Here is a 57,671-nt window from a genome sequence, read left to right as displayed (position 1 = left end):
AGCACATCGCGAACTGGCTGCGCCACGGCGTGATCACCGAGGCGTTCGTGCTCGACGTGTTCAAGCGGATGGCGCGCGTCGTCGACCAGCAGAACGCGGGCGACCCGAACTATCGCCCGATGGCGCCCGGCTACGACCAGTCGACCGCGTTCAAGGCCGCGTGCGCGCTGGCGCTGCAGGGCACGTCGCAGCCGAGCGGTTATACCGAGCCGCTGCTGCATCGGTTCCGGCTCGCGTACAAGGCGCAACAGCACGGCGCGTAAGCCTTCGCATGCGGGCTTTCCCGCATGCGGTTTCACGAAACGGGCGGCCATCACGGCCGCCCGTTTTCATATACAAAATTGACGCGGACGCTGAAACCGATAATCGGTCCGTGTCGCACGACTTCTGGTTCCGGGTGCGCCGGCCGTTAAAGCATGAAAATCGGCGACCGTGGAATGCGCAAAGCTCGCGCTCCGGGCGAATAGCCTTGCGCTGCAACGTTCTACGGTTGATTGGCAAGCATCGGCCTTCGCGACAATTTGATCCGGATCAACGCTCCTCGACATTTTCCGCGTGCACGAATGCGCGCGTTATACTCGGACCAATCCGCGCCCGATTCGTCGGATCGTTGAATCGCGGGGTGATTCAGCGGTTTATCCGGCCGTCGTCACAGATAATCGGGGCCCGGTTTCCCGGTCGGGCGGGCAGAATGCGCACAGGGGGCGCATAGCGGATCGCCGCCGGCAAATCATACGAACTATCGCATCGGCCCGCCGCCCGGCGGCGATGCCCATCGATCCACGGACCATGGCAGAAACCGACTACGCAATGCCCAGCGAATCCGGCCTGACGAGCCGCGTCGCCGCTCAATTGCGCCGGTTCCTGCTGCCGCACCTGATCTTCTATTCAGGGCTGCTGATCGCGCTGCTCCTGTTGCTGCTGTGCGGCATCTTGCTGTACGAAGGCCGCATCGACGCACGCGATCGCGCGCGCACCACGCAGCAGAACATCGCGCTGATGGCGTCGTGGGACATCGAGCGCAACATCGAGATCTATGCGCTGTCGCTTCAGGCGGTCGTCGAAGGTGCGAACGATCCGGCGGTCGTCGCCCTGCCGATGCCGCTGCGCCGCCAGGTGCTGTTCGATCGCGCGACGACGGCCAAGTACCTCGGCGGCATCTACGTGCTCGACGCGAACGGCGACATCGCGGTCGACGGCAAGACCGACGTGCCGCGCAAGGCCAACTTCGGCAACGAATCGTACTTCACCGTGCACCGCGATCATCCGGACGTCGGCCTGTACGTCAGCGATCCGTACCATTCGCGGCTGCGCGACGGCTCGCCGAGCATCGCGCTCAGCCGGCGAATCACGCGGCCCGACGGATCGTTCGGCGGCGTCGCCGTGATGTCGATCCGGCTCGAATATTTCCAGAACCTGTTCTCGCGCCTGGCGCTCGGCGATCGCGGCTCGATCGCACTGATCAAGACCGACGGCCGGATGGTCGCGCGCCAGCCGTACGATCCGAAGATCGTCGGCCGCGACATCAGCGGCGCCAGCACGTTCCGGCACTTCATGACCGCGAATGAGGGCAGCTTCGCCGATACTGCGTCGATCGACGGCGTGCGGCGCCTGTACGTGTTCCGGCACCTCGAGAATCTGCCGCTGATCATCATGGTCGCGCGCTCGCAAGCCGACACCTACGCCGCGTGGTACGACCGCGCGATCCCGATCGGCTCGGCGATGGCCATGCTCGCGCTCGGCTTCGTCGCCCTGTCGCTGCTGCTCGACGTGCAGTTGCGCAAGCGTCACCGCGCGGAAACCGAGCTGCAGGCGCTCGCGCGCACCGACGGCCTCACCGGCCTCGACAACCGCCGGATGCTCGACGTCACGCTCGCGCGAGAATGGCGCCGCGCGGCGCGCTCGCAGCATGCGGTGTCGCTGCTGTTCGTCGACGTCGATCACTTCAAGCGCTACAACGACACGCAAGGCCACCAGGCCGGCGATGACGCGCTCGCCGCGGTCGCCCGCTGCATCGCCGGCTGCCTGCGGCGTCCGGCCGACTATGCGGCCCGCTACGGCGGCGAGGAGTTCGTCGTCGTGCTGCCGGATGTCGACACGCCCGGCGCCGTGACGATCGCCGAAGCGATCCGCACCGGCATCCTCGATCTCGGTATCCGGCACGACTCCGAATCGTCCGGCCGCCTGACCGCGAGCATCGGCGTGACGACCTGCTACCCGGAACGCGACGACAGCATCCAGGCCGCACTGAAGCTCGCCGACGACGCGCTGTACCGCGCGAAGGAACGCGGGCGCAACCGGGTCGTCGTGCAGGCGGCGCCGTCCGTCGACCGGATGCAGCGGCGCGCCTGACCCGAGCGTCGGCCGGCCGTCCGGCCGCGCCACCGTCACCCGCGGGCAAAATCATCGACAATGTCGGCTCGCCGCACCGCCGCGCACGCGCCCGCCGGCCCGCGCCCGCTTCGCACCACCATGAGACTCAAGGCAAAGATCTTCCTTCTGGCCATCGTGCCGTTCCTGCTCGCGATCGCCGGCATCGGCTTCGGCGTGCGCCAGCAGGCGACGTCGCTCGCACGCACGCAGCACGCGACGATCCAGGCCGCCTACCTGTCGAGCAAGGAAGTCGAGCTGAAGCATTACGTCGAGCTCGCGACGAGCGCGATCATGCCGCTGTACGACGCGAGCGGCCGCAATGCGCGCGACGACGGGCTGCTGCGCACGCAGGCGCTCGCGATGCTGCAGAAGATGGATTTCGGCCCCGACGGCTATTTCTTCGTGTACGACCTGCACGGCAATGCGCTGATGCATCCACGCGAGCCCGAGCGCGTCGGTCACAACTACTGGTCGATGCGCGACCCGCAGGGCGCGCTGACGATCCAGCAGTTGATCGGCGCCGCGTCGCACGGCGGCGGCTACGTGCGCTACACCTGGCAGCGGCCGTCGACGGGCAAGCCCGCGCCGAAGCTCGGCTACGTCGTCGCGCTCGAACGCTGGGGCTGGATGGTCGGCACCGGCATCTACCTCGACGATGTCGACACCGCGCTGCAACGCATCGATGCGCGCGCATCTGCGAACATCGAGCGCACGATGAGCTGGCTCACCGCGATCGCGCTGACCGGCGCCGCGGCGATCGCCGTCTGTGCGCTGGTGCTGAACGTCAGCGAGTCGCGCAGCGCCGACGCGAAGCTCAAGCAGCTTGCGCAGCGCGTCGTCGAATCGCAGGAGCAGGAGCGCGAGCGTCTGTCGCGCGAGCTGCATGACGGGATCAGCCAGATGATGGTGTCCGCGAAGCTGATGCTCGAATCCGCGCTCGCGCGCTTCGAGCGCGGCACGACACGCATGCCCGAAGCCGAGCAGGCACTCGCGTCGGGTGTCGGACGGCTCGGCGATACGCTGCGCGAAGTGCGGCGCATCTCGCATGCGCTGCGCCCGGCGATGCTCGACGATCTCGGCCTCGCGGCCGCGCTCGAGCAGCTCGTGCGCGAGCTCGGCACGGAAAGCGGCATCGACATCGGCTATACGCAGGTTGCGCACAGCGGCGCGCGACCGCTGCCCGCGCCGGTCAATACGGCGCTGTTCCGGATCGCGCAGGAAGCGCTCAGCAACATCGTCCATCATGCGCAGGCGTCGCGCGCGGCCGTCACGCTCGACGTCGGCGCGCATTCCGTCACGCTGACCATCGCCGACAACGGCTGCGGCTTCGATGCCGAGCGCACGCAGACCGATGCGCGCCGCGGCATCGGGCTGCGCAACATGCGCGAGCGCCTCGACGCGCTCGGCGGCACGCTGACGATCACGTCGCAGGTCGGCCACACCATCGTGGCCGCGCGCGTGCCGCTGCGCGCCGCCTGAACACGCGCCCCATCACCGGAGACCTTTGCCCATGAGCGCCCCCGATACCGCCCGGCCCGCTGCCCGACTGCTGCTCGTCGACGATCACCCGCTGGTGCGCGACGGCCTGCGGATGCGGCTCGAGGCGGCCGACCTGTCCGTGGTCGGCGAAGCCGGCAACGCGGACGAGGCGCTCGCGCTCGCCGCGTCGCTCGAGCCCGATCTCGCGCTGATGGACGTCGGCATGAACGGGATGAACGGCATCACGCTCGCCGGCGTGTTCCACGAGCGCTTTCCGGGGATTCGCGTGCTGATGCTGTCGATGCACGACAACATCGAATACGTGACGCAGGCCGTGCGCGCCGGCGCGAGCGGCTACCTGCTGAAGGATTCGCCCGCGAGCGAGATCGTGCGTGCGATCGGCGCCGTGCTCACCGGGCAGACGTTCTTCAGCGAAGGGCTCGCCGCGCGGATGATCCAGGCGAGCGCGACCGCGTCGCCGCTCGACCGCTTGACGCCGCGCGAGCGCGACATCCTGGATGCGCTGGCCGAGGGGCTATCGAGCAAGCAGATCGCGCAGCAGACGGGGCTGTCGGTGCGCACGGTGGAAACGCATCGGCTCAATCTGAAGCGCAAGCTCGAGATCGAAGGGCAGGCGGAGCTGATCAAGTTCGCGGTCGAGCATCGGCGGCGGTGAGTGGATTGCCGGCCGATTTTTTACATTCAGGTCCTTTGACATGAATGTTCGACGTGACGAACCACATCCGGTGTCGGGCCGTCGCGTCTTGCGCGATGCCGTCGAGAAGCACGGCTTGGCTTGCCTTGACTCAACCTGCAGCGACAGTGATTTCGCGGACAGTCCGTAACATTTCTCGGCAGCCGCGCAGTCGCGCGCGTGCGGCGGTAGACGTCGTGGTTCAAGACGATTTCGCGGAGGAGGGGATCCCGATCGTGGTCCCCGGCAGGACTACCGAGTTGAGTGTCCCAGGTTCATCTGATACGGTCCGTCCAAATCCACTGCGGGATCGCCCATGTCAGCGTCATGCACCAATTGGACAACCGTGAAGACCGTCATTCTCGGCACGCTGCTCGCACGCTGGTTCGTCCGTCTCCCGATCGAGACGCCCATTCCCGCGGCAATCGAATCGGCGATGGCATTTTTCGGGGTCGACACCATTGCGCATGCCGACGACGTCGAGGGGATCGGCCTCTTGCTCGTACTGGCCGTCTGTCTCGTCGTGGCCGGCTTGGCTGTTTGGGGCGTTAACCGGGTAGTTCGGCGCCAGATGAAACACTGACGGTGCGATTGTTCAATGTGCGACGCCCCGGCCGCATTCGCGACCGGGGCGTCATGGTTTCAGCGTCGCATTTCAGTCGCGGCTCGCGCCGCGACCGTCAATTCGTCCGCGAGTTGTGCTTCTGCAGATACGCGATCAGGCCGTCGATGCCGCCCGACGCGAGCTGGCTCTTGAACTGGCCCTGATAGACCTGGATCAGCCACGCGCCCGACATGTCGATGTCGTAGATTTTCCAGTCATTGCCGACCTTGCCGAGCCGGTAGCCGACCGACTGGCTGTCGCCCGGCGTCGTGACCGTCGATTGCACCAGCGCATCGGCACCCGACGCACCGCCGGCCTTGAACGAGAACTTCGCGTCCTGGCTGCCGAGCTGCGCGAGCGACGCGGCATAGGTACGGGTCATCAGCAGCTTGAACTGCTTGTACAGCTCCTGCTGCTGTTGCGGCGTCGCCTGCTTCCAGGCATCGCCGACCGCGATGCGAGTCGTGCGCTCGAAGTTGGTCGCGGGCAGGAAGCGCTGCTCGACGACTTGCGTGACTTTCGTCATGTCGCCGCCGCGCGCACCCGGATCGGCCTTCATCGCGCTGACGGTGCCTTCGACCGCAGTGCGGACGATGTCGACCGGCGCGCTCTGCGCGAAAGCGGAAACCGACACGGCGGCCGCCGCGACGAAAGCAAACAGATGACGTTTCATACGGATATCGCTCGATGAGAAAAAACGGCCGGCGGATTGCATCGATCGCATCGGCCGGTGGGTCGAAGTATAGCGGCCCGGACGCCCGCCTGCCGCGCGGTGACCGACTGTTACCTTTGAGCCCCTTTTGTCACAGAGCCCGCCGCGGCGCGCTGCCGGCCGATCGTGTGAGTATCATCATACGAATTCCCGGCCCTTCCGCGCCGATTCGCGCGCCGCGGCGCAAATATCCTTCCCGCCCCTTTACGCTCCAACGTAGCGACCGACGCCACGTTGCGCCGGTATACTCGTTGCCTTGTCCTTGCCAGCCCCTCCCCACCGCCCCATGGTGACATCTCTCATCGTCCGACTCGTCGCATGGTCGGTACGCCGCCCCGTCTGGGTCGTCGTGCTGTCGCTCGTCATCGCCGTCTTCAGCGGCGTCTATGTCGTGCAGCACTTCAAGATCAACACGGACATCAGCAAGCTCGTCGACGCGGAACCGCAATGGGCCGCGCTCGGCCAGGCCGTCGACAAGGCCTTCCCGCAACGCAACGGCACCATCCTCGCGGTGGTCGAGGCGCCGGCCCCCGAATTCGCGACGGCCGCCGCGCATACGCTCACCGAAGCCCTGCAGAAGCAGGCCGACGCCGGCCGCATCGGCCAGGTCGCCGAACCCGGCGGCGGCCCGTTCTTCGAGCACAACGGGCTGCTGTTCCTGTCGCCGCAGGAAGTGTCGGACACGACGTCGCAGCTCGCGAGCGCGCGGCCGCTCGTGAACGAACTCGCGAAGAACCCGAGCCTGACCGGGCTCGCGACCACGCTGTCCACCACGCTCGGCCAGCCGCTGCTGACCGGCCAGGTGAAGCTGCCCGCGATGGCCAAGCTGCTCGCGCGCAGCGCCGCGACGGTCGACGACGTGCTGGCCGGCAAGCCGGCCGCGTTCTCGTGGCGCGGGCTGGTCGACAGCGATGCCGCGCGCCAGCCGGCACGCGCGTTCGTCACGGTGCAGCCCGTCGTCAACTACGGCGCGCTGAAGGCCGGTGCCGCAACAACCCGGGTGATCCGCGACACGGCGAAAGCGCTGGGCCTCGAGCAGCGCTACGGCGCGGTCGTGCGCCTGACCGGCGAACAGCCGCTCGCCGACGACGAATTCGCGTCGGTGGAAGACGGCGCCGCGCTCAACGGCGCGCTCACGCTGCTCGCGGTGCTCGTCATCCTGTGGCTCGCGCTGCGCTCGAAGCGGATGATCGGTTCGGTGCTCGTCACGCTGTTCGTCGGCCTCGTCGTGACCGCCGCGCTCGGCCTCGCGATGGTCGGCTCGCTGAACATGATCTCGGTCGCGTTCATGGTGCTGTTCGTCGGCCTCGGCGTCGACTTCTCGATCCAGTACGGCGTGAAATACCGCGAGGAACGCTTCCGCGATCAGCGCATCGATCACGCGCTGATCGGTGCCGCGCACTCGATGGGCATGCCGCTCGCGCTCGCCACCACGGCAGTCGCGGCGAGCTTCTTCTCGTTCATCCCCACCGCCTATCGCGGCGTGTCCGAACTCGGCCTGATCGCGGGCGTCGGGATGTTCGTCGCGCTGCTGACCACGCTCACGCTGCTGCCCGCGTTGCTGCGCCTGTTCGCGCCGCCGGGCGAATCGAAGACGCCGGGCTTCCCGTGGCTCGCGCCGGTCGACGACTTCCTCGATCGCCATCGCAAGCCGATCCTGATCGGCACGCTCGCGGTCGTGATCGGCGCGCTGCCGCTGCTGGCGTTCCTGCACTTCGACTTCAACCCGCTGCACCTGAAGGATCCGAACAGCGAATCGATGGCGACGCTGCTCGCGCTGAAGGATTCGCCGGAAGCGGCCGTCAACGACGTCACGCTGCTCGCGCCGTCGCTCGCCGACGCCGACGCGGCCGCGAAGCGCCTCGACGCGCTGCCGGAAGTCGGCCGCACGACGACGCTCACGACCTTCGTCCCGGCCGACCAGCCGGCCAAGCGCGCGGCGATCGCCGCGGCCGCGAGCGACCTGCTGCCCGCGCTGACGCAGCCGGCCGCGCCGGCCGCGACCGACGCGCAGCGCGTCGCCGCGCTCAAGCGCGTGTCGGACCTGCTGAGCTACGCGGCGGAAGATCACCCGGGCCCGGGCGCGGCCGCCGCGCAGCATCTGTCGGCATCGCTCGCGAAGCTGGCCACGGCCGACAGTGCGGCACGCGACCGTGCCGAACGCGCGTTCTCCGACACGCTGCGCATCGCGCTCACCCAGCTCGCGACGCTGCTGCAGCCACAGGACATCACGCGCGAATCGCTGCCGCCGCAGCTGGTGCGCGACTGGATCGCGCCGGACGGCCACGCGCTCGTGCAGATTTCGCCGAAGGTGCCGAAGGGCGTCGACCCGAACGACGACACGATGCTGCGCCGCTTCGCTCAGGCGGTGAAGGCCGCGGAGCCGGGCGCGATCGGCGGCCCGATCTCGATCCTGCATTCGGCCGACACGATCATCAACGCATTCCTGCACGCGGCGCTGTGGTCGATCCTCTCGATCACGATCCTGCTGTGGATCACGCTGCGCCGCTTCGGCGACGTGCTGCGCACGCTGGTGCCGCTGCTCGTGTCGGGCCTCGTGACGCTCGAGATGTGCGTCGTGCTCGGCATGTCGCTGAACTTCGCGAACATCATCGCGTTGCCGCTGATGCTCGGCGTCGGCGTCGCGTTCAAGGTGTACTTCGTGATGGCGTGGCGCGCGGGCCAGACGGGCCTGCTGCAATCGAGCCTCACGCACGCGGTGCTGTTCAGCGCCGCGACGACGGCAACCGCCTTCGGCAGCCTGTGGCTGTCGCATCATCCGGGCACGTCGAGCATGGGCAAGCTGCTCGCGCTGGCGTTGACCTGCACCCTGATCGGCGCCGTGGTGTTTCAGCCCGTCCTGATGGGCAAACCGCGCGTCAAACGCGCCAAGAACCAATTGCAAGGAAACAATGAATAAGGTGCGAATCATTGCGGCGACCGTCGCTGCCGGCGCCGTGCTGAGCGGCTGCGCGACGGGCCCGAACCGCAACCCCAACGACCCGCTCGAGCCGATGAACCGGGCGATGTACAAGTTCAACGACACGGTCGACACGAACATCGCCGTGCCGATCGCGAAGGGTTACCAGAAGGTCACGCCGGCACCCGTGCGTACCGCGATCAGCAACTTCTTCTCGAACCTCGGCGATCTCGGCAACATGGCGAACAACCTGTTGCAGCTGCGCATCACCGATGCGACGCAGGATCTGATGCGCGTGGCGATGAACTCGGTGTTCGGCGTCGGCGGCCTGATCGACATCGCAACGCCGGCCGGCCTGCCGAAGCATCACCAGGATTTCGGGCTGACGATGGCGCGCTGGGGCATGCCGTCCGGCCCGTACCTCGTGCTGCCCGTGTTCGGCCCGAGCACGATCCGCGACGGCGTCGGCCGCGCGGTGGACGTCCGCTTCAACCTGCTCAACTACATCGAGCCGGCCGTGCGCAATCCGATGTACATCGCGCAGTTCATCAGCGCGCGTTCGGATCTGCTCGGCGCGACCGATCTGCTGAAGCAGGCGGCGCTCGATCCGTACTCGTTCGTCCGCGATGCGTATCTGCAGCAGCGCAAGTCGCTGACGTATCACGGCCAGTCGGCATCGGCCGCGCCGCCGAACTACACCGAACCGGGTGAATCGGGCGCGGTACCGGCGGCCACGCCGGCCGTGCCGGGCTTGCCGAACTACGAGGATCCGGGCGAGTCGGGCGGCGCATCGGGCACGGCGCCGAACAACGCGCCGGCCGCGCCGGGGCTGCCGCGGTACGACGATCCGGGTGCCGACGGCGCGATGCCCGCGAGCGCGCCTGCCGCGGCTCCGGCGGCTGCGTCGGCTCCGGCGGCCGCGACGACGACCGCGCCGGCCGCCAACGGCGCGCCGATCGCGCCGGCGATGCCGACCGTACCCGCGAGCAGTCCGGCCGCGCAGTAACGGCGGCAGCCTCAGATCTGAAGCGCAAACTCCAGCCGTTCAGGAGCGGGCCAAAGACTTCACCCGGAAAGACGTAGGCGAGCCGATTCCAGGCTGCTCACCGTTCGTTCGACGCCCGCCCTTGCTTGCGACTGGTGGCCTGCCCTGGGGCAATCCCGGCGGCGGGCCACTATCTGGCAGGTTGAACACCGCCACCGTGCCAGGACACCGAAACGTCTTCAGCACGTCGCTTGTCAGCGGGTTCGCAACACTTCCTGCGCTCGCGATATCGAGCGCTGCCTCGCGACCATCAAAACTGAACGCGACGCGCGTGCGGCCCGGTGTGGCGGCCTCGACCACATGCCCCTTCCCGAGCAACCGCATCAGCGCCCACGGCCCGTCCGCCGCGATCGTCGAAGTGTCCGGCCGGATGCGCGGACTCGCCGCGATCCGGGCATGGACGCCGCCACGCGGTCCCGGCCATGTAACCGTGAATGGCGCGACCGGACCATGTCGATAGAGCGTCACCTGTCCGTCGATGTCGAGCGACAGGCTCATGATCGCCGGGTCGAGTTCAGGGATTCGGATTTCCGCTTTCCAGCTGAGCTGCCTCCGATCCGGATCGTTGAAGAAGATGTCGCGGATCGCCTTCGCATGCTCAAATGGCTCGAGGTCCGGGACCTGAACGGGTTCGGTCGCGCCCGGCAGCGTCCGGTAGCGCCACGGCTTCGCGGCCATGTCGACGAACGGTGCGAGCGTCTTCATGAAAAAGTCATCGATCACGCCGCCCTGCGCGAACATGCGCGTGAAATCGTCGATACCGACGTCACGCGTGCTATCAGGCGCAAACGGGTAATTGCCTTCGATCGTCATGCGACAGGTGTCTGCAACGGCTGCCTGCATCTGGCGCGACAGTAGTTGGCCGATACCCTGGTTCACCCCACGCGAGCCGTCGACAGCAAGTTGACGCAAGACGGCTCGAACCGGCGCAGGCATCGTGTCAGCCGTCATCTTGAGCTTCGCAGCATTCTCACTCACCGGCGGCATGCTGTTGTTCAACAGCGCATTGTCGGAAATCGCGAGCGTCTCGTAGTAGTCGTTCAACAGACCGGTAACGCCGTCCAGGCCCGTTTTGCTCACCGACGCCCCGGCCAACTGCGTCTCCGATCGCGCATCGGCATGGCCCGTCACCACTTCACGCAATGCCGCGAAACGGTTATCGACCAACTCGCGCTCAACCTGCTCCGATGCACGAGGCCCCAGTATCCGCTCGGTCTGTTGGTTGACAGCCTCGGTCGCTTGTTCGAGAAAGGAGCCGTCCCGTTTCGCCATCGGCCGCGTCAGCGTCGTTTCGTTTGCCGCCGCCCGCGCTAGACGGGTCAGCGGCGAATCGGGCGCAGCGAGGGCTCGCAGTACCGTCAAGTTGAAGGCAAGACTCGTTCCGCTCACGACGCGAATGTCGTCAAGAAACGCGTCCCATTGTCGAGCGTATTCGTTCAGGTACTGGCGCGTGATCGCGGTCAACAGCGCGTCGCCATTCCGGTTCGATACGTTTGACGCGCCAGCTGGATTTTTTGCGGAATCATCGAGCGTCCGGCGCCCCATTACCCAAGCATCGTCTTCGCTTGCCACCTGAAGGAATTCTGGCAGGCGTTTGCTGAACACCGCCCGATACCCCTCCAGCGTATAGATTCCTGGCACGCCGCTCGATAAAGGTGCTCCGCTGGCCCGCGTGAATACCACGCCTGCTTGTGGCCCGACGACATTCAGCAGCGAAAATTCGCGGGGCGCGTCTTTCGACATCACCGCCATGGCGCGCTGGTAAAGACGGTCGGTCGGATTGCTGCCGTCGAGAAATGCGCGCGCCTGCTGGATCATTCCTTCGTTGCGGGACAGTGGCGACTGCACGACATGTTCTTCGGAAAACAGTCGCTGTACGTGGCCGATCATTGTCGCGCGCCCGCCGAACATCGCCGCACTGTCGTGTCGCGCCCAATCGTCCAGCACCCACATCTTGACGTCGTTCGCGTTGAACCGGGTCCTGTCGTGGAGCATCAAGTACACGCGCAACGCGTCGTAAGCGGCCTTGGCATCACCGCTCGCCACGGCACTTTTGATCATCTCCTCCATCCGGCGAACGATTTGCGGTAACACAACCTGTTCCGACAGCGCCTCGTACACATGGCGGCTGTCGGACTCGATCATATTGAGGCGGTCCGCTCCGAGTCGCAACCCGACCTCGGAATCGTTGGCAAGATGCGTGGTGTCGCGCAACAGTTCGTTTGCATTGCCCAGAATCATCGGCACACGCTCAGGATTGGCGGAAAGGTCAGTTCGTGCCAGCAAGGCTGCCAGCGTACGTGTCTTGTGCGCTAGTGTGCCGAGCGACGCACGTTCCGCAACAAAGCTGTTCCAAAGACTCGTGCACAACCCTGCGGCGATCACCCACACGAGGGAATGCCCCAGCCACCGCTGTAAGCGCACACGATGCTCCCGGTTCCGATTCGGGCACGCGAGGTGCCCGTCGCGAAATACGACACCGTGCAACAAATCGCGCAGGAAATAGCTGGTTTCGCCACGCCCTCGTCGCGGGGGCTTCCATTGCGAACCGGAGGCACCAGCCATGCGTTGCAACACCGTTTGTCGTTCCGCAGCGACCTGCTTGCCTGTCTGGCCCGCGCTCGTCAGGTAAACACCTCGGAACACCGCACGCGATATCGCCGGCGCACCGTTGTCGCCTGCGATAAACACTTGCCCGATCAGGTCGGCCAGCGGCTCCGTCAGTGCCGTGAATGCCTCTGGCAACATTGCCAACCGGCGACGACGAGCCAGGTCGGTTTCATTGCGAAGCCGGCCGCTCACACCATCAGCAAGACACGTTGCCAGCAGACTCAATTCTGTCCTGATCACGTCGTCCGTCCGCGCGTCCGGGCCAGACTGCAATGTCATGCCCCATATCTGCGCACGCTGCCGCTCGCCAAGCGAAGCGAAATAGTCGGTGAAGCCCGGAAGCCGGTCCATTTTCGTGACAATGAGCCAGACGGGGAATCCGATCCCGAACTCCGTTTCCATCTCTTCGAGACGTGCCCGCAATGCACGGCTCTCTGCCGTACGCACGTCGGGGTCCGTGTGCGTCAACGCGGCGACATCGATCGTCAACAGCACGCCATTCAGCGGCAGGCGAGGGCGGATACGGCCAAGTAGCCGGAGAAATCCGTTCCACTCTGCGGCGTCGGAGTCTCTGCGAAGGCCGCCACTGTCGGTCGGCCGCTTTTCCGGTTTCCCGTCATTCGACGCTTCCGGCGGCTCTACTGTCAGCGAGTAGCGCGACGTGCCGTGCTGTACGTAATGGCCCGCTGTATCGATCAGCACTGCCTCATTGGTCAACCGCCAACCCGGCAAAGCCCAGGCGTCATCGGGTGCAAGCGAATGCTGAAGTTGCGCATCGAGCGGGAACACCAGACCCGCATTAAGCAGCGCCGTGGTCTTGCCTGAGCCCTTCGAACCCAGCACGACATACCACGGCACATCGTAAAGATACGCAGGCCATTGAAACAGCCGCGCCAAACCATGGGTACCACCGCGCCGGGCTTTCAACTGCGTGATCGCTACACGGGCCATGTCCTCGATCGTCGTCAGGCGCGATGCCGCCAACGGCCGAGCGCCACGCTTGCCGAGTCGAAGCAAACGTCTGAGTTCGCTCGGATGCCGGCGCATGCGCCTCCACCATTTGACCGACATCGACCCGGCGTAAACGAGCGCAACGCCGGCCATTGCCAGAATACGGACCGTTACCGACGCAAACAGCGGTTTGCCGGCCAATGTCAGAAGCGGGAAGGTATGCCAGATCGCGAGACAGAGCAGCGCGACGATTACGATGCTCGTCGGCCAATCGATCAGCCACAAGATCCATGCGGAGAGGACCAATGCGATCAAGGTCAGCCGAATGCCGACCGACGCGACTGGGGTCAGCCCTCCGAAACTCATCAGCGGGCCCGCAAACCAGATCACGGCCATAGCGGCAATCACCGTCACAATGGCCCACAGATGACGCGAATGCAGAAACGAGAGAATCTTCTTCATGTGTACGGGGAATGGCGTCCCACTGGCACTACCGTGCCGGGCTGGCCGCGGCCGGGGCGATCGCGCTGCCTGAAGCTACACGCGCAATGTTGGAGAGCTGTCGATGCACATCGTCCGCTTGCGCGTCCAACTCGGCGCGGCAAAAGACATGCAGCGCGCAGAGCGCCACTGACAGCAAGGCCACCGACATCCAGACCGGGATTTCGAAATGGAATGTCCGGCGAGCCGTTGCGGTAGATTGCGCGTGGGGCGAAAGCGCATCAGGAACAGGCGGGAGGTGCACGGCAATCGCGTTGTAAACCCGCTGTCGTACGCGTTCGTGCACGCCGAACGTCTTGCCATGCGGATACCGACCTTCAAAGCCCAAGCTGAAAATCCGGTAGATCACTTCGAGCAACGGCCAGTGGTCAGCATCATCTTTCAACAAACGCAGCGACAACGCGTAGATCTTCGAGCCGCCCTGGTTGTCCTCCCCGATTCGTTGAGTCAGCGTATCGGAAGCCCACGCGACACTGCCGGACGTATCGCCTCGTGCCACGAGTTCGCGCATTGCCGCTTCGTCCAGCGCGGTACACAGGCAATATCGTGCGCCGATCATGAGGTCGTCGCGGATATTTGCCCGCACACACAGGTGCTCGAATACGCGAACTTCGTCCATCAGCAGGTCGCGCAAGCGTTCGTCGTGGCCGATGTCGATCAATGCGGGCATATCCACAAACGCTCGAAGCAGCACTCTGCTCGACTCCAGCAAGGCGTTGCGGTGATCACGTACCGCGGCCAGTCTCGCCTGCTCGTCTTCAGGCGGCGAAATCGATCCCAATGGACGACTGCGGCGCGAGTTGGATCGCTGTCTCGTGTTCTTGCTGGAGAGAAAGGTGCTGTTCGGTCGTCGCGGTGGTGCGAGCACGCGACGAGCCGATACGGTTTTGGGTGCGCTAACGGACTGTGTCATGCCGGGGGAAATTCAGAATTCGGTTCATCGCGCTCAACGCAAGCACGATCAAACTGTTGGGCCGCCATCAGACACCACCAGAGTCGCGTCGCAACTGGTGCCGCTGCCGTGATGGGCAATTTGACGGCCATTGATCGTGCCGAAACCGCCGTTCGTAATGACACCCGGGCCGTGCAATGGGCACGACACGGAGTCGCCTACGCATGCTGCAGGACGGCCACTGATCGTGACGCCCGCGCTGGCCGATGTGACCGCGCCGCCGTGGGTAGTCAATGTGCCAATAGTTGCGACAAATGCTGACATTCAAAAACCCCTCAAAATAAATTGTCGATTTTCACCACGCGACAAAACACCCACTCACTCGTTCTTGCCAGACATCCCAAAGTAACTTGCAAAAAAAGAACGAACGGCGAGATAAACAAAACCGCACCCGCAAAATACCTCCTCACCCATAAAACTCTTCAATGGCTCATAAAAAAACGCGAGCGGCACAATAAATAACACGTAGAGCCGAGTTTTACCCATTCTTCGCACACCAACCTCCTTTCAGTTATCCTCACCACTAGATACACGCTCTCATTCACCCCCCCAAAAATCCCCATCCCAGCGTCTCTAGCAAATACGCAACAACATTGTGCGACCAAGATTGGCACCTACGCCATCGGATCGAATTTATGTGACATGTTTTCTCAGGAATCTCATATACAAATTACCATCTACTCCTTACCAATTTTTTCAGCGACAAACCTGACAATTGATATGTAAACCGCGTAAAAAGTAAAAAATAGCCACGGACTTAGCGTCGCCTTTATATACCAATATGGAATCATCCCCAAGAAAATCAAAACAATGTAAACATAATCTTTTCTGAATCTATATTTCACTTTCAATTTTCGTCTTCCTCGCACTCATTCGTGGTCGGACATTCCGCCCCAGCCTTTAAGATGGCTTTCCCTCCTTGGACTGCTCCCTGGATCATCACTTGGTCCGCAACAGTTCTCTTGTGCCAATTGATACGCGTATTCAATTTTGCAATTCTCGATGCACTGCGGGCATTGGTGGCTTGTGCGATTAAATTTTTCACCGCCCCAACAGACTTAACAACCTTTTTTCCAGATGCCAAAACTCCGGGAAACAGACCACTTGCCAATCCAGAAATTGCCATGTCAGCCACATCCAGACACTTCCAATTTATTTTCCCAGTAGACACCTTTTGTTTTGCGAGTTGAATGCCGGCATCAACGGCAGCCCCACCCAATGCTCTCCCAACAAAAAGCGCCACCGGTATAAGGAACGCAAATGCTCCACTTGGGTCAATTCTATTGACGGGGTCTCTATCTGCGTAGGAATAATGATTCGATCCACCGAGCAATCCAATTGAATCTTGGTTAACGTAACATCCAATTTCGGTATCGTAGTAACGCAACCTGTTGTAGTGCAGCCCCGACTCCTGATCGTAGTACTGCCCCGGAAACCGTATCGGATTGTCAACGGCATGCGCGATCCGTCGGTTCGTCCGCCCATACGCACTCAGATCCGCCGCCCACACCACCTCGCGTTGTTCGTCGTACAACTCCTGCGGTGTCCCGAGGTGATCCGTCACGTAATGCCACGCCTCGCCCTGCGCCAGCCGCGTCAACGGACCTTCGTGATCCGGATGCGGCACATACGTCACAGCGTTATCCTCGTGCGCGGTACGCCCCGTCTGCACCTCCTGCATCATCCAGTCGCCGTCCCACATGAACAGCGTCGTCTGTCGCGCGCCGCCCGCCTGCGTGTGATGCTTCGCCACCCGCCGCCCCAGCGCGTCGTATTCGTACTCGCTCCTCGCACCGTCCGCGTGTTCTATCGCGATCAACTGATGGCTGCCGTCGTACCGATACTTCGTCACCTCCGGCTCTTCTATCGGCTCCTCGTACTTCGGCGTCCCCGTCAGCACTTCCATCACCCGCAGCAGGTTGTCCGCCCCGCGCTGGCTGCGCTGTTCCGCCTCGCTCAGCTCCGGCTTCGGCGGCAACGGCACCGTCCGCGCAATGCGATTCCCGTGCCCGTCGTACGTAAAATCCACCGGCCGATCCGGGCGCGTCTGCGGCGCAAACCGCAGCAAACGATCGCCGCTCGCCTTCCATGCCTGCACGCTGTTCAGGCTCGGCGCAGCGCCCAGCAGGTTCCCCGCCGGATCGTAATGAAACGCTTCCGTGCCGCTTGCCGCCGTCACGTGCGTCAGTCGCGACAACGCGTCGTACTGGTACGTCTTCTTGTCCCGCCACGCATCGTTGAGCGTCGCGAGCTGGCCGGCCGCATCGTACGCCCACGCCCGCCACGGCCGAGGACGCTCCAGCGAGCGCCCCCGTTCATCGAGGTTCTGCCACCGATGCTCAGCCAGCAAGCCGTTCACGCCATACTCGAAGTGGTGTGACGCAGGACCTTGCGTACGCTGAATCTCGCGATGCAGCGCATCGCGCTCGAAGCTCGCCAGCGGATGCTCGTCCAGCAGCAACCCGTGCACATGCCCCGAGCCGTAGCGCTGCCACACCAGCGAGCCGATTTCCGGCACGTGCGTCCAGTCGCGATTCCCGATCGCATCCACTCCGTGCGTGAGCCGCCATACCCGCCCGTGATGCGCCTGCACCTCTGCCGTACGGCGCCCTGCCGCGTCGTATTCGTAAGTGACCTGCACCGGTGCCCGGCCTGGAGAAACCGCCTGAGCCTGCGTCAGCAGCCCTCGCGCGTCGTACCGATAACTCGCCTGACTGCCGTCGCTCGATCTGCGCTCCACCGGTCGGCCGAGCACGTCGTAGGTCACATGCGTGGTGATCTGCCCGTCCTGACCGTGATCGATGCGCTCGACCATTTCCCCTGCCGCGTTGTACCGATAGCTTTGCCGGCGGCAGTCGAAGCCGGCTTGTTCGATCAACCGGTTTCGGCTGTCGTAACGGAACGTCGTCGCTTCCCGGTTCGCATTGGTCAGCGTCGTCAGACGGCCGATCGCGTCATACCGGAACTGTTGCGTACCGTCCGCAGGATCGACGATTCGCGTTCGCTGCCCGTATGCGTCCCAGTCCACACGCGTTACACGCTCGAGTGGATCCGTATGCGCGATTGCCCTGCCTGCGTCGTCGTATTCGATCTTCCACCAACCCATCCCAGCCGGCTGCACCGCCGTCACGCGCGCCGACAGGCTGCCGCTGTGGCGGCTGACCTGGCCCAACGCATCCGTGGTCTCGATCAACTGGCCGAATTGATCGTACTGATAGGTCGTCGTCTGCCCCGAGCAATCGGTCCTCGCCACGAGCTGCCCCGCGTCGTCCCACTGCATCTTCGTCACGTTGCCCAGCGCATCCGTGCGCGTGACCGGCAAGCCGTTTTCGTATGCGTAACGCGTCACATTCCCGAGCGGATCGGTTTCGCTCGTCAGGTGGCCTTGCGCGTCGTAACTACGCTGCCAGACCTGTCCAGCCGGGTCCGTGATTTGCTGCGGCAAGTTCTGGTCGTTGTAGCCGATGCGCGTGACCTGGCCCGCCGGATCGATGATCGACGTAGGATTGCCTCGCGTATCGTTCACCATCCGCGTCGTGCGGCCAAGCCCGTCCGTATAGCCCGCCACGCTTCCCGTCTCGTCGAAATGCGTTTGCTCGACGCTGCCGTCCGGATGCACGATCTTCTCGACCGCCCACAAACCGTTGTAGTGGTATTCGGTCGTGTGCCCCAAGCCATCCGTCACCCGTGTCGCGCGCAACGACGGCAGGTAATCGAAACGCGTCTCGCGCGTGATGACCCGCTGGCCATCGGCGTTCTCGGTATAGGCGTAGGTACGCAAGCAGTACGCGTTCGGCGTGTCGTCGCTCCACTCCGATACGTGCGTCGCGCCGGCCGGCGTGCGATAGGTCGTCAGTAGATGGTTGTCGTAGCCGTACCGCCACGTCAGATTCTCCCGATCGGTGGCCTTGATCAGATCGCCATGCGCGTCGTACACATAGCGCGTCAGGTGCAGCGGCTCACTTCCGAAACCCTGATCGAGCAGTACGCTTGTGATCCGGCCGGCGTCGTCCAGTGCGCAGCGCACGGTATGCCGATTGTTGCGGACTGTTTCCAGCCAGCCCTGGGCCGTATAGCCGAGCGTCAGGCTGTGCCCATCGCGTGTCGTGATGCGCTGCAACTGCCAGCGGGTCTCGTCGACCGGGTGACGGCCGTAGTGCTCTTCGACCCCGTTGACGAAGCGCAGTGTGTAGGTTGCGCCCGACGCGTTGTCATCACCACGTGCCAGCGTGATTTTTTCGATTGGATGGAAGTGTTCTTCACCGGGGTTCAGCGGCGGAAACTGCAACTGTCGCCCGTCCGCATCGAAGTAGACCAATCCCGCCGAACTCGTGCGCACCTCGGTCGCATACGGCAACTTCCACGCCACGCCCAGGCTACCGCTGCGCTGGTCCGCACTTCGGTAGCTCCTGCTCCAGTGAATCGACACGCGCCCCGGCAACGTAAAGTCCGTATGTGACAGCACCTTCTGCCCCGTTGCCAGGTCGACCGGGTTCGCGCTGACGGTCTTCTTCGCGCACTCCGCGCAATCGGCTTCCGTCACCGGCACCAGACCGCCTGCATCGCCGTTCGTCATGCTGATCGTCGGCGCTTGCAGGTAAATCGCCGTGCCTTTCAGGTGAATGCCGGATTCGTCGATCGTGACCGTCCCGCCCGGGCCCGTCAGTTGTGCCTGTTTCGCGCCCGACAGGCTGCTTTCGCCCGTATCCGCGATGCGCAGCTGGTTTGCGTTCGAGCCCGATACCGGCGCCGGCAGTTGCGGGGCGAAGTCGGGCGACGGTTCGGTCGGGTTTGCCTGGTCGGCGCTCACCGCATCGCGCACGGTCAGCGTGTAGGTGTGCCCCACGTCGGCCGTCCAGTCCTGCACGACGCGGTCGGTCCGGTTCTGGCCGACCGTGCTCGCCATGTGCAATCCGACGTTACGCGAGTACAGCCCACCGACGTTGACGTTGTACGCCATCCCGACGTTGAGCATCGCGCCCATGCCCACGCTCTTCACCGACGCGAGCGTCACCGTCTCGAACTTGTAGCCGCCGGTCGACAGTTTCCAGTGACGTCCGATATGGTCCGTCTCGTCGTGACCGATCGTTTTTGTGCGGTCATGGCCCACCGTGTGCGTCTCGTCGGCTTCGATCACCGCATCCAGATCGCGCTCGGCCTGAATCCACACCTGCTCCGCACCCTTCTTGTCCTCGAAGCGGATCGCATTGGCGTTGCCGTATCCGCCGCCCTTGGTCGAGCGCGTCAGGATCCCGCTTTGCGTCGCATGGGCCGGCAACGTCCACGGCGGCATTGTCATCGCGTTGTAGACGCGCCCGGTCACGATCGGTCGATCCGGATCGCCGTTCTCGAAATCGACGACAACTTCGGTGCCCACTCGCGGAATATGGATGCCGCCAAAGTTGCTGCCCGCCCACGGATACGACACCCGCACCCAGCATGATGAGTTCTGGTCCTTCACGCCAGATCGGTCCCAATGGAACTTGAGCGTCACCTCGCCGTTCTTGTTGGTCCAGATCTCCGCACCCTCGGGCCCGGTCACGATCGCCGTTTGCGGACCGCGCGTGCGCGGTTTCCTGATCGTGCGCGGCGGACGGAATACCGTGGTTGACGGCTGAACCATAAATTTGCTGCGAATCGCGTAGGCTGAAAACCCGGTGGTCTGTCCGGTTTCCTTCACGTCCAGTTCCGACTCGATCACAAGATATTCGCGATTGGCGATCGCCATCGGATGACCAGTCAGCACAAAGGTCGTGCCGCACACGACGTTGCGCAAGTTGCCCTCGCCCTTCGCCCGCTCGCCCTGCGCGTGAATCTCCTCCATGCGTACCTGCGCGAATACGCGGCCGTCCTCCGTTTCCGTGTAGTCGCCCGGCCATTCGTAACGTTCGAGCTGATTGTGCGCCGTATCGCGCGGCAGGCTATTCTGCGTGGTCAGCGTCGCACCCGGCTTCTCGAAGTCGAAATCGTCCGTGGTCCACACCCCCGAGCGCAGACGCTCGGTTGCTTCGAAATGGTCGACATACTCGCGATCGATCTTCTGGCCTGGCGGGTAGTACGCAAGCGTCTGGTACGCAACGCTTTCCACGCGCCGGTAAGCACCTGGACCATCGACCAGTACCATTCGGTGGATGCCTTGCGAATGTTCGAAGAACCACGTGATGCCGTGCTCTTCCATCAATCGCTGCGCGAATGCGAAATCGGACTCGGCGTACTGCACTTGATAGCGTAGCGGCTTATAGGTGCGGCCAACGCGCATCTCGAACGAGTAAAGGTACGGACCGAACACCTCGCGCAGAATGTCCAGCACGCTCTTGCGCTGAAAGATGCGGTAGTCGGTTCGCTCTCGCGCCAATGCGAACCAGGGCTCCAGGACGACCCGGTAGCGCGACTGACGATTCAACTGATCCACGTAACTCGCCGCCGTCACGACACCGCTGATTTCTCGCATGCCGGCACCCAGATTGACGGCGCCCGCTTGCCCGGCCATTCCCGCGACGAAGCTGCCCATCCCGTCCAGTTGAATCGTGACGGTCAGTTCCTTGCCGAGCATCGCCTTCAGATCCAGGTTGGCCAGCATGTCGACCGGCAGCAGCGGATCGGCGGGCGTCGTCAGCCACAATTCATACGCGTACAACGTGGAGAGTCGTTCCGCACCGCGGATCGCGCTCAGATACAGCAGCGATGCGATGCCTTCCAGCTCCGGCAGCGCAGGGCCGCTGACCGAAAGCGTCCGGTTCGTCTTGAAATTCAACATGCGTGCTGGCCCTCGTTCGCTTGATTGTTGTTCTGTGTTACCGACTGCATGAGCCGATTTCCACGTAAATCACAGTGCGCTGCGCGTCCCCATTCGAACCGGCCAGCGCATCAACTCGCCGCGCTGCAGCGAGCGCAGCACGGATTGAGTAAAGGAATGTGTCGAAACGTGACGCGCTACGTAGTGTTCGAGGATCGTCCCGAATAGATACGGACTCGTGCCGTCAAAGCCCGTTTCATCCACCGTCAGCACACATTCGATGCCGCGACCGAACCGCAATTGGCTCTGCCCCGGCAGTTTCCTCGTCACGGGGCGCGTATCGATATGGATCAGGCTGTCGATCTGACGGCGCAAGCACACATCGTCGGCAGCAGCGAACAAAGCGAGAATGTCGCGCAGTCCGCTTCCATCCTTGGCCTCCAACTTGCCATAGCCGAGATTCAATTGACCGATCAACTGCCATGCCACACTCCCCTGTGCAAGCGGCGCACGCGCGAGGCTCGGCGCACGAATCAGTCCGGTTCGGCTGACCGGCGCACTGATACCGACGGTCAGGTCCGTCGTGCCATCAGGTTTCAACAGGCTTGGCAGACCACCGTTCGTCAACCAGGCGTCGACCGACAGATATTTCATTGCCTGTGAATAGGGTGCTTCGTCCTGATCAACCAGCGAAACGTAAATATCGGTACCTGTGTACGGGACGCGAGCACCGTAACGGCGACATGACGCCTCGGTCATGCGATGTTCGCGGCGCGTCGTGAAATGGCGCCCGTGATTGGTTTCGTCGTTCACCAGTGCTCGATACAAGGGACGAAACTCGAGCGACGCCGCGCCTTTGCTCACAAAACCATGCAACGCTTCCACCGCGAACACCTCGTAGTCCGAGCCGTTCTGCTTGTCGGGTTGCAACAGAATCTCGCCGCCCATGCTCGGTATCTCGGCGGGATCGGTTTTGCGACGAAACAGGTTGATGACCGGTGTACAAAAGAGTGCAAACCGGGATGCGTCGACGTGCTCGGCCAGCGCACTGTCGAAGCGATCGAGCAACACAACGATCTCGGCTTCACGATCGGTCACGTGTCGCAGCCCCGCATTCAGACCGGTCAGCGTGAAAAACCAGAAACGCGCGGGGCACGCTGCATATTCGTGCAGCAGGTTATGGCCGTGAAACTTCGACCCGGCCAGTGGCAGCAAACTCTCGTCGGTAGCCAACCCCGTGTATTCGATCGCCCGATCGAAGACGATCCCGAGTGCCTGATCAGGATCAGCAAAGCGGTTCGGCACCCCAGTCACGGATGACACTGCACCAGCGTGGATCAACTCGAACAGCCGTGACGCCACACGTTCGTCGCCCGCAAGATAGACGGGCAATCGATCCAGACCGCGCAACTCATTGAATCGCGCTTCGCCCGTAGTACGGAGCCTGAGACGCAACGCACCGCGAATCGGCCTGTGCGCGACGCCATATCGTTCTATCGATGGAATATCCGGTGGAACTCCCGTCAACCTCGCAGAAACGATCTCCAACGGATACAGCGTCACGTCCAGACCGCTACGAAATGTGCAGGAGGTGCGTTCGCCGTCCGGCACACGGCTCGCGAACTCCGTGCCGCGAGGTATGCAAAACCCTTCGAGCAAACTGCCTTCCTGATCATCGGGATGGAGGCAAGCAACGGCAATCGAGGGCGTCGGTGCGACGTAATTCGGATAGACGGTTTCCAGCAGTCGACTGGTCAGCAGGGGGAATTCGGCATCCAGCTTCAGTTGTAGCCGTGCGGTTGAAAAACTCGCGGCCTGCACCAGGCGCTCAACAAAGGGATCGGCAATCTCACCGGCATGCATGCCGAGCCGACGCGCTATTTTCGGATGCGCCTGGGTGAACTCCTCCATCAACTCCTTGAAATAGAGCAATTCCCGGTTGTAAGCGTCAAGGAGATGAGGGTTCATGACGAGATAAAATTCCGGATTCCGTACAAGACCTCCGAGGGCCTCGCGCTGTCAACAATGCATTGAATGCTAGCCTGAAAGGCCATCTCGAAAAATACCTGGTAGAACTGCGAGAACTGGATATGCGTGCCTTTGGCTACAGACCTTTTTTGAGATATGAGTCGTTATCCTGATCATTTAAAAAATGATCCATCGCGGCATTTGTGCGTCGGTGCTCTTTGCTCGAAGATCGAACAAATCTCATTCTCTGTGCCGTTGCATGAATTGCACCGGTCCGGAATGGCCGAAGAGCGCTGCATCATGCAGCGCTCCTTTTTGCGCGTACGGAAAACGAAAAGGGAAGGAGGAGAGGAAAAGCGGAAAGCAGCGAACGCCGCTCAGACGATCCGCATCGCGCCCGCACGCTCGAATGCGTGCCGCGCCTGGATCAGCGTCGTGCGCGCCGCGCGCGCGTCGCCCGCGACCTGCAGCAGCGGACCGAGCTGCGACGGCTGCTTCAGCAGTTCACGGAGGATCGGCAGGATGGCCGTACTACCGTCGTCGCGCAGGCCGGCCGTTGCCGCGCGCGGCAGCGTGCGCCACGCCGGGTCGACGATCGCGCGGCACACCGCGAACGGCACGCCGCGCGACGCCGCGAAGGCCGCGGCGATATGCGATTCCATGTCGACGGCGAGCGCGCCCTTCGCGCGATGCAGCGACGTCTTTTCCTGCTCGCTGACCACCGGTGCGCCGACCGCCGCCATCGTGCCGCGCGTGACGCGCGCCCATACCGGCGTGTCGTGCAGCGCGGCGACGAGCCGCGCGCTCCAGGCCGTGTCGGTCTGCACGCGGCCGAACGGCCCGTCGATCGCGTCCGCGATCACGAGCGCGCCGGGCGCGAGATCGGGCGCGAGCCCGCCCGCCGTGCCGAAGCTCACGATGCCCGCGCAACCGCGCGCGGTCGCTTCGGCCAGCGCGCGCTCGAGGCGGTCGGCCCGTGCGGCGAATACGGCCTCGACGCCGTGACCGCGCGCGATGCGTGCCTCGAACGCCATCCCCGTGACGGCGATGACGGGCAATGTGCCGTTCTGCTGCGTCGGCGCCACGCGTTACATCCCGACCGTCACGCGCGTCGCGTTGGCGCGCTTCAGGTTGCGATAGCGCGCAAGCGCCCACAGCGGGAAGAACTTGCGATAGCCGTGATAGCGCAGGTAGAACACGCGCGGGAAGCCGGTCGCCGTGAAGCGCGTCTCGTCCCACAGGCCTTCTTCGTTCTGCTGAGCGATCAGGTAGTCGACGCCGCGTGCAACGGCCGGGTTGTTCACCTCGCCGGCCGCCATCAGGCCGAGCAGCGCCCACGCCGTCTGCGACGCCGTGCTCGGCGCCTGTTCGAAGCCGCGGTAATTCAGCTTGTAGCTGTCGCCGTCCTCGCCCCAGCCGCCGTCCTTGTTCTGGATCGACAACAGCCACTGCGCGCCGCGCTTCATGCGCGGATCGTCCGGCGTCAGGCCGGCCGCGTTCAGCGAGCACAGGGCCGTCCACGTGCCGTACACGTAGTTCATCCCCCAGCGGCCGTACCAGCTGCCGTCCGGCTCCTGTTCCTTCAGCATGTAGTCGAGCGCGCGACGGGCCGGCTCGCTGCTCAACGCACTCTCGCCAAGCTGCGACAGCATCGACAGGCAGCGGCCCGATACGTCCGAGGTCGGCGGATCGAGCAGCGCGCCGTGATCCGAGAACGGGATGTTGTTCAGGTAGTACTGCGTGTTTTCCGGTTCGAACGCACCCCAGCCGCCATCGCTGCTCTGCATGCCGACGACCCATTCGCGCGCGCGCGCCATCGATTCACGATACGAGTCCGTCTGCTTGAGTTTCTGCGCGCGATCCATCGCCATCACGACCACGGCCGTGTCGTCGACGTCCGGATAGTGCGCGTTCGCGTACTGGAACGCCCAGCCGCCGGGACGCACGTTCGGGCGGCGCGAGATCCAGTCGCCGCGCACGTCGAGGATCTGCAGCGGAAGCAGCCAGTCGAGGCCGCGCAGCACGGCTTCCTCGGCACGCGCGTCACCGGTTTCGAGCAGCGCGTGCGCGGCGAGCGACGTGTCCCACACCGGCGACAGGCACGGCTGGCAATACGCTTCGTCCTCGTGCACGACGAGTAGCTTCTCGACCGACTTGCGCGCGATCGCGCGGTTCGGATGATCTTCCGCGTAGCCGAGCGCGTCGTACATCATCACCGCGTTGGCCATCGCCGGATAGATCGCGCCGAGGCCGTCCTCGCCGTTCAGGCGCTCGTCGACGAACGACACGGCCTGGCGGATCGCGCGTTCGCGCGTGTAGTTCGGGAACAGGCCGTCGACCGCGCGCAGCGCATGGTCGACGACGCGGAAGAACGCGAACCAGCCGGGGCTCTGGTGGCCCTGGCGCGGCAGCAGGCCGGCGTTGACGGGCGGGTCGATGAACAGTTCGTCGATGCGCACGCCGCGCGGGTTCTTCGCGATCGGACGCTTCGCGTTCAGCACCAGCAGCGGCACGATCACGGTCCGCGCCCAGTACGACACCTTCGACAGGTGGAACGGGAACCACTGCGGCAGCAGCATGATCTCGACCGGCATCATCGGCACCGCGCGCCACGGAATCGCACCGTACAGCGCGAGCTGGATCCGCGTGAACACGTTCGACATCTCGGCGCCGCCCATCGCGTGGATCGCCTTGCGCGCACGCTGCATGTGCTCGGCGTTCTCGTCGTCGCCGATCACCTTCAGCGCGAAATACGCCTTCACGCTCGCGCTGATGTTCGGCGCGCCGTCGGTGAACAGCGGCCAGCCGCCGTCGGCCTGCTGGATGCGGCGCAGATAGCGGCCGATCTTCTGTTCGAGCTCGAGGTTCGGCGTCTCGCCGAGATAGTGGACGAGCAGCACGTATTCGGCCGGAATCGTCGAATCGGCCTCGAGTTCGTAGACCCAGTGTCCGTCCGCGTTCTGCGCGGCCAGCAGCGCGTCGGTCGCGCTGGCGACGGCCGCGTCGAGCCCGGCCGGCGTGGTGCCGGCGGACAGGGTAGCCATATCGGTGAGATCGTTCATCGGTCCCTCTCTTATTGTGTCTGGAGCACGTCCGCGGCCAGCTGGCCGGAACGGATCGCGCCCTCGATCGTGGCGGGCAAGCCGGTGGCAATCCAGTCGCCCGCCAGCACGAGATTGGTCCAGCGCGTACGCACGGCCGGACGTTTCATTTCCTGCGACGGCACCGCCGCAAACCCCGCACGCGGCTCGACGACGAACTGCCACGCGGGGAGGGTTTCCGGGTTCGCGCCCGTCACGCGCGCGACGTCTTCCCAGATGCGCCGCGCGAGCGCATCGCGCGGCATGTCGAGCCAGCGGCCCGCGTCGCGGATCGTCGCCGCGAGCGGACCGCCGCCGGTGCGCACCGCGTCGACGACGCCGTTGACGACGGTCGTCTGCAGCGGGTTGCCGGCCGGCGTGTCGACCGCGAAGTACGCGGTCACGACCGCGCTGAAGGTATCGGGCGCGGTGAGATCCGGGACGAGCGGCTGCGCCACCTCGGGCGGCACGGCCAGCACGACCGCATCGCCCGGCGCGAGATCGACGCGCTCGCCGCCGATCGTGACCGCATCGACCGCGTTGCCGTGCGCACCGAATTCGAACGCATCGAGCCGCGAGTTCAGCCGGATCTGCGCGCCGCCGTGCTGCAGCATCCGCAGCGCCGGTTCGACGAATGCGCTGCCGAGCCCGTGGCGCGCGACGAGCGGGCGCCACCCGGCGCCGCCCGCGGCAAACGTACCGCTCAGCACCGCGCGCGCGAGCTCGGCGCTCGCGTGGCGCGGCTCGACGTTCAGTACCCCGAGGAAATATGGCCGCAGCCAACGATCCCACAGCACGCCGTCGCATCGCATCGTCTGTGCGAGTGAGCGGCCGGTGCGCGCGAACGCGAGCGGGGCCAGCGCGAGGTAGTCGAGCGGCGTGGTGCCCGGCGCGCGCGACGCGGCGTCGAACAGCCACGACGGCCAGCGCCCGTTGCCGAAACGCAGCGTCCAGCGCTGCTGCGACGCGACGTCGACCACCGGACATTCAGGCAGCGCGGGCCCCGTGAGCTGATCGGCGGCGCCGGTCGCGCGCAGGTAGCGCTGCGTCGCGGACTGCCCCGCGAAAACCTGATGCAGCCCGCTGTCGAGCGTGGTGTTCAGCGTCCCGTCGAACCACGACCGGCAGCGGCCGCCCGCATGCGCATGCGCGTCGTGCAGCACGATGCGCCGCCCGCGGCGTTGCAGCTCGACGGCGGCCGACAGGCCCGCGAGTCCTGCACCGATCACGTGGACGGTTCTGGGCATCGGCTCAGAACAGCGCGTAGCGCGCGGCGATCATCAGCATTCGCGCCTTCGGCTTGCGCAGCGGCGCACGCGGGGCGGCGAAGCCGCGCGCGATCGCGGCCTCGAGAATGCAGCGATACGCGCCCGACATGATGCGCGGCGCCTTCACCTGCGCACGCGTGCACGTGTCCATCACCGCGTCCGCCGCGCGGAAGTGCGCGAGCGCGCGCTCGACGAGCGTCGCGCATACGCGCGGGAGTGCCGGGTCGCGCACGATCGTCGCCGGGTCGGTGATCGCGATGCCTTCGCGCGCAAGCAGCTCGCGCGGCAGGTAGCAGCGGTTGATCGCCGCGTCGTCGTCGATGTCGCGCAGGATGTTCGTCAGCTGCAGCGCACGGCCGAGGTGGTGCGACAGCTTGATGCCTTCCGCTTCCGGGATCCCGAAAATCCTCACCGACAGGCGGCCGGCCGCGCTCGCCACGCGATCGCAGAACAGGTCGAGCGTCGGCTCGTCCGGCGCGCAGATGTCCTCGGCGGCGTCCATCGCCATCCCGTCGATCATCGCGTGGAAGTCCTCGCGCTTCAGGTTGAACGCGCGGATCTCGCGCTCGAGCGCGACCAGATGGCGCGGCGGCTGGCCGGCGAAGCACGCGTCGATGTCCGCGCGCCAGCGATCGAGGCCCGCGTTGCGCTCGGCGCGCGGCAGGTCGCTGTCGGCGATGTCGTCGACCGCGCGGCAGAACGCGTAGACCTGGAACATCGCGTCGCGCTGCACCGCCGGCAGGATGCGCATCGCCAAATAGAAAGAACTGCCCGATGTGACGGCAGCGGCGTCGGTTTCTTGTTCGTCCACGACGAGATTGGAAACGGCCAAGACGAGCTCCACGGAGACACCCACGCGGGGCGATTGAAGAAGCCATGCCCGGCTGGGTTGGTCAGGGCGTCAAATGCGTGCGAGATATGCGAACGATCGACGCAGACAGGCACAAATTACCGGCCGGAAGCCGGAATTGGGCGAAAGTATAGCAATCTTTGAAGTTCGATGGCGGACACGCGCCGCGCGCGGCGGGCCGCCCGAGGGCGGGCGGCTCGGCGCGGCCGGCCGCGGCGGGGAACGGCGTCGCGCGGCCCGTCAGCCGTAGACGATGTCGCGCTGCAGGTCGAGCGCGATGAGTCCCATTTCTCGGGTCAACTGCAGCATCGAGCGGCGTTCGAGCCGCGAGCCCATGAAGCTCGTCACGCGCCCGTCCGGCTCGGCCGTGAACTGGAACGACGGGCCCCCGGTGCCGAACCACGCGCCCGGCACGTCGGGGGACTCCTGCCAGTCGATCTGCTCGAACACGCGCGCGATTCCCGCGCGCACCACGTCGCTCGGGCCGATCGGCGGCGCGATCTCGCCCAGGTCGTCGAGGGAATAGGGGCCAGGTTTGTCCGGCCGCCGGTAGAAGAGATAGTCGACGTTCATGGGAGCAATCGGGAAGAAAGCGTCAAATTAGCGCGCTTCGGCGCAAATTCAAATCAGATCAAGACGAAATGTGGCCCGTACGAGACAAAAGGGCCCCATCGCGACCGCCGCCGCGAGCGCGCGCACGGCCGCGCCGCGCGTTCATGCTTGGACGCGCGCGGCTTCGTCTAAGATGAACATCTTTCTCGAAAAAACACGGACACCATGGAGACGAACGTAACCGCCACCGCGCAATCCGACCATCCCGTTTTCGTGCTGGTGCATGGCGCGTGGCACGGCGCGTGGTGCTACGCGCACGTCGCGGCCGCGCTCGCTGCGCGCGGCTACCTGTCGATCGCGCGCGACCTGCCCGCGCACGGCATCAATGCCCGCTTTCCCGCGTCCTATCTGCAACGGCCGCTCGACGAGGACGCCTTCGGCGCCGAGCCGTCGCCGGTCGCGAATACCACGCTCGACGATTACGCGACGCAGGTGATGCAGGCCGTCGACGACGCGTATGCGCTCGGCCGCGGCAAGGTCGTGCTGGTCGGGCACAGCATGGGCGGCCTCGCGATCACGGCCGCGGCGGAACGCGCGCCGGAGAAGATCGCGAAAATCGTCTATCTCGCGGCGTTCATGCCCGCGTCCGGCGTGCCGGGCCTCGACTACGTGCGCGCGCCCGAGAACAAGGGCGAAATGCTGGGCCCGCTAATGCTCGCGAGCCCGCGCGTCGCGGGCGCGCTGCGGATCGATCCGCGCAGCGGCGATGCCGCGTATCGCGAACTCGCGAAGCGCGCACTGTATGACGACGTGCCGCAGGCCGACTTCGAAGCGGTGGCGAACCTGATGACCTGCGACGTACCGGCCGCGCCGTTCGCGACCGCGATTCCGACGACCGCCGCGCGCTGGGGCGCGATCGACCGTCACTACATCAAGTGCCTGGCGGATCGCGTGGTCCTGCCCGCGCTGCAGCAGCGCTTCATCGACGAAGCCGACGCGTTCGTGCCCGATAACCCGACGCACGTGCACCAGCTCGACAGCAGCCATTCGCCGTTCGTGTCGCAGCCGGCCGTGCTGGCGGGCGTGCTGGCGGCTATCGCGAAAAGCTGAACGGCGTGCGTGGCCCGCGCGGAGCGGCGGCGCAACGACGCAGGAATTACGCGTATGCGATCGACCGATCGCGCCCGAGCCGCTTCGCGCGATAGAGCGCGGTATCGGCCTCGTTGACCAGCACGTCGCACGCCGGCGCGCCGGCCGTCGCGCACGCACCGCCGACGCTCGCCGTCACCGGCACGCTGACGCCTTCCGCGTCGACCGGCGTGCTGCCGATCGCGTCGCGCACCTTGTCGGCCACCCGCATCGCCTCGTCGAGATTCGTGCACGGCAGCAGCAGCGCGAATTCCTCGCCGCCGAAGCGGCCGAACGTATCCTGCGCGCGCACGATCGACGCGACGCGACGCGCCGTCTCGCGCAATACCGCATCGCCGGCCGCATGCCCGAAACGGTCGTTGATCGTCTTGAAGTGGTCGAGGTCGAACAGCAGCACCGACAGGTCGCCGCCGTAACGCTGCCAGCGCGCGAACTCGTCGCCGAGCCGCGCCTCGAAGAAGCGCCGGTTCGCGATGCCGGTGAGGCCGTCGCGATTCGCATGCTCGCGCAGCTTCGCGACCGCCTCCTCGCGCTCGCGCTGCATCACGCTCACGTGCGTCACGTCCGAGATCGTCACGCACACGGCCTCGACGTCGCGGCCCCGCGTGAGCGGCATGAACGTGCAGTCCTGCTGCATGTAGTCGACGCCGCCCGTGATCGGCCGGTCGTGCTCGAAGCGAAACAGGTAAGGCCGCTGCTCCCACGAGCTGAACGCGAAGCTGCCGAGCTGGAACACGCTCTCGAGCTTGCGTTCGAGCCACGCGCGCGGCAGCTCCGGAAAGCAGTCGAACAGGTTGCGGCCGATCACGTCGGCAGCCGGGATGCCGCTGTGGTCCTGCATGAAGCGATTCCACATCAGCACGGTCATCGTGCGGTCGAGCACGAACAGGCCGAAGCCCACCCGTTCGATCACGAGATCGCTCAGCGACGTGGCGGTGGCGGTAGCGGTGGCAGTAGCGTTCATAGCGCGGACAGCAACGCGTCGAGCGCGTCGCCCATCAGCCGGATCGAGTCCTCGGCCATCAGCATCACGAAATGCGCGCGGAACGCGTGATCCTCGAGGCCGAAGTTCACTTCGAGCAGCAGCGCGACGCTCCAGGCGAGCGCGTTCGACTGGAACACGTCGTCGAACGACACGTTCGCGCCGAGCAGCCCCGGCGGGAAGAACACGGGCTTGCGGCCGAGCTCGTCGAGAATCGACGCGACGCACGCGCTCATCAGCACGTTCGAGACATCGAACACGAGTTCGTCCTGCGTGGCCATGCCGGCGTATACGCCGTCGCCGAACGTGCGGTCCATCAGCGACATGAGCCGCGCGACGCCCGCGCTGCGGCACAGCACGATCGCCTCGCCCTTGATGTCGGAACGGAATCCCTGGCGCACGGCCGTCACGTTCTCGTGGATGCCCGTCATCTCGCGCAGCGCGTCGCCCGCTTCGGCGGCCTTCACGATGCGCACGCGCGGTACCGACAGCTCGATGAAGTGGCCGAGCAGCAGCGCGAGCCGTGCGGCGGCGCGGCCCATCGCGAGGTTGGCGATCTCCTGCAACGCGTCGCGTTGCTCCGCCGTGAACACCGATTCAGGCATACAACCCATACTCCTTGAGAATGGGCAGCAACGCCTCCGACGTCACGGGCTTGGCAACGAATGCGATCGCGCCCAGCTCGCGCACGCGTGCTTGCGCCTGCGCCTGGATATCGGCGGATACCACGATCACGAACGTGTTCAGGTCTTCGTGGCGCAGTGTCTCGAGCACCTGATAGCCGTTCATGTCGGGCATCGTCAGGTCCAGAAACATCACGGAAGCTTTGCCGTCACGATAGAGCGCCAGGGCCTCACGACCATTCGCCGCATACGCGACATCGACGTCCCAGTCTCCCGGCAGTGCCTTTGTCAGAAGCTTGCGAGCGAGCAAGGAGTCGTCGGCGATCACGATCGGCAAAGGCATGGCGGCGAAGCGGTATACGGAATGGTCTCTCTCGCGTTAACGACCGCGCGGCGCACTTCTTGAGGCGCCATGCAATCATGCGCGGGCCACCACCGTGCGGCCGCGCGCGGGCGCCACGGCACGAGGCACGCGACACACCGCGCCGCGAACGCCGGCGGGCGCATATATCTGTCATAGGGAAAGCAAGGCGCGATTCTCGGAGTAAACCGAAGGCGGTGCAACTCGCCATTTTCACCATTTCGAACAGAATTGGTCCGATCGCCCGGCATTCTGAAAACAGCCGCGACCATTTTCAGGATAAGCACGCAAAATTTTTCTTTGTGTACGTTTGCGCTGCCGGATTCATAGCGTTTTCAAACTTTCAGTTTGCACCTGTCGGAATCGTCAGGTTGCACGTCCGTGCGGCGGTGCAGCGGTGCGGCGGGCGCGCGCAACTCGTTTATGATTGAACACCTCCGCTTCACCCGCTTTCTTCAATGACGTCCGAACGTCCCGCCGACTCCCGCCCGCACGCCTCCACGCCCGCCGACGACTGGCAGGACGACGGCAGCTATGCGTCCGGCGCACCCGAGCACGATTTCGCGGTCCGGCGCGTGACGCTGATCGTGCTGCTGGTCGCGGCGATCGTGCTGCCGTGCATTTACGTGTCGGTCATGGCGTACAACGACCTGAAGGCACGCGAAGCCGCGGCGAGCGACGTGACGATGCGCACCGTGCGCGTCGCCGAGGAACATGCGCTCAAGGTGTTCGACCTGAGCGAGACGCTCGATGCGCGCATCGTCGATCTCGTGCAGGACATGGACGACGCCACCGTGCGCCGCCACGAATCCGACATCCACGAAGCGCTGAACACGATCGGCGGCGGCTATCCGCAGGTGGCCGCGGTGTCGATCTTCGGGGCAAGCGGCATGCTGCTCGCCAACAGCCTCTACTATCCGGCGCCCTATGCGTCGATCGCGAACCGCGACGACTTCGCCGGCATCCGCGACGGCAAGGTCATCGAACACATCTCGCGGCTGATGATGGGGCCGCTCAAGCTCGAGAACATTCCCGTGTTCAACACGGGCGTCGCGCGACGCCATAGCGACGGTTCGTTCGCCGGAATGGTGTCGATCGCGCTGAAGTCGTCGTATTTCAATGCGTTCTACCGCGACCTGCTCGGCGGCGCGGCCACGCCGATGACGATGGCGCTCGCGCGCTCCGACGGCGCGGTGATCGCGTCGTATCCGCCGCCGCCGTCGCTCGCGCACACCGATCGCACGACCACGTTCGGCAACGCGAGCAACGATCCGCGCGCGGGTGTCGTGCGGGTGCGCCACGACGGCGCCAGCAGCGAGATCGTCGCATACCGCCAGGTCGGCAGTTATCCCGTGTACGTGACCTGCGCGTACCGCACCTCGGCGATCTGGCATGAATGGTACGAACACCTGAGCGTGCTGTTCATCTCGATGTTCGCGCCGTCGATCGCGCTGTGGTCGGTGATCTGGCTGTCGCTGAAGCGGCTGAAGGCGGAAGAGGAGGCCTGGGACCGCTGGCAGGCCGAAGCGTCGATGCGGCGCTCGATCGAATCGGCGTACCGGCAGTCGCGCAAGATGCAGGCGCTCGGCAACCTGGTCGGCAGCGTCGCGCACGACTTCAACAACCTGCTGATGATCATCTCGAGCAACGTGCAGATCGCGCGGCGACGCGGGGTCCAGCATCTCGACAAGGAACTCGGCGCGATCGAACGCGCGCTGAAGAACGGCCAGTCGCTCACGCGCCAGCTGCTCGGCGTCGCGCGCAAGCAGCCGCTGCACAGCGAGACGATCGACGTCGGCCAATGGGTCGGCACGTGCCGCGAACTGCTGAAGACGTCGCTCGGTTCGAAATCGCTGCTGGTCGTCGCGATCGAACCCGGCGTATGGCCGATCCGGGTCGATGTCGCCGAACTCGAGCTCGCGGTGATCAATCTCGCCGTCAACGCGCGCGATGCGATGACGGTCGGCGGCCGCTTCACGGTCGGTGCGCGCAACGTGACGCTGCGCCGCGAGGACGGCTTTCCGCTGACCGGCGACTTCGTGCAGATCTCGCTCGACGATACGGGCTCGGGCATGGCGCCCGACGTGCTCGCGCGCGCGTTCGAGCCGCTGTTCACGACGAAGCCGCAGGGGATGGGAACGGGGCTCGGGCTGCCGCAGGTATTCGCGTTCTGCGAGCGCTCGGGCGGCCTCGCGACGATCGACAGCGCGGTCGGCGCCGGCACGTCGGTGCGCCTCTACCTGCCGCGCGCACGCGTCGAGGACATCGTCGCGCGGCCGCAGGCCGTCGCGCACGACACGGGCGCGCTCACGGGCCTGCACGTGCTGCTGGTCGAAGACAACAGCGAAGTCGCGGCCGGCACCGAAGCGCTGATCACGCTGCTCGGTCACCGCGTCACCTATGCGCCCACCGGCGACGACGCGTTGCGCCTGATCGAGGGCGCGGCCGCGAACGACGCATTCGACCTGGTGATCTCGGATATTCACATGCCGGGCCGCCTGAACGGCATCGACCTCGCCGAAGCGATCGACAGGCGGCCGGGGAAGCTGCCCGTGATCCTGGTCACGGGTTACGCGGAGGAGCTCGACCGCACGCGCACCGTCAACGTGCGCGTGCTGTCGAAGCCGTTCGACATCGCGCTGCTCGACGAAATCCTGCTCGGCATCCGCGAAGCGCGCGATGCGCGGCACGCCGGCGCCTGACCCGCGGCACGCGGGCCGGTGCCGGCTGCGGGAAGGGGACGGCGATCAGGCCGCCTTCAGCACGCGCACCCAGTCGACGTAGCGGTCGACGAAGCCCTGCAGGAACTTGCGGGTGTCCTCGCTGACGATCCGGCCCTCGTCGTCGATGCGCGCCGGGTCATGCTTGATGAACATTTCCGGCTGCCCGAGCGTCTTCACGTCGAGATACGCGAGCACGTTGCGCAGGTGCTGCTGCGCGAGCGCGGCACCGGTCGCGCCCGGCGACGTGCCGAGCACCGCGCCCGGCTTGCCGGACCACGAGTTGTGGCCCCACGGGCGCGAGCCCCAGTCGAGCGCGTTCTTCAGCACGCCCGGGATCGAGCGGTTGTACTCCGGCGTGACGAACAGCAGTGCGTCGGCCGCTTCGATCGACTGCTTGAAGCGCTTCGCGACTTCCGGAAAGTCCGCGTCGTAGTCCTGGCTGTACAGCGGCAGTTCGCCGATCTCGACGAATTCGAACGAGAAATCGGCGGGGGCGAGCGAGATCACGGCGTGCGCGAGCGCGCGGTTCCAGGAACCGCGACGCAGGCTGCCGACGACGACTGCAACACGATAGGACATGGCTTTCTCCTTCCGGTGAGTAAGGAATCGGATCGATTGATTCTGGACAGGCGACAAAGGTCTGTTTATAGGCAGGCCAGCCCGCGAACCGTCCCACGGGGCTGCCCGGCCGACTTTCCACAAGGTTTTCCACAGAAATTGTGGATAACTTGACCATTATGGTCTGATGTTACAAACCGCCCGCGTCCCGATCTCGCGGCGTGCGACGCGGGGCTCCGGCAAGCATAGCGCAGCGTGCCGGCCGGCTTCGTGAATGCGTGACGGAACATGCGTTGCGGCGCGGCGACCTGACCAGTAAGCTTCTCGCACACCGCGATGCGCGCCCGATGGCGCACGCGCGCGCTTCCGCTTTGTAAGGCTCCCGACCCGCCATGCTGTCCGCGTACGACGACCCTGCCTATCTCGCGCAACTGCGGCGCGACCTGCTGCGCTTCGCGCGGCTTCAGCTCCGCGATGCCGATGCGGCCGAGGATGCCGTGCAGGAAGCGCTGACCGCCGCGTGGTCGCATGCGGGAGAGTTCGCGGGACGGTCCGCCCACAAGACCTGGGTGTTCGGCATCCTGCGCAACAAGCTGATCGACATCCTGCGCGCACGGCAGCGGACGGTGAGCCTGTCCGCGCTCGATGCGGAACTCGACGGCGAATCCATGCTGGATCGCGAACTGTTCAAGGAAAACGGACACTGGGCCGCGCACACGAAGCCGCGACCGTGGCCGCGCCCCGAAACGCTATTGCAGCAACAGCAGTTCTGGACGCTGTTCCAGGTCTGCCTCGACCACCTGCCGGAGCACATCGGGCGCGTGTTCATGATGCGCGAGTTCCTCGACGTCGAGATTGCCGACATCTGCAGCGAACTGACGTTGACGACGAATCATTGCAGCGTGCTGCTGTATCGGGCGCGCACGCGCCTGCGCACCTGCCTCAGCGAAAAAGGACTGACGACCGAAGATGCTGCCGGGGAAATGTAGGGACGTGACGCGATTGCTGTCGGATGCGCTCGACCGGTCCTTGACGCTTCATGAGCGCGTGCAAGTGCATGTGCATCTGCCGGCTTGCAGCGGATGCCGCGCGTATCGCGGGCAGATCGCGCTGCTGCGGACGGCGGCGCATGCGGCGGCGGGGCGGGGTACGGGGGATGACGCGGGTGGCGATCGCGATAGGTCATCGGGCGACGGGCAGGGCTGAGTTGCTGATGTCGTCGTGCGGTTACGCGTTGCAGCTGGCGATGTCGTTGTCGACGTCGAACGGTTGATGCTGGAGGTGGCTCGCGGGCATCGAGTACGGGCTGCTCGCTGTGTGGCGGCGGAGGTCGTTGGCGGTGTGCGAGCGGTGATTGTCGCGGTGAGCGGCCGACGGTGATCACGGCTGCGGGGGTCGGGCTGCGGCTTGCGAAGCCAGCCGCGCATTCCCGGCACGGTCGGGCCGGGATGATGCGATAAGAAAAATACGCCGAACAACAATTATTCGAACAGCGCGCGCACCGACTCGGGCGGGCGGCCAATGGCTGCCTTGCCTCGGTACACGACGATCGGACGCTGCAGCAGAATCGGATGATCCGCAATCGCTTCGTAGGCCTCCGCGTCGGTAAGGCTCGCACGGGCCAGATCCAGCGTCTTGTACGGCTCCTCGCCGTCGCGAAGCATGTCGCGCACCGGGCGCCCGAGCTGACGATGCAGGGCTTCCAGTTCCTCAACCGTCAGCGGCGTCTTCAGATACTCGACAACATTCACCGGCGTGCCGGTGGTGTTCAGCGTCTCGACCAGTGCGAGCGTCTCGCGAGACTTCGAGCAACGGGGGTTGTGGTAGATCGTGATCATCATTCGGGCCTGGACAGGAAAGGCACGTATTGTAGCCAGTCTGGTTGCGGTCGTTTCGACGGGGTACCGGCACGCCGGCGGAAGGGGAGGTGGTGTCTCGGTGTCTCGTGTGGAGAGAGTCGGTCGCGCCGACGAGCGGGCCGCGCGCTTGATGCGTTTATGCGCATAAAGCGCGGTGACGGGCGATTGCCAAGGCCGTCTACGTTGGCGATTGGCGCGGGTGAATAACGACGCATCGCAATGGCGTGTTGCCGGCTCTGACGCGGAGGCCATCGTACAGTTTATGCGTCGCGGGGTTTATGCGCATAAAGCCGTCGCTTCCCGGGGTGGGGAGGTCCACGGATATCGCGGCCGGCCCCGGCACCTTCGATGCTTCGAACGATCAACGAGGCGATATACGATGACGACCGGGGCATTATCGTGGAGGCGTCTTTACGCGCGCTTGCCGACGTGAGCCGAAATTGGCAGCCGAGCATCTCGATGGTTTATGCGCATAAACGCTTGGGGTGCCCAGCGCTTCGTCGCTGCACACGGTGCCTTGCGCGAGTATCGCGCCGACCCGAGCCGCGCAGGGTTCGTCATCCAGGTTCGTGCTCAAGCGAGGACGCTGACTCGTGGTTGCTCTCCAGCACCGCCGGAGTTTATGCGCACAAACTTCCGCGTTACGAAGGTCGCGCCCATTCAACCATTGCCAGAGCAGCCCCGACACATTGCGCCGATCAGCTTCTCGAACGTTAGACCGAAACGCCTGTCGTCACGACGATCCCCCCGCTCATCATCCACCGCGGCAATCTCGCCGCCATCCGCTCCAGCCATCCGGCGTCCCCATTCGTTTATGCGCATAAATCGATAGCCCGAACGGCTAACGCGTAGTTGGCAAACGACAATTTCATTGAAATATAAATATCGTCCTGTAGAATTCCAACGACCAAAAACAGGAGTGAAAATTGGCCGCGGAAATCATTGCAGTCACTCAACAAAAAGGTGGCGTCGGCAAGAGCACGATTGCCATGCACCTCGGCGCGGCATTCCATGAAAAAGGGAAACGCGTTCTCGTCATCGACGCTGACGGTCAAAACACACTGGTTCACTGGTCGAGCGCATCCGGTGACAGCGACACCGGCATCCCTTTCCCGGTCGTCAACCTCGCCGAAGCCGGCGGCCAGATCCATCGCGAGATCAAGAAGTTCATCAACGACTACGACATCATCGTCGTCGATTGCCCGCCGTCGATCACAGAGAAGGTCTCCGGCGTCGTGCTGCTGGCCGCATCGATCGCCGTGATCCCGACTTCATCGTCACCCGCCGATTACTGGTCGAGCGTCGGGCTGGTCAAGCTGATCCAGCAGGCGCAGGTGATGAACGAAGACCTCCGTGCCGTCTTCCTGCTGAACAAGACCGAAGAGAAGCGCATGCTCACCCGCGAGCTCAAGCGCGCGCTCGAGGAGCTCGGCTTCCCGTTGCTGAAGACGCAAATCCCGACCCGGGAAGCGTACAAGCAGGCGATGGCGCTCGGTCAGACCGTGCTGCAGATGAACGATCGCGGCGCCAGGCTGGCCGCCGCGGAAATCCGCGCATGCGCCGACGAAATCGTCGCCATGCTGCCCTGACTTTATGCGCATAAAGGAGTCACATGAAACCCTCCCAATTTGCAAAAGGATTCCAAGCGCGCCCGGATATCACGACGAGCGAGAAGCGCACGGCGCTTGATCGGCTGAATGCCATCGACGGCATCGTCAAATCCGAGACGGCCACGCCGGCCCCGACGAAGTCCGCAAAGAAAGACATCACGCCGCCGCCGGCTCCGGACGTCCTGCTCGATCCATCGAACGACGAGTCGCCGCAATATCGCGCGTGGCGCCTCGAGAACCGCTATGCGCCCGGCCAGGTGATCGAGCTGCCGCTGAAGGCGATCAAGCATAGCCCGTTCAACCCGCGGCACTTCTATCTGAAGTCGTCGATCGCCGAACTCGCGGTCAACCTCGCGAAGCAGGGGCAGCAGCAGGCAATCCACGTGATTCCGGACTACGACAATCCGGGTTCGTATTTCGTCAGCGACGGCGGCCGCCGTGTGCGCGCGCTGAAGGAGGCGAACAAGGAGTCGGTGAAGGCGATCGTGATCGACGTGCCGATCGGAATCCAGAGCTACAAGCTCGGCTACGACCTGAACGTGCAACGCGATTCGCAGACGGTGTTCGACAACGCCGTCGTGTGGCGCCGCTTCCTCGACGACAAGCACTTCCAGAGTCAGAAGGAGTTGTCCGAGCATCTCGGCCTCGACGAGTCGACGGTCGCGGTTGCGCTGTCGATCGGCAAGCTGCCGGAAGGCGTGATGCAGGAGATGGTTGCGCGCCCCGATCGTTTCGGTTCGAACATGGCGTATCAGGTCGGCCGTTATCACAATGCGCGCGGCACCGAAGCAACGCTGCGGCTGATCAACAAGATCGTGTCCGACGATCTCAGCACGCGCCAGGTGTCGGACATCGTCAAGGGCCGCGTCGCGGCGCAGGAAACGCCGAAGCCGGCGGGCCGCCAGCGCTATGCGCAGCGTCTCGAGATCAAGCTCGGCGGCAAGTCGGTCGGCGACCTGAAGTCGTATGGCGAAGACCGCATCGAACTGCGCCTGCGCGGCCTACCGAAGGACAAGCGCGACGCGATCCTTGAGCAGCTCGAGCGGATGCTGTTGTCGGACTGATGGAAACGGCCGGCAGGGCCTGGCGATGCGCCGGGCCCGCCGGTTGGGCGGGCAGCCGGCGGCGGCCCGTCAGAGGGGCCTGAACGGGCCTCAGGCGGCCCGCGATTGGTTCAGGGTGAACGACAGCAGGTCGCCGTCAGTCGGCTCGCCCCAGGTCTTCTGGGCCAGCCAGTCGAAAAACGCCGTCTCGGCAAGCTTCGAATCGAGGCCGCGCTTGCGCCAGTCGTCACGCAGGTGCGAGCCCATCGTCGGCAACACTTCCGACTCGAACGACTCGCGCGCCACTTCGCGCTCCGCGTCGCCCTGCTCCTCGTACAGCACCTTCGCTTCCTTGCGGCGGAACGCCGCGAATTCGCTCAACAAACGCGCCTTCAGATCGTCCGGCTGCGCCGCGACGGCCTTCGCGGCGGGCATGCCGGAAGGCAGCGTGTCGACGGACTCGACCGGCGGCGCATAACCCTTCTTCAGCGCATCCTTGAACAACGCGGGCGCACTGCGCACCGGCGGCAGCGTCGTGCTGCGCATCCGCTGCTCGGTCATCTGCAGCGCGGCGCGAATCCGGTTTTCCTCGCTGTCGGCGTAGAGCGTTTGCGCTTCCTTGAGCGGAATCCCGAGCTTCACCATCCGGTCGACCAGCGTGCTGTCGAACACGTTCGGATGCTCGTCGAGCGCGAGCATCGGCTGCTTGCGCTCGGTCACGCGGAACTGGATCTCCGCGACCCGCCGCCCTTCACGATGCTCGATCAGTTCGACGAAGATGTTGGTGACCGCATTGACCTCGGCGATCGCCGGACGCAGATAGTCGCGCTTGAAGTACTTGTACTCGCGCTTCGCCTCGTCGCCGGCTTCCGTATCCGGCGTGCCCGACAGGATCGGCCGCCACCACTCCCACGGCTCGCGCATCGTCAGGTGGCTCGGGTTCGTCAGGTAGCGCACGCAGATTTCATAGAGCGCGAGACCGGCGCTGCTACGCAGCTGGCTCTGGAACTGGAGGCTCAGGCGCGCGTACTGGACCGGGTCGAGCAGCTTCTTCTTGATCTTCGGTGCGAACGAGAATTCGACCCACACACGGCGGGTGGCCGGATCCTCGAGAATTTCGGCATCGGCGATCAGCGTCGAGATCCCCCACTTGCGGCCCGGCTTCTGGCTCGACGTCCCCGTGCTCCACTCGACCTGGACCGACACCATGCGGCGCAGGTGTTCCTTCACCAGTGCGGTGTCGTTCGAATCGAAGGCGGAGTTGGCGACGATATCCGACAGCAGCGCGCGATAGGTATCGCCCGAGTCGTCGGCCTGCTGCGCGACGGCGAGCAGGACATTGAACAGCTTGCGGGTCAGGAGCGTGATCTTGCCGCTCTTCGGCTGAATTGCGATCGCCTCGACGGCCTTACGCAATTCGGCTGAACTGGCACTCACCACATCCACATCGGTTTTCTTGGCGCGCTTCGTGGCCATGCGTCAGGTCGGAGGAGAAGTTTCACGGAAGGATAGCGCCTGTGGTGATGTGCGTCCAGAACGACATGCTCACCATAGCCGGTGAAGTGCACGTGCAAAACGGCACTCACCCCAACCCTCTCCCGAAAACCCTCACCGGTCCGGATTTAAAGCGTTTGGGACTCGTCCAGACGTGTCGCGGGATGCGCGGATTCACAGATTTTTGCCTGTGCTCGATACGTGCGAAACTTATTCCCGTATCGGCTCACCTTTCGATTTGTCGTAATTTTGCGACTGCGCTTCCGGGCCCTCGTCACAGGGCCGCCACTGGATATCGCGACATCGAGCAGGCGGGCCCGCGCCGGCCTGTATGCATGTACAGGCGAGGCTTCCCGGTTGATCGTCACTCCCGGCGGAATCCGGAAACCCGCGCCGAAAAGGTGCACCTGCGAGTCGAGCGAAGCCGTTTCACAGGCCGGGCGCGCATTGTACAGCGCACAGAAATCCTCCGGTCCCGAAAATTCTCACCTCGACGGCTCGGAATTCTGTGACCCGGATCGCGACGAATCCCCGACACACACGGGATCGGCTGCCAGGATCTCCTGAAAAGTCTCACCTTATTGAAAAAAGCGGCGCTCCTGCGGATGCGGAAGCAGCTCCCGAAAAACCTCACCGTAACCGCCGCGGTATCAAAAATGTCAATGGCATCCGATACTTATGTGCAGCAGGCGTTCTGCCGTGTCAGGTGCTCATCCCCCGAAAAATCTCACCTTTGTGGCATGCGAGCCTATGCGACAGCTGTGTGTCGACTCCTGAAAAATCTCACCTGTGCCAAAAAGTGGCACAGCAAAAATCGGATTTCTGCCAGTCCCGGCGGGCTTTTCAGCGAATTCACCCTATCCTGGGTCCCGAAAAGCCTCACCTTTGACCAATTTCCGAGCAAATAGCGCTCCTGAAAAGGCTCACCCATCAAGCGAACGGCAGCCTGTGATCGATGCCCCGAAAAAGCTCACCTCAACGGGGACCGGGCACGAAAATCCGGATTTCTCTCCCGAAAAGCCTCACCTTTCGGGCTTCACAGGCTCCATTGGGCACTTTTGCTGTGCAAAATGACGGTCGTTTCCCGGAAATCCTCACAGCAAATCCCTGTGGCGTCCCGTGAAACCTCACCTTTCATGAAAACTGCTCAAAAGATGGGCAGAATGGGGGCGCGAAGAAGGTCCCGCAAATTCTCACCTATGTCTGCACAGGCAGAAAACTGTGCGCGCAGGCGCAGCGCGGGTTCCGTGGCTGTGCGGCCCCGAAAAACCTCACCTTTGGGAAATCTCGTGTTTCACTGTGATCCCGAATCCGCTCACGACCTTTCCTGCATCGGCTCACGCAGTTCCCCGAACCCCATCACTTCAGCTCCCGCAGAAGATCACCTTGGTTCCCGTAAAACTTCACCTTGTCGGCCGGAAAGCCTTGCTACATAAGGCTGTGCCGTGGCGTTAACGTTTTTAACTAAGGGTTCAAGGGTGTTTACTTCTAATACTCTCAAGACATCTGCCGTCGAGTTTTCCACAGAGACCCCCACCCCTGAACACCGACGGGCCAGGATGCCCGACGGCATGTGAAACAAACGCACTTTTTCGGGGCTTGTGCAAAAATGCTTTCAGTACAAGGACTTGGCTCGCTTTCTTCGCTTTGTTTCACGAAATCGAGGCACTGGTTCAGCCGAATCGGCTCACAGCCCCGATTTCTGTGCACAGCGACGTAAATTCACCACGGGCGACGAAAAGAAGTATCAAAAAATACGTATTTCGTTATGATCGCAACATCTCAATGTCTGTGAGTCCTGCCATGACGCTGGATGAAATGCGTGAAGTCATCCGAGAAGAACTGGAATCGCTGCGCGCGAGCGGCGCACGCCGCCAGGAGTTGTCGCTGCATGCCTGCAAGCGCCTGTTCTTCGATCTCGGTATCCGGCCGTCGGCCGCCAACGTCCGCGATCTGACCCAGACCGGCAGCGCCAGCGACATTCCGAAGGACATCGATCATTTCTGGGAACGGATCCGTTCCGCGTCGAAAATCCGGCTTGACGGAGCGGCGATTCCAAAAGCGGTCGAGGAAAAGGCCGGCGCATTGCTCGGCGCGCTATATGAAGAAGCGTTGAAAGCGGCCAGGGAAAGTCTCGACATTGATCGCGAACAGGTTCGCGCCGGCGTGACCGATGCGGAACAGCGGCTGCGCGACGCCACGGTTCGCCAGGAAACCCTCGAGCGCGCGCTGACGCGCAGCGAAACCCGCAACGAGCAGTTGCAGGCCCGTGTGACCGAACTCGAGGTGCAACTGGCCTCGCAATCGACGCACGGTTCGGCAAACGAGGCGACGCTGCTCACCACAGTCGCCCGACTCGAAAAGGAACTGGCCGCGATGGCCGGTCGCGTCGACGCCGAACAGACGCAGAACGCGTCGCTGCGCGACCGCATCGATCTGCTGCAGGCCGAATTGCAGCAGCGCACCGAACACTATGCGCAGCAGATCAAGGATGCGGTGGCCGAAGCCGAGCGCCGTGTCAAACCGATGCTGGTCGAGCTGGACTCGCTGCGCAGCATGGCGTCGACCTACCAGAGCGGTCTGCGCGACGTGCAGCGCAAGGAATTCGATTTCCTTCAGCAACTGAGTTCGGCCAAGGCCCGCGCGGACCGGCTCGAGGAACAGCTGCGCAGCCAAGGCGACGAGCTGGAACGCGCGACGCGCGACGTGAATACGCTTCGCGCGAGTCGCGGGATGAATCCGGAGATCTCCGCGCTGATCCGGCGCCTGGCCGAAGCGGGTCAGCTGGATGCGGATGCGTTTTCCGCGATCGGAACGTCACTGGACCACGACATTCCGGTGCCGACCCAGTGCCCGCATTGCGATGGCGAACCGGAGTTGTCGCATGGCGACGACGGGTTCGAAGTAGCGTGCCCCGAATGCGAGCACGCGTCGGGGCCCTGGCCTTCGCGATTCGAAGCGGTCGCACGTTTTGCGCGCGATTGACGCGCCGGTCGGCACAGCGATCACACGGGTGAGGTGATTCGGGACGCGTGAGGTGAGGTTTTTCGGGAGCAGTGAAACGGTGAGGCTACGCCGTACAAGGCTGCTCACGGATCATGTCGCATGAGCAGCCGGCTTGGCATCAGTGAGTTTCGTCCTGGTCGGACGCGTCACCATTCGCGAGATCGTCGCGCCAGTTTTTCCACGCGCGGTGCAGGCGGTTCGATGAGATCGGCCGCATGAAGCCGAGCCATTTGCCGACCCGTTCGGGTGGCACGTCGTGTTCGAACAGTTCGGCCGCATAGGTGTTGCGCAGCGTTTGCGGGCTCGCGCGCGCGGTGCGCGACGACGTGAGCCCCGCGGATTCGACGATCGCATCGATCGCGCGCAGCATCGTCGCCTTGTGCATTGGCCGCCCGACGTGCGATGCGGGAAACACGAGCTCGCCGGGAATCTCCTGGCGCTTGCGCTCCAAGAGCCACGCTTCGAGCAACGCGATCGCGAACGACGCCAGATGGGTTTCGCGCGCGAAATCGGGATGCGTCGACGGAATCTGGAGTGTCGTCCCGCTCGTGTTGATGCAACTAATCGTGAGCACGCGTGCTTCGCCGGTTTTCACGCCGGCGCCGAGAAACGCGGCGACGAGCGCGCGGTCGCGTCGCTCTTTCCAGTATGCGGAGCCCGATACACCGATCGGCGAAAACAGGTAGGCCAGCAACTTCGCGCGTTCGGCCGGCGTCAGGAAACCGGTTGGCTCATTGTCGCGTGCCTGACGCCAGTTCGCTTCGCCATCCTGAGCAATGAAGCGGGCCGGGTTGGTGGACGCGAACTCGGTGCGCCGGATGTGATCGAGCACACGCTCGATCAGCCGCAAATAGCGCATTCGCTGCGTTTTCCGGATCGGAAGCTCACCGACGAAGTTCGCGATCGTTGCCGTATCGACCGTGGCCAGGTTTTTCTGGTTTGCACGCAGCCATGTGAGAAAGGCGCCCCATTGTGCACGGTAGACGTCGGCCGACGAGCGGCGGTAGTCCTGCATGGCAAGCCATGCGTCGAATGCGGCTTCGGGCGAGACGATCCAGTCGGACGGGCCGCGGTCGAATAGATCCTTTTCTTCCCGGTGCGCAGGGGTGTCGGAGGGCGTAGGAAGGGACATGTTATTTATTCCGTTAGTTGCGTATATGGTAGCCCTTTCGGCAACGTCGCGGACAGCAGGATGCGGGAGCCGCCCGCCGTGTCGGACGGCCGAGGCCCGGCGTCAGTCGCCCCACGCCTTCGACGGGCGGTGAACGCGCTCGCGGGGCGCCGCTTCCTGCGAACTGGCCGCCGCTTCATACGCGAGGACCGCGAACGAAAAGACGGCAGGCAGCGCATTCGACCGGCCGAAGTCGATCGGATCGTCCGTTTCGGGAAAGGTCATGTCCGACGGCCGTTCGAACAGTTGACGCATGCCGGCCTCGTGCCGGCTGGCAAAGCCGAGATCGGCGAGCGCCTCGGCTTCGATCGCGTGCAATAGACGCCACGACAGCGGGACGCGCTGATGGATGTAGCGCCCGGCTATATGGCGAACGATCAACTCGAGGTCGTGCGCGGCAGCCTTGAAGCTGAGCGCGGCCAAATCTTGTTCTTCTGTCATCGCAGGCTCCTGTCGACCGGAGCGGGCGCCTCGGTGCGCCAACCCCGGCCCATGCATGGCGGAATGTCCGTATACTGTACAAACATACAGTATTTTCCGCAACTGGCCTTTCGGCCAGCTATCCACATCGTCAGCGATGGATCACGATCAGTAGTGCGCGTGCCTCGGCCTTGCCGGGGTTGCGAATCGCATGCGGCGTGTCGGCCGGGTAGCGCGCGGTGTCGCCCGCCTTCAGGCGCCGGCTCGCCGCCGCAGCTTCGATTTCCATCGCACCCTGCAGCACGGTGAGGTGCTCGCGCGTGCCGGGTTCGTGCGCGTTCGACACGAGCGCGCCGCCGCCCGGCAGCGTCAGCTCGTACCACTCGAACTTGCCGGCCAGGTCGATCGGGCCCCATACGCGCAATTGATAGCGGCCGTCGTGGCCGGCGAGCGTCGGGATGTCGTGCGGGCCGTCCACGCGGATCGTCTCCGGCGCTTTCGGCTGCGAGAACAGCTCGTCGAGCGTGATGCCGAGCGCATTCGTGAGCCGCCATGCGACCGCGATCGTCGGATTGGCCTTGTCGCGCTCGATCTCGGAGAGCATCGACTTCGATACGCCGGCCGCGCGCGACAGGTCGTCGAGCGTCAGCTTGCGCTCGTTGCGCAGGCGCTGGATTTGCTCGCCGACGCGCGGCGGCGTCACGCTTGGCGGCTGCGGTGCGGCGCCGGCAGGCGTGCGCCGCGACGCGGAGGAACTTGCCATTTGGATTCCGTTCGCTTAGAGTTGTTCGGTATTTCGAATTCTAGTTCGGAATATCGGATAAATGCGGTCAACCGAACGACCGACTATAACAGTAGCAGGCCGTTGCGCTGCCGCCACGAGTGGCGCGCGACGGAATGCGAATCCCTGTCAGGAGCTTTGCGATGCGTGATGCCTTTCTCGCCCAGGTGCGCGGGACGCTCGACCAGATCCGCGCGGACGGTTTTTACAAGACCGAGCGCGAGATTGCGAGTCCCCAGGCGGCGGCCGTGCGGCTCGCCGGCGGTGCCGGCGTGCTGAATTTCTGCGCGAACAACTATCTTGGCCTGGCGAACGATCCGCGCCTCGTCGCCGCGGCGAAGGCCGGTCTCGACGAGGACGGCTTCGGCATGGCGTCGGTGCGCTTCATCTGCGGCACGCAAACCGTGCACAAGCAACTCGAAAGCGCGCTGGCGTCGTTTCTCGGCACCGAGGACAGCATCCTCTATTCGAGCTGCTTCGATGCGAACGGCGGCCTGTTCGAGACGCTGCTCGACGAGAACGACGCGGTGATCAGCGACGAGCTGAACCACGCAAGCATCATCGACGGCATCCGCCTGTGCAAGGCGAAGCGTTTCCGCTACAAGAACAACGACCTGTCCGACCTCGAGGCGAAGCTGCAGGAAGCCGACGCAGCGGGCGCGCGCCACAAGCTGATCGCGACCGACGGCGTGTTCTCGATGGACGGCATCATCGCCGACCTGAAGGGCATCTGTGATCTCGCCGATCGTTACGGCGCGCTCGTGATGGTCGACGATTCGCACGCGGTCGGCTTCATCGGCGCGCACGGCCGCGGCACGCCAGAGCACTGCGGTGTCGACGGTCGCGTCGACATCATCACCGGCACGCTCGGCAAGGCGCTGGGCGGTGCATCGGGCGGCTATGTCGCGGCCCGCCGCGAGATCGTCGAACTGCTGCGCCAGCGTTCGCGCCCGTACCTGTTCTCGAACACGCTGACGCCGAGCATCGCCGCGGCGTCGCTGAAGGTGCTGGAACTGCTCGGCAGCGACGAAGGGGCGAAACTGCGCGAGCGCGTGCGCGAGAACGGCGTGCGTTTCCGCGAGCAGATGACGGCTGCCGGCTTCACGCTCGTGCCGGGCGCGCATCCGATCATCCCGGTGATGCTCGGCGACGCACAGCTCGCGACCAACATGGCCGACAAGCTGCTGGCCGAAGGCGTCTACGTGATCGGCTTCTCGTTCCCGGTCGTGCCGCGCGGTCGCGCGCGCATCCGCACGCAGATGAGCGCCGCGCATACCCCCGAACAGATCGATCAGACGGTCGCCGCGTTCGTGCGCGTCGGCAAGTCGCTCGGCATCGTCTGACGGAGGCGCGACCATGAAAGCACTGGCAAAGCTCGAACGCGGCCCGGGTCTCACGCTCACGCGCGTGAAGCGCCCCGAAGTCGGACACAACGACGTGCTGATCAAGATTCGCCGCACGGCGATCTGCGGCACCGACATCCATATCTGGAAGTGGGACGACTGGGCGCAGAAGACGATTCCCGTGCCGATGCACGTCGGTCACGAATACGTCGGCGAGATCGTCGAGATGGGGCAGGAAGTGCGCGGCTTCGCGATCGGCGATCGCGTGTCCGGCGAAGGCCACATCACGTGCGGCTTCTGTCGCAACTGCCGCGCGGGGCGCCGGCATTTGTGCCGCAACACCGTCGGCGTCGGCGTGAACCGCGAGGGCGCGTTCGCCGAGTATCTGGCGATTCCCGCGTTCAATGCGTTCAAGATTCCGCCCGAGATCTCCGACGATCTCGCATCGATCTTCGATCCGTTCGGCAACGCGACACACACGGCGCTGTCGTTCAACCTCGTCGGCGAGGACGTCCTGATCACCGGCGCGGGCCCGATCGGCATCATGGCCGTCGCGATCGCGAAGCACGTCGGCGCGCGCAACGTCGTGATCACCGACATCAACGATTACCGGCTGGAACTCGCGCGCAAGATGGGCGCGACGCGCGCAGTCAACGTCGCACGCGAGTCGCTGCGCGACGTGATGGCCGACCTGCACATGACCGAAGGCTTCGACGTCGGTCTCGAGATGTCGGGCGTGCCGAGCGCGTTCACGAGCATGCTCGAGGCGATGAATCACGGCGGCAAGGTCGCGCTGCTCGGCATTCCGCCCGCACAGACGGCGATCGACTGGAATCAGGTGATCTTCAAGGGGCTCGAGATCAAGGGCATCTACGGTCGCGAGATGTTCGAGACCTGGTACAAGATGGTCGCGATGCTGCAAAGCGGACTCGATCTGTCGCCGATCATCACGCATCGCTTTGCGGCCGACGATTACGAGAAAGGCTTCGCCGCGATGCTCTCCGGTGAAAGCGGCAAGGTGATTCTCGACTGGACGGTCTGAGTTCCCGCGGGGCGGCTCGGCGCGTGTGCCGACTGCCCCGCTCGTGTCGGCATGAGCGTTTGTTGAGGCTGGGCGGCTTCGACAAACGCATAAGGTGAGAATATTCGGGAGCTGTGTTTGCGTGCCGAATGGTGGCTCGATGATGCTTTCCGGTGGCGTGTGAGCGAAGAATTTAACGGGCTGCACGTCGATTCTCGTTGACGATGCGACGGGATACGAAGGCGATCGCGCTTCGATTCCACGGCACGCATTGGTGACTTGCAATCGCTGCACCTCACCCATCAGCGCCGCTCCCCGTCCCCTCTGTCGCGTCGTTTCGGCGCGCTTCTTTCTTCTTACCCTTCCGATTGCGCTTGTCGTGCCTGAATGGCGGGCCCTTGCCGCATCACCCGCTGGCCACGGTCTTGCCGTGCTTGCGCGACAGCACCTCACTACGTAATGCGGTCACGGCGCGGCCTCGACGCGTGAGCCGATCAACGACGTGCGAGCTCACCGGTCGGCCTGCCAGGCGGCCCGCGATCGTGATGACCGTCAGCTTCACCAGGCCGCGCATGCGTGTCGATGCGATCGTCAAGCGATTCGGTGCCGCGCGAAAGAGCTTTTATTCGCATTTCGAATCGAAGGAGGCGCTGGTCGTCGCTGCCCTCGAGCGCCGTGACGAACGCTGGATGCGCTGGTTCGTCGACGCAACGCTGGCGCGCGGCAAGTCGCCGCGTGCGCAGTTGCTCGGCATGTTCGACGTGTTGCACGACTGGTTCGCGCAACCCGATTTTCACGGCTGCGCGTTCCTGAACGCGTCCGGTGAAATTGCCGATGCCGAGGATCCGGTGCGCGTCGTCGCGCGCGATGCGCGCGCAACCGCCGAACTTTTGCTCGACGCGGTATCTCGAGCGTCGACGCAGTAACGCGTCCCAACCGGCTGCGTTCGTGCGCAGCCCAAACCTTGAACAGGAGCATCCCATGTCCGCTTCCCCCGAAATTCGTCCGCCCGTTCCGCCCTTCACGCTCGACACGGCGCGCCAGAAAGTGCGCGCCGCGGAGGACGCGTGGAACACGCGCGACCCGCAGCGTGTGTCGCTTGCCTATACGCCGCAGAGCCGGTGGCGCAATCGCGCGGAGTTCGTGACGGGCCGCGACGAGATCGTGGGCCTGCTGCAGCGGAAATGGACGCGCGAGCTCGACTACCGGCTGATCAAGGAGCTGTGGGCGTTCGGCGGCAACCGCATCGCGGTGCGATTCGCCTACGAATGGCATGACGACGCCGGCAACTGGTTCCGCTCATACGGGAATGAAAACTGGGAGTTCGACGAAAACGGTTTGATGGCGCATCGCCACGCGAGCATCAACGATCTGCCGATTCGCGAAGCGGATCGCCTGTACCACTGGCCGCTCGGCCGCCGTCCGGACGATCATCCCGGCCTGTCCGATCTCGGGCTGTGACACGGCACGATGACGACGCGCGGACACGCTCGAACGTGGGTCGAGCGCGTCGCCTGTGCTCAACGGTGAGGAAATTCGGGAGTCGCGTGTTGAGGTGAGTGTTTTCGGGAGTCGAGCACTCTGTGCTGGACGGTGTGATTCTTCACGTCCTGCATCTCACCGATCTCTCGTCACTCGCGCGCGAAGCAAACGTGAATCGGACACAGTACGGCGGCGCACATTCGCACTGCCTTGCGGCCCGTGCTGGCTGGCCTGCCCGCACTGTGGTGAGATTCAAACGGTGTGCATCGATGCGGGATGCAACTCACCGTTCGACTTCAACACGATGCCGATCACGACAATCATCGAAACGTAACCGTGCGTGTCGCCGGATGGCGTTGTTCGCCGTTCGACATCGACACGCCCGCGTGCCACTCATGCATGCGAGCGCATGTGCCGGCATCGGCAAAGGTGCGCGGCAGTCAGTCGTGTTGCTCACCCCTGAACACGACATTCATCGACCACCCGGCAACCGCGCACCCATCACATCGTTCTGTCAGCCGGCGATCCGCGCGGCGATCGCCTCACCCACTTCCTGCGTCCCTGCCTGACCGCCGAGATCGCGCGTGCGCGGCCCGGTGCGCAACACGTCCTCGATCGCCGCGACGATCGCATCGTGCGCTTCGTGTTCGCGGCCCGCACCATTGCCGAGGAAGTCGAGCATCATCGCCGCCGACCAGATCATCGCGATCGGGTTCGCGATGTATTGGCCCGCGATGTCCGGCGCGGAGCCGTGCACCGGTTCGAACAGCGACGGAAACGTGCGATCCGGGTTGAGGTTCGCCGACGGCGCGATGCCGATCGTGCCCGTGCAGGCCGGCCCGAGGTCGGACAGGATGTCGCCGAACAGGTTCGACGCGACGACGACGTCGAAGCGGTCGGGCTGCAGCACGAAGCGCGCGCACAGGATGTCGATGTGCTGCTTGTCGACGGCGATCTCGGGATAGCGTTCGCCCATTTCGGCCGCGCGCGCGTCCCACCACGGCATGCTGATCGCGATGCCGTTGCTCTTCGTCGCGACGGTCAGGCGCTTCGCGCGGCGCTGCGCGAGCTCGAACGCGAACTTCAGCACGCGCTCGGTGCCGTGACGCGTGAAAATCGACTGCTGCATGACCACTTCGCGCTCGGTGCCTTCGAACATCGTGCCGCCGACCGACGAATATTCGCCTTCGGTGTTCTCGCGCACGATCATGAAGTCGATGTCGCCTGCGTTGCGGCCGGCGAGCGGCGACGGCACGCCGTCGAACAGGCGCGCGGGCCGCAGGTTGATGTACTGGTCGAACTCGCGGCGGAATTTCAGCAGCGAACCCCACAGCGAAATGTGGTCGGGCACCGTCGCGGGCCAGCCGACCGCGCCGAACAGGATCGCGTCCATGCCCGACAGCTGCGCCTTCCAGTCGTCCGGCATCATCTTGCCGTGCTGCGCGTAGTAGTCGCAGCTCGCCCAGTCGATCTGCTCGAACTGGAAACGGATGCCGAAGCGCGCCGTCACGGCGTCGAGCGCGCGCAGGCCCTCGGGCATCACTTCACGGCCGATGCCGTCACCGGGGATGACGGCAATCTTGTACGTCTTGTCGCTCATGCAAGCCTCCTTGGCTGGTCGGGCCGCCGGCAGCGTGCGCAGCGGAACATGACGCCATTTTATTTATTTCCATTCAGATTAAAATCGTGCGAAAGGTTAATCGACTTTCCACGAATCGTGAACAAATCGCCGAATCTCGACGACCTGCGCGTCTTCAGCCTGGTCGTCCGCCTGACCAGCTTCAGCGCGGCCGCCGAGCAGCTCGCAGTGTCGCCCGCGTATGTGAGCAAGCGCGTCGCGCTGCTCGAGGCGCAGCTCGGCACGCGGCTGCTGCACCGCTCGACGCGCCGCATGACGGTCACGGAGGCCGGCGAACGCGTGTTCGCGCGTGCGGAGAAAATTCTCGACGACGTCGATCATCTCGTCGAGGACGTGTCGACCACGCGCACGGTGCCGCGCGGCACGCTGCGCATCTCGAGCAGCTTCGGCTTCGGCCGCCATGTCGTCGCGCCGGCGTTGCTCGACTTCTCCGCGCGCTATCCGCAGCTGAACGTGCGGCTCGATCTGTTCGACCGGCTCGTCGACGTCGCGGGCGAAGGCTACGACCTCGACGTGCGCATCGGCGACGAGATCGCCGATCACCTGATCGCGCGGCGCCTTGCCGCCAACTATCGCGTGCTGTGCGCGTCGCCCGACTATCTCGCACGCCGCGGCACGCCGCGCACGCTCGCGGATCTCGCGTCGCACGACTGTCTCGCGATCAAGGAGCGCGACCATCCGCTCGGCGTGTGGCGGTTGAACCTGCGCGGAGAAACGGCAACGGTGAAGGTTGGCGGCGCCCTGTCGACGAACCACGGCGAGGTGGCCGTGCAATGGGCGCTGGCCGGGCGCGGGATCGTGCTGCGTTCGATCTGGGAAGCGGGGCCGCTGATCGAACGCGGCGCGCTCCATCGCGTGCTGCCGGACGTGATTCAGCCGGCGAACATCTGGGCGGTGTATCCGGAACGCGTCGCGGCGTCGGCGAAGGTGCGCGTGTGTGTCGATTTTCTGGCGGAAGCGTTCGCCGGGTTGAATGCCGCGGCAGGTGACGATGCGGCCTGAAATCGGCCAAAGGTGAGCTTTTACGGGGGCATGCGCGGCGCATCGGCACGCGCTCGTTTATGGCTCGCAACTGCGTCGCGAGCCGGCAGTGTGCCGCGGGCACCGACGCGTTGGCGGTCGCGATACGCCAGGCCGGCCGACGATGCCGCGAACCCGCGAACCCGCCACTCACGCACTCACGCACTCACGCCGCACTCATCGCACCGAGCATCAGGTCGAGATTCTGCACGGCCGCGCCGGATGCTCCTTTGCCGAGATTGTCGAACACGGCGGACAGCAGCACCTGACCGTGATCGGCATTGACGAACACGCTGAGCCGCAGGTCGTTCGACCCGTTCAGCGCCTGCGGATCGAGATGCGTGATCGAGTGCGTATCCGCGAGCGGTGTGACCTCGACGTGGCGCGCGCCGGCGTAATGGTGCGCGAGACACGCGTGCAACGACTCACCGGTCACGCCGGCCGGCAGAAGGCGCAGCTCGATCGGCACGGTCAGCACGATGCCCTGCCGATAGGCGCCGTAAGCCGGCACGAACAGCGGACGATGCGCGAGCCCGGCATGCAGCTGGATCTCGGGCACATGCTTGTGCGCGAGCGCGAGGCCATAGACTTGCAGCGGTTTCGCGCGTGCGGTGCCGTTCGATTCGAACGCGTCGACGGCGGCGCGGCCGCCGCCCGAGTAACCGGACACGGCATGGATGCTCACCGGGTAGTCGCGTGGCAGCAGGCCGGCCTGTTGCAGCGGCCGAAGCAGGCCGATCGCGCCCGTCGGATAGCAGCCCGGATTGGTGACGCGCCGCGCGCGCGCAATGGTCTGCGCGTGTCCGTCAGCCATCTCGGGGAAACCGTAGACCCATTCCGGTTCGGTGCGATGGGCTGAACTCGCGTCGATCACGCGTACCGCCGGATTCCGGATGAAACCGACCGCTTCGCGCGCGGCGGCGTCGGGCAGGCACAGGATCGCGATGTCCGATGCGTTGATCGCTTCGGCGCGCCGCGCAGGGTCCTTGCGCTCGGCGTCGGGCAGCGTGACGAGCTGCAGGTCGGTGCGATCGCGCAGGCGCTGGTGGATCTGCAATCCGGTCGTACCTTGGTCGCCGTCGATGTAGACAGTGGGCAGGCTCATGATGGTCGCGTTCCTCGTTTCGGACGTCGGGAAAGCCGTATCGTCCATCGAACGCCTAGAATAGGAAAAGTTGAATTTCCTGATGGCCAGATTCAGTTTTTCTGAACGAGAGGTGGGAATGCGCGAGATCAGTCTGGACCGGCTGCGTACACTGGTCGCAATCGCCGACCAGGGATCCTTCGTCGCCGCCGCGCAACTGCTTCATCTCGCGCCGCCGACGGTCAGCCTTCATGTCGCCGAACTCGAAAGCCGCATCGGCGCGCCGTTGCTGTCGCGCACGCGCGGCAACGTGCAGCCGTCGGCCATCGGTGCGGTGCTGGTGGAGCGGGCGCGCCGTCTGCTGGCCGAGGTCGAGTCGACTCTCGACGACGTGGAGCGGCAAGTGCAGGGTCTGACCGGGCGGGTGCGCCTCGGGGCATCGACCGGGGCGATCGCCCATCTATTGCCGCAGGCGGTGGCCCGATTGCGCGAGCGGCATCCGGACATCGATGTCCAGATCGCGGTGCTCACGTCGCACGACACACTGGCGCGCATTGCGCAGGGCACGCTCGACGTCGGGCTGGTTGCGCTGCCGCAGGCGGCGGTCGCGGGGCTGTCGATCCGCGCGTGGCGGCGCGATCCGGTGCAGGCCTTTCTGCCCGCGGACTGGCGGCTGCCGGCACGTGTGACGCCGGCCTATCTGGCCACGCGTCCGCTGATACTCAACGATTCGACCACCCGGCTGTCGCGGCTCACGACGGAATGGTTCGCGCTCGGCGGCCATCGGCCCGAGCCGCGCATCGAACTCAACTACAACGATGCGATCAAGAGCCTGGTCGCCGCGGGTTACGGCGCGACGCTGCTGCCGCACGAGGCGGGCGCCCCGTTGCCCGACGCACGCGTCGTCATGCGGCCGCTGCGTCCGGCGTTGTGGCGCGAACTGGGCATCGCTCATCGGGCCGGCCCGGTCGAGCGGTCGACCCAGCACGTGCTCGACGCGTTATGGGCGCTCGGCGCGCGCTAGGGCACCGCGCTGCCGGCCGCAGCGCCGAACCGACCGGGCGCAGCATGCGCCGCGCGCGACTACGGCGCAAGCAGAGCAAGGTATTCATCGAGGAGATCATCAATGAGGCGGGCCTCGCCAACGTGGAAGCGCTCCGCCAACCGTTGAAGACGCGTGTCGGTTTGCCGCCGAGCAGGTACCGGGCGGCATTCCGGTGCGCCGAGCGTCAGGCACCGTGCGCGGCCCCCGTTACAGCCGATTGTCCTTCACAAGCATCAGCACGCGCGCCCAGCGCTGGGCATCGCGCTTGTCCATCATCGGCAGCTTCCATTCGCCGCGCACGGCGTCGCGCACGCGCACGACCAGATGCCAGCGGCCGCCGATCGGCGCGGCCTCGCAGCCGTCGAGCTGCGACAACGTATAGCGGGGCTGGCCGAACTGCGCGGCGATGACGTGAAACAGGTGAACCGCGCCCCATCCCAGGGCGATGAGCGCGAACAGTGCAATGAAAATCGGCATGTCGAAACGGAAAAGAGGACGGACCGGTGCAGGCGGCGCGCCGGTCCGTCGCACACGGCATTAGCGGCGGCGGTGAATGTCGTGCGTGACGAAGCCCGCGTCGTTGGTGGGCAGCGCGAGGCCGTCCTTGACCGCGAGCGTCTTGCGGATGTCGTCGAGACCCGCGGACCAGTGGTCGCGCATCGTCGACAGACCGAACTGATAGTCCTTGTAGTGGTGCTCGTACGCCTTCTGCTGATAGATCAGGTGCTGGATGTTGTACTTCTTCCCGCTCGACATCGCTTCAGCCTCGACGCACCACGGGTCGTTCTTGCGCTGCTCCTCCGGCACCTGCTCGAGCACGTGGCGCAGCACGTTGCGGTAGCGCTGTTCGCGCTGCAGCGTGTCGGTGACGAAACGCGTGCGGCTCGAATACTGCACGTCCTTCGTGCGTTCCGCGACGTCGGCCATCGTGCGCGGCAGCGGCCCGCGTGCGCTCCACAAGTCGACCTGGAACGCAAGCGTGTCGCGGCGTGGACGCGCGCGCAGCACTTCCATCAGCGGCGTGTTCGACACGACGCCGCCGTCCCAGTAGTACTCGCCGTCGATCTCGACCGGCGGGAACGCGGGCGGCAGCGCGCCGGATGCCATGAAGTGCTCGGGCTCGAGGCGGATGCGCGAGTTGTCGAAGTACACGAAGTTGCCGGTGCCGACGTTGACCGCGCCGACCGACACGCGCGTCTCGCCCGAGTTGATCCGGTCGAAATCGCACAGCTTGAGCAGCGTCGCGCGCAGCGCCGACGTGTCGTACCAGCTGATCTTTTCCGGATGATCGGACACGCCCGGCAGCGGCGGCGGGAAGCGCGGCGAGAAGAAGCCCTGCTGGCCCTGCATCATCGCGCTCGCGGCCTGCGATGCGGTGAAGAACGTGCGGACCTGGTCGATGCTGTTGAACAGCGCGAATTCGAACGCGGCCGGAATCGCGGGAAAGAACGCCGGCTGGCAGATCGTTTCCCAGAATTCGCGCAGCCGCTCGACGCGATGTTCGGGCGCATTGCCGGCGATCAGCGCGGTGTTGAGCGCGCCGATCGAGATGCCTGCGATCCAGTCGAGCGGAACGCCCGCGTCGTGCAGCCCTTCGAACACGCCGGCCTGATACGCGCCGAGCGCGCCGCCGCCCTGCAGGACGAGCGCGATCGTTTCGTACGGCAGCGACCGCGCAGCGGCCGGCGCGCCGGCTTCGTGATGCAGGTCCGCCGCATCGACGGCCTGCTTTTCTGTACGCGCGTGCGGTTTCATCAGTTGCTCCGAGAAAACCCGCCGTGGATGGCGGAGACGGATGGCGTGCCGTCGACCGACGGCACGCCATCGTGAGTCGTGAGAATAGGGGGTGCTGCGGGAATCGCCTCCCGTCAGGGAGGCGAAGGCATTACTGCATGAACCAGCCGTGGCTGACGACGAACGACTGGCCCGTGAGCGCGGCGCTCGGGAACGCCGACAGGAACA

45 protein-coding genes (1 of these 45 running past the window's edge) are annotated in these 57,671 nt (G+C 64.8%); 21 read left to right on the top strand and 24 right to left on the bottom strand.

Going from position 1 to position 57,671, the window contains the following annotated elements; all coding sequences use genetic code 11:
* From DIE06_RS26985 to DIE06_RS26965, 5 genes are all read left to right on the top strand, one after another.
* On the top strand, positions 1–263 hold the final stretch of the coding sequence (locus DIE06_RS26985; protein WP_124663988.1) for a malate synthase G. The gene continues 1,912 nt to the left of window position 1, outside the view; 263 of the gene's 2,175 nt are visible here — the last part of the coding sequence; its start codon lies off the left edge, out of view; it ends in the stop codon at positions 261–263.
* Positions 264–789: 526 nt separating this feature from the next.
* On the top strand, positions 790–2,352 hold the full coding sequence (locus DIE06_RS26980) for a GGDEF domain-containing protein (RefSeq protein ID WP_124663987.1): 1,563 nt from the start codon (positions 790–792) through the stop codon (positions 2,350–2,352).
* A gap of 120 nt (positions 2,353–2,472) precedes the next feature.
* The gene (locus DIE06_RS26975) at positions 2,473–3,852 is read left to right on the top strand and encodes a cache domain-containing protein (protein ID WP_124663986.1); all 1,380 of its coding nucleotides are present in this window, start codon (positions 2,473–2,475) and stop codon (positions 3,850–3,852) included.
* 31 nt (positions 3,853–3,883) lie between these two features.
* Positions 3,884–4,528, top strand: coding sequence for a response regulator transcription factor (locus tag DIE06_RS26970; RefSeq protein WP_124615400.1), 645 nt, complete (start codon positions 3,884–3,886; stop codon positions 4,526–4,528).
* 364 nt (positions 4,529–4,892) lie between these two features.
* On the top strand, positions 4,893–5,129 hold the full coding sequence (locus DIE06_RS26965; RefSeq protein WP_124663985.1) for a hypothetical protein: 237 nt from the start codon (positions 4,893–4,895) through the stop codon (positions 5,127–5,129).
* 97 nt (positions 5,130–5,226) lie between these two features.
* On the opposite strand, the gene DIE06_RS26960 is transcribed toward DIE06_RS26965, so the two are convergent.
* Positions 5,227–5,823 (bottom strand): phospholipid-binding protein MlaC, encoded by a 597-nt coding sequence (locus tag DIE06_RS26960; RefSeq protein WP_124663984.1) that lies wholly within the window; start codon positions 5,821–5,823, stop codon positions 5,227–5,229.
* Between the two features lie 325 nt (positions 5,824–6,148).
* Between DIE06_RS26960 and DIE06_RS26955 the strand changes: the two genes are divergently transcribed.
* Together DIE06_RS26955 and DIE06_RS26950 are read left to right on the top strand one after the other, a co-directional pair.
* Positions 6,149–8,782 carry an MMPL family transporter gene (locus tag DIE06_RS26955; protein WP_124663983.1) on the top strand — a complete coding sequence of 878 codons (2,634 nt, stop codon included), beginning with the start codon at positions 6,149–6,151 and terminating at the stop codon, positions 8,780–8,782.
* The gene (locus DIE06_RS26950; RefSeq protein ID WP_124663982.1) at positions 8,775–9,788 is read left to right on the top strand and encodes a VacJ family lipoprotein; all 1,014 of its coding nucleotides are present in this window, start codon (positions 8,775–8,777) and stop codon (positions 9,786–9,788) included. Before DIE06_RS26955 ends, DIE06_RS26950 begins: the two co-directional genes overlap by 8 nt.
* A 39-nt stretch (positions 9,789–9,827) precedes the next feature.
* Here the strand turns inward: DIE06_RS26950 and tssM are convergent, their stop codons facing one another.
* The 10 genes from tssM to DIE06_RS26900 all read right to left on the bottom strand — a co-directional run bounded on the left by tssM (position 9,828) and on the right by DIE06_RS26900 (position 29,316).
* Entirely contained in the window at positions 9,828–13,850 is a 4,023-nt protein-coding gene (gene tssM, locus DIE06_RS26945) for a type VI secretion system membrane subunit TssM (RefSeq protein ID WP_124663981.1), read from the bottom strand.
* 28 nt (positions 13,851–13,878) lie between these two features.
* Positions 13,879–14,670, bottom strand: coding sequence for a type IVB secretion system protein IcmH/DotU (icmH, locus tag DIE06_RS26940; RefSeq protein WP_260433776.1), 792 nt, complete (start codon positions 14,668–14,670; stop codon positions 13,879–13,881).
* Positions 14,671–14,850: 180 nt separating this feature from the next.
* Complete coding sequence (locus tag DIE06_RS26935) at positions 14,851–15,105, bottom strand: PAAR domain-containing protein (RefSeq protein WP_124663979.1); 255 nt, start codon at positions 15,103–15,105, stop codon at positions 14,851–14,853.
* Positions 15,106–15,688: 583 nt separating this feature from the next.
* Positions 15,689–21,598 (bottom strand): type VI secretion system tip protein TssI/VgrG, encoded by a 5,910-nt coding sequence (gene tssI, locus DIE06_RS26930; RefSeq protein WP_124663978.1) that lies wholly within the window; start codon positions 21,596–21,598, stop codon positions 15,689–15,691.
* A 69-nt stretch (positions 21,599–21,667) separates the two neighbouring features.
* A complete protein-coding gene (tssF, locus tag DIE06_RS26925; protein ID WP_124663977.1) occupies positions 21,668–23,545 on the bottom strand; it encodes a type VI secretion system baseplate subunit TssF in 1,878 nt (625 codons plus the stop codon).
* 377 nt (positions 23,546–23,922) lie between these two features.
* On the bottom strand, positions 23,923–24,579 hold the full coding sequence (locus DIE06_RS26920; RefSeq protein WP_409364516.1) for a phosphorylase: 657 nt from the start codon (positions 24,577–24,579) through the stop codon (positions 23,923–23,925).
* A 54-nt stretch (positions 24,580–24,633) separates the two neighbouring features.
* Positions 24,634–26,607, bottom strand: a complete 1,974-nt coding sequence (gene shc, locus DIE06_RS26915; protein ID WP_124663975.1) for a squalene--hopene cyclase — start codon at positions 26,605–26,607, stop codon at positions 24,634–24,636.
* Positions 26,608–26,618: 11 nt separating this feature from the next.
* Positions 26,619–27,872 carry a hydroxysqualene dehydroxylase HpnE gene (gene hpnE, locus DIE06_RS26910; protein ID WP_124663974.1) on the bottom strand — a complete coding sequence of 418 codons (1,254 nt, stop codon included), beginning with the start codon at positions 27,870–27,872 and terminating at the stop codon, positions 26,619–26,621.
* A gap of 4 nt (positions 27,873–27,876) precedes the next feature.
* On the bottom strand, positions 27,877–28,725 hold the full coding sequence (gene hpnD, locus DIE06_RS26905; RefSeq protein ID WP_124663973.1) for a presqualene diphosphate synthase HpnD: 849 nt from the start codon (positions 28,723–28,725) through the stop codon (positions 27,877–27,879).
* Positions 28,726–28,983: 258 nt separating this feature from the next.
* Positions 28,984–29,316 (bottom strand): hypothetical protein, encoded by a 333-nt coding sequence (locus DIE06_RS26900; protein ID WP_059538785.1) that lies wholly within the window; start codon positions 29,314–29,316, stop codon positions 28,984–28,986.
* A 204-nt stretch (positions 29,317–29,520) separates the two neighbouring features.
* On the opposite strand from DIE06_RS26900, the gene DIE06_RS26895 reads away from it, so the two are divergent.
* Positions 29,521–30,405 (top strand): alpha/beta fold hydrolase, encoded by an 885-nt coding sequence (locus DIE06_RS26895; RefSeq protein ID WP_124663972.1) that lies wholly within the window; start codon positions 29,521–29,523, stop codon positions 30,403–30,405.
* 46 nt (positions 30,406–30,451) lie between these two features.
* On the opposite strand, the gene DIE06_RS26890 is transcribed toward DIE06_RS26895, so the two are convergent.
* The 3 genes from DIE06_RS26890 to DIE06_RS26880 are packed head-to-tail and all read right to left on the bottom strand — an operon-like array spanning position 30,452 to position 32,392.
* On the bottom strand, positions 30,452–31,408 hold the full coding sequence (locus DIE06_RS26890) for a GGDEF domain-containing protein (RefSeq protein ID WP_124663971.1): 957 nt from the start codon (positions 31,406–31,408) through the stop codon (positions 30,452–30,454).
* On the bottom strand, positions 31,405–32,031 hold the full coding sequence (locus DIE06_RS26885; protein ID WP_124663970.1) for a chemotaxis protein CheC: 627 nt from the start codon (positions 32,029–32,031) through the stop codon (positions 31,405–31,407). The genes DIE06_RS26890 and DIE06_RS26885 overlap by 4 nt, the downstream gene beginning before the upstream one ends.
* Positions 32,024–32,392, bottom strand: a complete 369-nt coding sequence (locus DIE06_RS26880; RefSeq protein ID WP_124663969.1) for a response regulator — start codon at positions 32,390–32,392, stop codon at positions 32,024–32,026. Before DIE06_RS26880 ends, DIE06_RS26885 begins: the two co-directional genes overlap by 8 nt.
* Before the next feature lie 215 nt (positions 32,393–32,607).
* On the opposite strand from DIE06_RS26880, the gene DIE06_RS26875 reads away from it, so the two are divergent.
* The gene (locus DIE06_RS26875) at positions 32,608–32,841 is read left to right on the top strand and encodes a hypothetical protein (RefSeq protein WP_124663968.1); all 234 of its coding nucleotides are present in this window, start codon (positions 32,608–32,610) and stop codon (positions 32,839–32,841) included.
* A 27-nt stretch (positions 32,842–32,868) separates the two neighbouring features.
* Entirely contained in the window at positions 32,869–35,112 is a 2,244-nt protein-coding gene (locus tag DIE06_RS26870) for a hybrid sensor histidine kinase/response regulator (protein ID WP_124663967.1), read from the top strand.
* Positions 35,113–35,157: 45 nt separating this feature from the next.
* On the opposite strand, the gene DIE06_RS26865 is transcribed toward DIE06_RS26870, so the two are convergent.
* The gene (locus DIE06_RS26865; protein WP_124663966.1) at positions 35,158–35,712 is read right to left on the bottom strand and encodes an NADPH-dependent FMN reductase; all 555 of its coding nucleotides are present in this window, start codon (positions 35,710–35,712) and stop codon (positions 35,158–35,160) included.
* A 371-nt stretch (positions 35,713–36,083) separates the two neighbouring features.
* Between DIE06_RS26865 and DIE06_RS26860 the strand changes: the two genes are divergently transcribed.
* On the top strand, positions 36,084–36,680 hold the full coding sequence (locus DIE06_RS26860) for an RNA polymerase factor sigma-70 (protein ID WP_124663965.1): 597 nt from the start codon (positions 36,084–36,086) through the stop codon (positions 36,678–36,680).
* Entirely contained in the window at positions 36,661–36,897 is a 237-nt protein-coding gene (locus DIE06_RS26855; RefSeq protein WP_124663964.1) for a zf-HC2 domain-containing protein, read from the top strand. The genes DIE06_RS26860 and DIE06_RS26855 overlap by 20 nt, the downstream gene beginning before the upstream one ends.
* 275 nt (positions 36,898–37,172) lie before the next feature.
* On the opposite strand, the gene arsC is transcribed toward DIE06_RS26855, so the two are convergent.
* Positions 37,173–37,529, bottom strand: coding sequence for an arsenate reductase (glutaredoxin) (arsC, locus tag DIE06_RS26850; protein WP_124664018.1), 357 nt, complete (start codon positions 37,527–37,529; stop codon positions 37,173–37,175).
* A gap of 947 nt (positions 37,530–38,476) precedes the next feature.
* Between arsC and parA the strand changes: the two genes are divergently transcribed.
* Together parA and DIE06_RS26840 are read left to right on the top strand one after the other, a co-directional pair.
* Entirely contained in the window at positions 38,477–39,139 is a 663-nt protein-coding gene (parA, locus tag DIE06_RS26845) for a ParA family partition ATPase (protein ID WP_124663963.1), read from the top strand.
* A gap of 23 nt (positions 39,140–39,162) precedes the next feature.
* Positions 39,163–40,224: a ParB/RepB/Spo0J family partition protein gene (locus DIE06_RS26840; RefSeq protein WP_124663962.1), complete on the top strand. Its 1,062-nt coding sequence runs from the start codon at positions 39,163–39,165 to the stop codon at positions 40,222–40,224.
* A 90-nt stretch (positions 40,225–40,314) separates the two neighbouring features.
* Here the strand turns inward: DIE06_RS26840 and DIE06_RS26835 are convergent, their stop codons facing one another.
* Positions 40,315–41,679: a replication initiation protein gene (locus DIE06_RS26835; protein ID WP_124663961.1), complete on the bottom strand. Its 1,365-nt coding sequence runs from the start codon at positions 41,677–41,679 to the stop codon at positions 40,315–40,317.
* A gap of 1,821 nt (positions 41,680–43,500) precedes the next feature.
* On the opposite strand from DIE06_RS26835, the gene DIE06_RS26830 reads away from it, so the two are divergent.
* A complete protein-coding gene (locus tag DIE06_RS26830) occupies positions 43,501–44,682 on the top strand; it encodes a DNA-binding protein (RefSeq protein ID WP_124664017.1) in 1,182 nt (393 codons plus the stop codon).
* A gap of 139 nt (positions 44,683–44,821) precedes the next feature.
* Here the strand turns inward: DIE06_RS26830 and DIE06_RS26825 are convergent, their stop codons facing one another.
* From DIE06_RS26825 to DIE06_RS26815, 3 genes are all read right to left on the bottom strand, one after another.
* Positions 44,822–45,835, bottom strand: a complete 1,014-nt coding sequence (locus DIE06_RS26825; RefSeq protein WP_124663960.1) for a tyrosine-type recombinase/integrase — start codon at positions 45,833–45,835, stop codon at positions 44,822–44,824.
* Positions 45,836–45,937: 102 nt separating this feature from the next.
* Positions 45,938–46,315 carry a DUF2471 family protein gene (locus DIE06_RS26820; RefSeq protein ID WP_124663959.1) on the bottom strand — a complete coding sequence of 126 codons (378 nt, stop codon included), beginning with the start codon at positions 46,313–46,315 and terminating at the stop codon, positions 45,938–45,940.
* Between the two features lie 130 nt (positions 46,316–46,445).
* Positions 46,446–47,057, bottom strand: a complete 612-nt coding sequence (locus DIE06_RS26815) for a helix-turn-helix domain-containing protein (RefSeq protein WP_124663958.1) — start codon at positions 47,055–47,057, stop codon at positions 46,446–46,448.
* A 161-nt stretch (positions 47,058–47,218) separates the two neighbouring features.
* Between DIE06_RS26815 and DIE06_RS26810 the strand changes: the two genes are divergently transcribed.
* From DIE06_RS26810 to DIE06_RS26795, 4 genes are all read left to right on the top strand, one after another.
* Positions 47,219–48,418, top strand: coding sequence for a glycine C-acetyltransferase (locus tag DIE06_RS26810; RefSeq protein ID WP_124663957.1), 1,200 nt, complete (start codon positions 47,219–47,221; stop codon positions 48,416–48,418).
* A gap of 13 nt (positions 48,419–48,431) precedes the next feature.
* Complete coding sequence (gene tdh, locus DIE06_RS26805) at positions 48,432–49,460, top strand: L-threonine 3-dehydrogenase (RefSeq protein ID WP_124615377.1); 1,029 nt, start codon at positions 48,432–48,434, stop codon at positions 49,458–49,460.
* A gap of 524 nt (positions 49,461–49,984) precedes the next feature.
* The gene (locus DIE06_RS26800) at positions 49,985–50,365 is read left to right on the top strand and encodes a TetR/AcrR family transcriptional regulator (RefSeq protein ID WP_124663956.1); all 381 of its coding nucleotides are present in this window, start codon (positions 49,985–49,987) and stop codon (positions 50,363–50,365) included.
* A 55-nt stretch (positions 50,366–50,420) separates the two neighbouring features.
* On the top strand, positions 50,421–50,900 hold the full coding sequence (locus DIE06_RS26795; protein ID WP_059604582.1) for a nuclear transport factor 2 family protein: 480 nt from the start codon (positions 50,421–50,423) through the stop codon (positions 50,898–50,900).
* 535 nt (positions 50,901–51,435) lie between these two features.
* Here the strand turns inward: DIE06_RS26795 and DIE06_RS26790 are convergent.
* Positions 51,436–52,521, bottom strand: a complete 1,086-nt coding sequence (locus tag DIE06_RS26790; protein ID WP_124615373.1) for a tartrate dehydrogenase — start codon at positions 52,519–52,521, stop codon at positions 51,436–51,438.
* A 117-nt stretch (positions 52,522–52,638) separates the two neighbouring features.
* Between DIE06_RS26790 and DIE06_RS26785 the strand changes: the two genes are divergently transcribed.
* Positions 52,639–53,562, top strand: coding sequence for a LysR substrate-binding domain-containing protein (locus DIE06_RS26785; protein WP_185733487.1), 924 nt, complete (start codon positions 52,639–52,641; stop codon positions 53,560–53,562).
* A gap of 184 nt (positions 53,563–53,746) precedes the next feature.
* Here DIE06_RS26785 and argC read toward each other — a convergent pair whose 3' ends face one another.
* A complete protein-coding gene (argC, locus tag DIE06_RS26780) occupies positions 53,747–54,685 on the bottom strand; it encodes an N-acetyl-gamma-glutamyl-phosphate reductase (RefSeq protein WP_124663954.1) in 939 nt (312 codons plus the stop codon).
* Positions 54,686–54,803: 118 nt separating this feature from the next.
* Here argC and DIE06_RS26775 point away from each other — a divergent pair, with 118 nt between their 5' ends.
* Complete coding sequence (locus DIE06_RS26775; protein WP_124664016.1) at positions 54,804–55,688, top strand: LysR family transcriptional regulator; 885 nt, start codon at positions 54,804–54,806, stop codon at positions 55,686–55,688.
* A 228-nt stretch (positions 55,689–55,916) separates the two neighbouring features.
* On the opposite strand, the gene DIE06_RS26770 is transcribed toward DIE06_RS26775, so the two are convergent.
* Together DIE06_RS26770 and DIE06_RS26765 are read right to left on the bottom strand one after the other, a co-directional pair.
* Positions 55,917–56,186 (bottom strand): hypothetical protein, encoded by a 270-nt coding sequence (locus DIE06_RS26770; protein ID WP_124663953.1) that lies wholly within the window; start codon positions 56,184–56,186, stop codon positions 55,917–55,919.
* 60 nt (positions 56,187–56,246) lie between these two features.
* Positions 56,247–57,464 carry a patatin-like phospholipase family protein gene (locus DIE06_RS26765; protein ID WP_185733486.1) on the bottom strand — a complete coding sequence of 406 codons (1,218 nt, stop codon included), beginning with the start codon at positions 57,462–57,464 and terminating at the stop codon, positions 56,247–56,249.
* Positions 57,465–57,671 lie beyond the last annotated feature (207 nt).

Origin of the sequence: Burkholderia sp. Bp8998, from assembly GCF_003854235.1 — a bacterium.
Taxonomy (GTDB): domain Bacteria; phylum Pseudomonadota; class Gammaproteobacteria; order Burkholderiales; family Burkholderiaceae; genus Burkholderia.
This window is presented reverse-complemented; position numbering and strand designations above follow the sequence as displayed.

What these genes read in the sequence shown, in the direction of transcription:
- DIE06_RS26980 (WP_124663987.1), top strand. Translation starts at nt 790, where the DNA reads ATGGCAGAAACCGACTACGCAATGCCCAGCGAATCCGGCCTGACGAGC.
- DIE06_RS26975 (WP_124663986.1), top strand. Translation starts at nt 2,473, where the DNA reads ATGAGACTCAAGGCAAAGATCTTCCTTCTGGCCATCGTGCCGTTCCTG.
- DIE06_RS26970 (WP_124615400.1), top strand. Translation starts at nt 3,884, where the DNA reads ATGAGCGCCCCCGATACCGCCCGGCCCGCTGCCCGACTGCTGCTCGTC.
- DIE06_RS26960 (WP_124663984.1), bottom strand. Translation starts at nt 5,823, where the DNA reads ATGAAACGTCATCTGTTTGCTTTCGTCGCGGCGGCCGCCGTGTCGGTT.
- DIE06_RS26955 (WP_124663983.1), top strand. Translation starts at nt 6,149, where the DNA reads ATGGTGACATCTCTCATCGTCCGACTCGTCGCATGGTCGGTACGCCGC.
- DIE06_RS26950 (WP_124663982.1), top strand. Translation starts at nt 8,775, where the DNA reads ATGAATAAGGTGCGAATCATTGCGGCGACCGTCGCTGCCGGCGCCGTG.
- tssM (WP_124663981.1), bottom strand. Translation starts at nt 13,850, where the DNA reads ATGAAGAAGATTCTCTCGTTTCTGCATTCGCGTCATCTGTGGGCCATT.
- DIE06_RS26935 (WP_124663979.1), bottom strand. Translation starts at nt 15,105, where the DNA reads ATGTCAGCATTTGTCGCAACTATTGGCACATTGACTACCCACGGCGGC.
- tssI (WP_124663978.1), bottom strand. Translation starts at nt 21,598, where the DNA reads ATGTTGAATTTCAAGACGAACCGGACGCTTTCGGTCAGCGGCCCTGCG.
- tssF (WP_124663977.1), bottom strand. Translation starts at nt 23,545, where the DNA reads ATGAACCCTCATCTCCTTGACGCTTACAACCGGGAATTGCTCTATTTC.
- DIE06_RS26920 (WP_409364516.1), bottom strand. Translation starts at nt 24,579, where the DNA reads ATGGCGTTCGAGGCACGCATCGCGCGCGGTCACGGCGTCGAGGCCGTA.
- shc (WP_124663975.1), bottom strand. Translation starts at nt 26,607, where the DNA reads ATGAACGATCTCACCGATATGGCTACCCTGTCCGCCGGCACCACGCCG.
- hpnE (WP_124663974.1), bottom strand. Translation starts at nt 27,872, where the DNA reads ATGCCCAGAACCGTCCACGTGATCGGTGCAGGACTCGCGGGCCTGTCG.
- DIE06_RS26900 (WP_059538785.1), bottom strand. Translation starts at nt 29,316, where the DNA reads ATGAACGTCGACTATCTCTTCTACCGGCGGCCGGACAAACCTGGCCCC.
- DIE06_RS26895 (WP_124663972.1), top strand. Translation starts at nt 29,521, where the DNA reads ATGGAGACGAACGTAACCGCCACCGCGCAATCCGACCATCCCGTTTTC.
- DIE06_RS26890 (WP_124663971.1), bottom strand. Translation starts at nt 31,408, where the DNA reads ATGAACGCTACTGCCACCGCTACCGCCACCGCCACGTCGCTGAGCGAT.
- DIE06_RS26885 (WP_124663970.1), bottom strand. Translation starts at nt 32,031, where the DNA reads ATGCCTGAATCGGTGTTCACGGCGGAGCAACGCGACGCGTTGCAGGAG.
- DIE06_RS26880 (WP_124663969.1), bottom strand. Translation starts at nt 32,392, where the DNA reads ATGCCTTTGCCGATCGTGATCGCCGACGACTCCTTGCTCGCTCGCAAG.
- DIE06_RS26870 (WP_124663967.1), top strand. Translation starts at nt 32,869, where the DNA reads ATGACGTCCGAACGTCCCGCCGACTCCCGCCCGCACGCCTCCACGCCC.
- DIE06_RS26865 (WP_124663966.1), bottom strand. Translation starts at nt 35,712, where the DNA reads ATGTCCTATCGTGTTGCAGTCGTCGTCGGCAGCCTGCGTCGCGGTTCC.
- DIE06_RS26860 (WP_124663965.1), top strand. Translation starts at nt 36,084, where the DNA reads ATGCTGTCCGCGTACGACGACCCTGCCTATCTCGCGCAACTGCGGCGC.
- DIE06_RS26855 (WP_124663964.1), top strand. Translation starts at nt 36,661, where the DNA reads ATGCTGCCGGGGAAATGTAGGGACGTGACGCGATTGCTGTCGGATGCG.
- arsC (WP_124664018.1), bottom strand. Translation starts at nt 37,529, where the DNA reads ATGATCACGATCTACCACAACCCCCGTTGCTCGAAGTCTCGCGAGACG.
- DIE06_RS26840 (WP_124663962.1), top strand. Translation starts at nt 39,163, where the DNA reads ATGAAACCCTCCCAATTTGCAAAAGGATTCCAAGCGCGCCCGGATATC.
- DIE06_RS26835 (WP_124663961.1), bottom strand. Translation starts at nt 41,679, where the DNA reads ATGGCCACGAAGCGCGCCAAGAAAACCGATGTGGATGTGGTGAGTGCC.
- DIE06_RS26830 (WP_124664017.1), top strand. Translation starts at nt 43,501, where the DNA reads ATGACGCTGGATGAAATGCGTGAAGTCATCCGAGAAGAACTGGAATCG.
- DIE06_RS26825 (WP_124663960.1), bottom strand. Translation starts at nt 45,835, where the DNA reads ATGTCCCTTCCTACGCCCTCCGACACCCCTGCGCACCGGGAAGAAAAG.
- DIE06_RS26820 (WP_124663959.1), bottom strand. Translation starts at nt 46,315, where the DNA reads ATGACAGAAGAACAAGATTTGGCCGCGCTCAGCTTCAAGGCTGCCGCG.
- DIE06_RS26815 (WP_124663958.1), bottom strand. Translation starts at nt 47,057, where the DNA reads ATGGCAAGTTCCTCCGCGTCGCGGCGCACGCCTGCCGGCGCCGCACCG.
- DIE06_RS26810 (WP_124663957.1), top strand. Translation starts at nt 47,219, where the DNA reads ATGCGTGATGCCTTTCTCGCCCAGGTGCGCGGGACGCTCGACCAGATC.
- tdh (WP_124615377.1), top strand. Translation starts at nt 48,432, where the DNA reads ATGAAAGCACTGGCAAAGCTCGAACGCGGCCCGGGTCTCACGCTCACG.
- DIE06_RS26800 (WP_124663956.1), top strand. Translation starts at nt 49,985, where the DNA reads ATGACCGTCAGCTTCACCAGGCCGCGCATGCGTGTCGATGCGATCGTC.
- DIE06_RS26795 (WP_059604582.1), top strand. Translation starts at nt 50,421, where the DNA reads ATGTCCGCTTCCCCCGAAATTCGTCCGCCCGTTCCGCCCTTCACGCTC.
- DIE06_RS26790 (WP_124615373.1), bottom strand. Translation starts at nt 52,521, where the DNA reads ATGAGCGACAAGACGTACAAGATTGCCGTCATCCCCGGTGACGGCATC.
- argC (WP_124663954.1), bottom strand. Translation starts at nt 54,685, where the DNA reads ATGAGCCTGCCCACTGTCTACATCGACGGCGACCAAGGTACGACCGGA.
- DIE06_RS26775 (WP_124664016.1), top strand. Translation starts at nt 54,804, where the DNA reads ATGCGCGAGATCAGTCTGGACCGGCTGCGTACACTGGTCGCAATCGCC.
- DIE06_RS26770 (WP_124663953.1), bottom strand. Translation starts at nt 56,186, where the DNA reads ATGCCGATTTTCATTGCACTGTTCGCGCTCATCGCCCTGGGATGGGGC.
- DIE06_RS26765 (WP_185733486.1), bottom strand. Translation starts at nt 57,464, where the DNA reads ATGAAACCGCACGCGCGTACAGAAAAGCAGGCCGTCGATGCGGCGGAC.